51 protein-coding genes and 1 pseudogene (2 of these 52 only partly in view) are annotated in these 57671 nt (G+C 72.7%); 23 read left to right on the forward strand and 29 right to left on the reverse strand.

The window, feature by feature from the left end:
- The 3 genes in view from MICAU_RS26860 to MICAU_RS26870 are tightly spaced (at most 7 nt apart) and all read left to right on the forward strand, a layout consistent with a single transcriptional unit that may run on beyond the window.
- Nucleotides 1-508 carry the 3' portion of an ABC transporter permease gene (locus MICAU_RS26860; RefSeq protein WP_013288503.1) on the forward strand. The gene continues 449 nt to the left of window position 1, outside the view, so 508 of the gene's 957 nt are visible here — the last part of the coding sequence; its start codon lies off the left edge, out of view; its stop codon occupies nt 506-508.
- Between the two features lie 7 nt (nt 509-515).
- Nucleotides 516-1553, forward strand: coding sequence for an ABC transporter ATP-binding protein (locus MICAU_RS26865; protein WP_013288504.1), 1038 nt, complete (start codon nt 516-518; stop codon nt 1551-1553).
- Nucleotides 1537-2565 (forward strand): ABC transporter ATP-binding protein, encoded by a 1029-nt coding sequence (locus tag MICAU_RS26870; protein WP_013288505.1) that lies wholly within the window; start codon nt 1537-1539, stop codon nt 2563-2565. The genes MICAU_RS26865 and MICAU_RS26870 overlap by 17 nt, the downstream gene beginning before the upstream one ends.
- 220 nt (nt 2566-2785) lie before the next feature.
- Here MICAU_RS26870 and MICAU_RS26875 read toward each other — a convergent pair whose 3' ends face one another.
- The 3 genes from MICAU_RS26875 to purN form a co-directional block, all read right to left on the reverse strand.
- Complete coding sequence (locus MICAU_RS26875) at nt 2786-3235, reverse strand: hypothetical protein (protein ID WP_013288506.1); 450 nt, start codon at nt 3233-3235, stop codon at nt 2786-2788.
- Nucleotides 3236-3382: 147 nt separating this feature from the next.
- A complete protein-coding gene (purH, locus tag MICAU_RS26880) occupies nt 3383-4957 on the reverse strand; it encodes a bifunctional phosphoribosylaminoimidazolecarboxamide formyltransferase/IMP cyclohydrolase (RefSeq protein ID WP_013288507.1) in 1575 nt (524 codons plus the stop codon).
- A complete protein-coding gene (purN, locus tag MICAU_RS26885; RefSeq protein WP_013288508.1) occupies nt 4954-5574 on the reverse strand; it encodes a phosphoribosylglycinamide formyltransferase in 621 nt (206 codons plus the stop codon). Before purN ends, purH begins: the two co-directional genes overlap by 4 nt.
- Nucleotides 5575-5752: 178 nt before the next feature.
- On the opposite strand from purN, the gene MICAU_RS26890 reads away from it, so the two are divergent.
- Both MICAU_RS26890 and MICAU_RS26895 read left to right on the forward strand, forming a co-directional pair.
- On the forward strand, nt 5753-6049 hold the full coding sequence (locus MICAU_RS26890; protein WP_013288509.1) for a CD225/dispanin family protein: 297 nt from the start codon (nt 5753-5755) through the stop codon (nt 6047-6049).
- Between the two features lie 34 nt (nt 6050-6083).
- Nucleotides 6084-6638 carry a DUF4190 domain-containing protein gene (locus MICAU_RS26895; protein ID WP_013288510.1) on the forward strand — a complete coding sequence of 185 codons (555 nt, stop codon included), beginning with the start codon at nt 6084-6086 and terminating at the stop codon, nt 6636-6638.
- 70 nt (nt 6639-6708) lie between these two features.
- On the opposite strand, the gene MICAU_RS26900 is transcribed toward MICAU_RS26895, so the two are convergent.
- Nucleotides 6709-8025 carry a cell division protein PerM gene (locus tag MICAU_RS26900; RefSeq protein WP_013288511.1) on the reverse strand — a complete coding sequence of 439 codons (1317 nt, stop codon included), beginning with the start codon at nt 8023-8025 and terminating at the stop codon, nt 6709-6711.
- 158 nt (nt 8026-8183) lie between these two features.
- On the opposite strand from MICAU_RS26900, the gene MICAU_RS26905 reads away from it, so the two are divergent.
- Nucleotides 8184-8453: a hypothetical protein gene (locus tag MICAU_RS26905; protein WP_013288512.1), complete on the forward strand. Its 270-nt coding sequence runs from the start codon at nt 8184-8186 to the stop codon at nt 8451-8453.
- A gap of 56 nt (nt 8454-8509) precedes the next feature.
- Here MICAU_RS26905 and sucD read toward each other — a convergent pair whose 3' ends face one another.
- From sucD to icmB, 3 genes are all read right to left on the reverse strand, one after another.
- Nucleotides 8510-9397, reverse strand: coding sequence for a succinate--CoA ligase subunit alpha (gene sucD / locus MICAU_RS26910; RefSeq protein WP_013288513.1), 888 nt, complete (start codon nt 9395-9397; stop codon nt 8510-8512).
- 2 nt (nt 9398-9399) lie between these two features.
- Nucleotides 9400-10578: an ADP-forming succinate--CoA ligase subunit beta gene (sucC, locus tag MICAU_RS26915; RefSeq protein WP_013288514.1), complete on the reverse strand. Its 1179-nt coding sequence runs from the start codon at nt 10576-10578 to the stop codon at nt 9400-9402.
- 454 nt (nt 10579-11032) lie between these two features.
- A complete protein-coding gene (gene icmB / locus MICAU_RS26920) occupies nt 11033-11437 on the reverse strand; it encodes a coenzyme B12-dependent isobutyryl CoA mutase small subunit (RefSeq protein WP_013288515.1) in 405 nt (134 codons plus the stop codon).
- Nucleotides 11438-11839: 402 nt separating this feature from the next.
- On the opposite strand from icmB, the gene MICAU_RS26925 reads away from it, so the two are divergent.
- A complete protein-coding gene (locus tag MICAU_RS26925) occupies nt 11840-12550 on the forward strand; it encodes a M23 family metallopeptidase (RefSeq protein WP_013288516.1) in 711 nt (236 codons plus the stop codon).
- 250 nt (nt 12551-12800) lie between these two features.
- Complete coding sequence (locus MICAU_RS26930) at nt 12801-13574, forward strand: M23 family metallopeptidase (protein ID WP_013288517.1); 774 nt, start codon at nt 12801-12803, stop codon at nt 13572-13574.
- Between the two features lie 70 nt (nt 13575-13644).
- Here the strand turns inward: MICAU_RS26930 and pcrA are convergent, their stop codons facing one another.
- A complete protein-coding gene (pcrA, locus tag MICAU_RS26935; RefSeq protein WP_013288518.1) occupies nt 13645-16056 on the reverse strand; it encodes a DNA helicase PcrA in 2412 nt (803 codons plus the stop codon).
- A 288-nt stretch (nt 16057-16344) separates the two neighbouring features.
- Here pcrA and MICAU_RS26940 point away from each other — a divergent pair, with 288 nt between their 5' ends.
- Nucleotides 16345-16698 carry a chorismate mutase gene (locus tag MICAU_RS26940; RefSeq protein ID WP_013288519.1) on the forward strand — a complete coding sequence of 118 codons (354 nt, stop codon included), beginning with the start codon at nt 16345-16347 and terminating at the stop codon, nt 16696-16698.
- Nucleotides 16699-16783: 85 nt separating this feature from the next.
- On the opposite strand, the gene MICAU_RS26945 is transcribed toward MICAU_RS26940, so the two are convergent.
- The 7 genes from MICAU_RS26945 to MICAU_RS26975 form a co-directional block, all read right to left on the reverse strand.
- Complete coding sequence (locus MICAU_RS26945) at nt 16784-17800, reverse strand: ABC transporter ATP-binding protein (protein WP_013288520.1); 1017 nt, start codon at nt 17798-17800, stop codon at nt 16784-16786.
- Nucleotides 17793-18821 carry an ABC transporter ATP-binding protein gene (locus MICAU_RS26950; protein WP_013288521.1) on the reverse strand — a complete coding sequence of 343 codons (1029 nt, stop codon included), beginning with the start codon at nt 18819-18821 and terminating at the stop codon, nt 17793-17795. Before MICAU_RS26950 ends, MICAU_RS26945 begins: the two co-directional genes overlap by 8 nt.
- 25 nt (nt 18822-18846) lie before the next feature.
- Complete coding sequence (locus MICAU_RS26955) at nt 18847-19830, reverse strand: ABC transporter permease (RefSeq protein WP_013288522.1); 984 nt, start codon at nt 19828-19830, stop codon at nt 18847-18849.
- A 75-nt stretch (nt 19831-19905) separates the two neighbouring features.
- Nucleotides 19906-20832: an ABC transporter permease gene (locus MICAU_RS26960; protein WP_013288523.1), complete on the reverse strand. Its 927-nt coding sequence runs from the start codon at nt 20830-20832 to the stop codon at nt 19906-19908.
- A 145-nt stretch (nt 20833-20977) separates the two neighbouring features.
- Nucleotides 20978-22621, reverse strand: a complete 1644-nt coding sequence (locus tag MICAU_RS26965; RefSeq protein ID WP_013288524.1) for a peptide ABC transporter substrate-binding protein — start codon at nt 22619-22621, stop codon at nt 20978-20980.
- A gap of 585 nt (nt 22622-23206) precedes the next feature.
- Nucleotides 23207-23884: a response regulator gene (locus tag MICAU_RS26970; RefSeq protein WP_013288525.1), complete on the reverse strand. Its 678-nt coding sequence runs from the start codon at nt 23882-23884 to the stop codon at nt 23207-23209.
- Between the two features lies 1 nt (nt 23885).
- A complete protein-coding gene (locus MICAU_RS26975) occupies nt 23886-25136 on the reverse strand; it encodes an ATP-binding protein (RefSeq protein WP_083791348.1) in 1251 nt (416 codons plus the stop codon).
- Between the two features lie 176 nt (nt 25137-25312).
- Between MICAU_RS26975 and MICAU_RS26980 the strand changes: the two genes are divergently transcribed.
- The 3 genes and pseudogenes from MICAU_RS26980 (at nt 25313) to MICAU_RS26990 (ending at nt 28972) form a co-directional block, all read left to right on the forward strand.
- Nucleotides 25313-27133: a PspC domain-containing protein gene (locus MICAU_RS26980; RefSeq protein ID WP_013288527.1), complete on the forward strand. Its 1821-nt coding sequence runs from the start codon at nt 25313-25315 to the stop codon at nt 27131-27133.
- Nucleotides 27130-27387, forward strand: a pseudogene (locus tag MICAU_RS33710) (hypothetical protein); the annotation flags it as partial. The gene MICAU_RS26980 and the pseudogene MICAU_RS33710, both read left to right, overlap by 4 nt.
- A gap of 337 nt (nt 27388-27724) precedes the next feature.
- On the forward strand, nt 27725-28972 hold the full coding sequence (locus tag MICAU_RS26990; protein WP_013288529.1) for a phosphatidylserine decarboxylase: 1248 nt from the start codon (nt 27725-27727) through the stop codon (nt 28970-28972).
- A gap of 58 nt (nt 28973-29030) precedes the next feature.
- Here the strand turns inward: MICAU_RS26990 and MICAU_RS26995 are convergent, their stop codons facing one another.
- The 3 genes from MICAU_RS26995 to MICAU_RS27005 all read right to left on the reverse strand — a co-directional run bounded on the left by MICAU_RS26995 (nt 29031) and on the right by MICAU_RS27005 (nt 32294).
- Complete coding sequence (locus MICAU_RS26995; RefSeq protein ID WP_013288530.1) at nt 29031-29945, reverse strand: CDP-alcohol phosphatidyltransferase family protein; 915 nt, start codon at nt 29943-29945, stop codon at nt 29031-29033.
- Nucleotides 29946-30290: 345 nt separating this feature from the next.
- On the reverse strand, nt 30291-31202 hold the full coding sequence (locus MICAU_RS27000; protein ID WP_013288531.1) for an NUDIX hydrolase: 912 nt from the start codon (nt 31200-31202) through the stop codon (nt 30291-30293).
- 144 nt (nt 31203-31346) lie between these two features.
- The gene (locus MICAU_RS27005; protein ID WP_013288532.1) at nt 31347-32294 is read right to left on the reverse strand and encodes an NUDIX hydrolase; all 948 of its coding nucleotides are present in this window, start codon (nt 32292-32294) and stop codon (nt 31347-31349) included.
- 144 nt (nt 32295-32438) lie between these two features.
- On the opposite strand from MICAU_RS27005, the gene MICAU_RS27010 reads away from it, so the two are divergent.
- Nucleotides 32439-32801, forward strand: a complete 363-nt coding sequence (locus MICAU_RS27010) for a PspC domain-containing protein (protein WP_013288533.1) — start codon at nt 32439-32441, stop codon at nt 32799-32801.
- Nucleotides 32802-32807: 6 nt separating this feature from the next.
- On the opposite strand, the gene guaA is transcribed toward MICAU_RS27010, so the two are convergent.
- Both guaA and MICAU_RS27020 read right to left on the reverse strand, forming a co-directional pair.
- Entirely contained in the window at nt 32808-34364 is a 1557-nt protein-coding gene (guaA, locus tag MICAU_RS27015; protein ID WP_013288534.1) for a glutamine-hydrolyzing GMP synthase, read from the reverse strand.
- A 119-nt stretch (nt 34365-34483) separates the two neighbouring features.
- Nucleotides 34484-36166, reverse strand: a complete 1683-nt coding sequence (locus tag MICAU_RS27020) for an FAD-dependent oxidoreductase (RefSeq protein WP_013288535.1) — start codon at nt 36164-36166, stop codon at nt 34484-34486.
- A gap of 141 nt (nt 36167-36307) precedes the next feature.
- On the opposite strand from MICAU_RS27020, the gene MICAU_RS27025 reads away from it, so the two are divergent.
- The gene (locus MICAU_RS27025; RefSeq protein WP_013288536.1) at nt 36308-37408 is read left to right on the forward strand and encodes an LCP family protein; all 1101 of its coding nucleotides are present in this window, start codon (nt 36308-36310) and stop codon (nt 37406-37408) included.
- Between the two features lie 5 nt (nt 37409-37413).
- On the opposite strand, the gene MICAU_RS27030 is transcribed toward MICAU_RS27025, so the two are convergent.
- From MICAU_RS27030 to guaB, 4 genes are all read right to left on the reverse strand, one after another.
- Complete coding sequence (locus MICAU_RS27030; protein ID WP_013288537.1) at nt 37414-38871, reverse strand: M1 family metallopeptidase; 1458 nt, start codon at nt 38869-38871, stop codon at nt 37414-37416.
- Between the two features lie 89 nt (nt 38872-38960).
- Nucleotides 38961-40355, reverse strand: a complete 1395-nt coding sequence (locus tag MICAU_RS27035) for a M1 family metallopeptidase (protein WP_013288538.1) — start codon at nt 40353-40355, stop codon at nt 38961-38963.
- A gap of 94 nt (nt 40356-40449) precedes the next feature.
- On the reverse strand, nt 40450-41568 hold the full coding sequence (locus MICAU_RS27040) for a GuaB3 family IMP dehydrogenase-related protein (RefSeq protein WP_013288539.1): 1119 nt from the start codon (nt 41566-41568) through the stop codon (nt 40450-40452).
- A gap of 31 nt (nt 41569-41599) precedes the next feature.
- Nucleotides 41600-43162, reverse strand: coding sequence for an IMP dehydrogenase (gene guaB, locus MICAU_RS27045; protein WP_013288540.1), 1563 nt, complete (start codon nt 43160-43162; stop codon nt 41600-41602).
- Nucleotides 43163-43359: 197 nt separating this feature from the next.
- Between guaB and MICAU_RS27050 the strand changes: the two genes are divergently transcribed.
- Complete coding sequence (locus tag MICAU_RS27050; RefSeq protein WP_013288541.1) at nt 43360-43764, forward strand: DUF5319 domain-containing protein; 405 nt, start codon at nt 43360-43362, stop codon at nt 43762-43764.
- Between the two features lie 12 nt (nt 43765-43776).
- Here MICAU_RS27050 and MICAU_RS27055 read toward each other — a convergent pair whose 3' ends face one another.
- Nucleotides 43777-44595 (reverse strand): helix-turn-helix transcriptional regulator, encoded by an 819-nt coding sequence (locus MICAU_RS27055; RefSeq protein ID WP_013288542.1) that lies wholly within the window; start codon nt 44593-44595, stop codon nt 43777-43779.
- Between the two features lie 252 nt (nt 44596-44847).
- Here MICAU_RS27055 and MICAU_RS27060 point away from each other — a divergent pair, with 252 nt between their 5' ends.
- A complete protein-coding gene (locus MICAU_RS27060; RefSeq protein WP_013288543.1) occupies nt 44848-45231 on the forward strand; it encodes a WhiB family transcriptional regulator in 384 nt (127 codons plus the stop codon).
- A gap of 176 nt (nt 45232-45407) precedes the next feature.
- On the opposite strand, the gene MICAU_RS27065 is transcribed toward MICAU_RS27060, so the two are convergent.
- The 3 genes from MICAU_RS27065 to groES form a co-directional block, all read right to left on the reverse strand.
- The gene (locus MICAU_RS27065) at nt 45408-47054 is read right to left on the reverse strand and encodes a sulfite oxidase (RefSeq protein WP_041799119.1); all 1647 of its coding nucleotides are present in this window, start codon (nt 47052-47054) and stop codon (nt 45408-45410) included.
- Nucleotides 47055-47177: 123 nt separating this feature from the next.
- Nucleotides 47178-48821, reverse strand: coding sequence for a chaperonin GroEL (gene groL, locus MICAU_RS27070; RefSeq protein WP_013288545.1), 1644 nt, complete (start codon nt 48819-48821; stop codon nt 47178-47180).
- Between the two features lie 70 nt (nt 48822-48891).
- Nucleotides 48892-49206: a co-chaperone GroES gene (gene groES / locus MICAU_RS27075; RefSeq protein WP_018222648.1), complete on the reverse strand. Its 315-nt coding sequence runs from the start codon at nt 49204-49206 to the stop codon at nt 48892-48894.
- A gap of 254 nt (nt 49207-49460) precedes the next feature.
- Between groES and MICAU_RS27080 the strand changes: the two genes are divergently transcribed.
- The 7 genes from MICAU_RS27080 (at nt 49461) to MICAU_RS27110 (ending at nt 56750) form a co-directional block, all read left to right on the forward strand.
- Nucleotides 49461-50693, forward strand: coding sequence for a THUMP-like domain-containing protein (locus tag MICAU_RS27080; protein ID WP_013288546.1), 1233 nt, complete (start codon nt 49461-49463; stop codon nt 50691-50693).
- Between the two features lie 55 nt (nt 50694-50748).
- Nucleotides 50749-51228: a Cys-tRNA(Pro) deacylase gene (gene ybaK, locus MICAU_RS27085; RefSeq protein ID WP_013288547.1), complete on the forward strand. Its 480-nt coding sequence runs from the start codon at nt 50749-50751 to the stop codon at nt 51226-51228.
- A 203-nt stretch (nt 51229-51431) separates the two neighbouring features.
- Complete coding sequence (locus MICAU_RS27090; RefSeq protein ID WP_013288548.1) at nt 51432-52535, forward strand: sugar ABC transporter substrate-binding protein; 1104 nt, start codon at nt 51432-51434, stop codon at nt 52533-52535.
- Nucleotides 52536-52638: 103 nt separating this feature from the next.
- Nucleotides 52639-53451, forward strand: a complete 813-nt coding sequence (locus tag MICAU_RS27095; RefSeq protein WP_013288549.1) for an ATP-binding cassette domain-containing protein — start codon at nt 52639-52641, stop codon at nt 53449-53451.
- Complete coding sequence (locus tag MICAU_RS27100) at nt 53448-54707, forward strand: sugar ABC transporter permease (RefSeq protein WP_013288550.1); 1260 nt, start codon at nt 53448-53450, stop codon at nt 54705-54707. The genes MICAU_RS27095 and MICAU_RS27100 overlap by 4 nt, the downstream gene beginning before the upstream one ends.
- A 31-nt stretch (nt 54708-54738) precedes the next feature.
- Complete coding sequence (locus MICAU_RS27105) at nt 54739-55914, forward strand: ROK family protein (RefSeq protein WP_030269402.1); 1176 nt, start codon at nt 54739-54741, stop codon at nt 55912-55914.
- A gap of 98 nt (nt 55915-56012) precedes the next feature.
- A complete protein-coding gene (locus tag MICAU_RS27110; RefSeq protein WP_013288552.1) occupies nt 56013-56750 on the forward strand; it encodes a DUF4142 domain-containing protein in 738 nt (245 codons plus the stop codon).
- 53 nt (nt 56751-56803) lie between these two features.
- Here the strand turns inward: MICAU_RS27110 and MICAU_RS27115 are convergent, their stop codons facing one another.
- Nucleotides 56804-57671 carry the end of an ABC transporter ATP-binding protein gene (locus MICAU_RS27115; protein ID WP_013288553.1) on the reverse strand. The gene runs 902 nt beyond the window's last position, so 868 of the gene's 1770 nt are visible here — the last part of the coding sequence; the start codon falls outside the window, past its right edge — the gene reads right to left on this strand; it ends in the stop codon at nt 56804-56806.

A 57671-nucleotide genomic window follows, 5' to 3' on the forward strand; every position in this document is an offset into this window, starting at 1 on the left:
GGTGATCGACATCGTGCTCGGCATCCCGCTGCTGCTCGCCGCGATCGTGCTGCTCAAGCGCGTGAGCACGAGCGGCGAGACGGTACGCCTGTTCGCCGTGATCCTCGTCCTGGCGCTGCTCGGATGGACCACCGCGGCCCGGGTGGTCCGTTCCTCGGTGATCACCGCCCGGGAGCAGGACTACGTGGCCGCCGCCCGGATGCTCGGGGCCGGCGACGGCCGGATCATGTGGCGGCACATCCTGCCGAACGCGCTCGCCCCGGCCATCGTGGTGCTCACCATCGCGCTCGGGTCGTTCATCGCGGCCGAGGCGACGCTGAGCTTCCTCGGCATCGGCCTGAAGGCGCCGACCATCTCCTGGGGCATCGACATCGACGCCGGCCGGGTGCACATGCGCGAGTCGGCGACACCGCTGATCGTGCCGTCGACGTTCCTGGCCCTGACCGTGCTCGCCTTCATCATGCTCGGCGACGCGATCCGCGACGCCTTCGACCCGAAGCTGCGGTGACTTCCTCATGACGCAGAACGCGGTCCGGCCCACGCCGGCCTCACCCACGCCGCCCGGCGGGCACCTGCTGGAGGTACGGGACCTGCACGTCGAGTTCCGTACCCGGGAGGGCGTGGCCCGGGTGATCAACGGGGTGACGTACCACCTGGACGCCGGTGAGACGCTCGCGGTGCTGGGCGAGTCCGGCTCCGGCAAGTCCGTCACCGCCCAGGCGATCATGGGCATCCTGGACACCCCGCCCGCGTACGTGCGCGCCGGGCAGATCCTCTACCAGGGGCGGGACCTGCTCACCCGCCCGGAGGAGGAGCGCCGGCAGATTCGCGGCGCCGAGATCGCGATGATCTTCCAGGACGCGTTGTCGGCGTTGAACCCGGTCTTCCCGGTCGGCTGGCAGATCGGCGAGTCGCTGCGCGAGCGGGCCGGGATGTCGCGGGCCGACGCGCGCAGGCGCACCGTCGAACTGATGGATCTGGTCCGGATCCCGGCCGCGGCGAAGCGGCTCGGCGACTACCCGCACCAGTTCTCCGGCGGCATGCGGCAACGCGTCATGATCGCGATGGCGCTGGCGCTGGACCCGAAGGTGCTGATCGCCGACGAGCCGACCACCGCGCTGGACGTCACGGTGCAGGCGCAGATCATGGACCTCCTGGCCGACCTGCGCCGGGATCTCGGCATGGCGCTCGTCCTGATCACCCACGACCTGGGCGTGGTCGCCGGTGTGGCGGACCGGATCGCGGTCATGTACGCGGGCCGCATCGTCGAGCACGCCGACGTGCACGCGCTGTACCGGGCGCCGGCTCACCCGTACACGAAGGGGTTGCTGGAGTCGATCCCGCGCCTGGACGTGCGCGGCCAGGCGCTGTCCAGCATCCGCGGGCTGCCGCCGAACCTGATGGCGATCCCGTCCGGCTGCCCGTTCCACCCCCGGTGCCCGTACGTCCAGCCGGTCTGTGTGGACGAGGTGCCGCACGACCTGGTGCTCGGCGACGGGCGGACCAGCGCGTGCCACTTCGCCCAGGAGGTGCACGATGACCGCGACGGCTGAACCCGCCAAGGTGCGCGGCGAGACGATCCTCGCCGTCGACCAGTTGGTCAAGCACTTCCCGATCAGCCAGGGCGTGCTGTTCAAGAAGACCATCGGCCAGGTCAAGGCGGTCGACGGCGTCTCGTTCGAGCTGCGGCGCGGTGAGACGCTCGGCGTGGTCGGCGAGTCCGGGTGCGGCAAGTCCACGCTGGCCCGGCTGCTCATGCGCCTGGAGACGCCGACCGCCGGGCGGGTCACGCTGGAGGGGCGCGACCTGCTCCGGGCGGCAGGGGCGGACCTGCGCCGGCTGCGGCGGAACATGCAGATGGTGATGCAGGACCCGTACACCTCGCTGAACCCGCGCATGACTGTCGGCGACATCATCGGCGAGCCGTTCGAGATCCACCCGGAGGCGGCACCGAAGCGCAGCCGGCGGCAGCGGGTGCAGGAGCTGCTGGACGTGGTCGGGCTCAACCCGGAGCACGTCAACCGCTACCCGCACCAGTTCTCCGGCGGTCAGCGGCAGCGCATCGGCATCGCCCGGGCGCTCGCGCTGCGGCCCGAGATCATCGTCTGCGACGAGCCGGTGTCGGCCCTGGACGTCTCCATCCAGGCCCAGGTGATCAACCTGCTGGAGCAGCTCCAGGACGAGCTGGGGCTGTCGTACATCTTCATCGCCCACGACCTGTCGGTGGTCCGGCACATCTCCGACCGGGTGGCGGTGATGTACCTGGGCCGGATCGTGGAGATCGGCACCGAGGAGCAGATCTACCAGCGCGCGACCCACCCGTACACCCAGGCGCTGCTGTCGGCGGTGCCGGTGCCCGACCCGGAGGCCCGCGACCGGCGGACCATCATCCGGCTCACCGGCGACGTGCCGAGCCCGGCCGAGCCGCCGTCCGGCTGCCACTTCCGGACCCGCTGCTGGAAGGCCGAGGAGGTCTGCGCGACGCAGGACCCGCAGGCGGTACCGCGCGCGGCGGACCCGCACCCCAGCGCCTGCCACTTCGCCGAGGTACGCACCGAGGCGTGACGACGAAGGCCCCGTCCCCCGGAGGAAGAGGGGGCGGGGCCTCCGATGCGGGCACGCGTGCGGAAGGCGGACCCGGGACGAACCCGAGGCGGCCCGGCGGCGTGAGGCGCGCCGCCGTACCGGTGGACGGCAGCTCGCGGCGGAGACCGCCGGGTCGACGCGGCGGTGTCCGGTGCGGCGCGAGCGCGCGTGTCGGTGCGGGCTGCGGGTTCGGTGCGGCTCAGGCGGCCGGCGGGGCGCGCGCGGCGAGCGGGCCGCGCGGCGGCAGCGGCACGACAGGCGGCCGGGGCGCGGGCACGACGGGCTCCGGCACCGCCGGACCGGCCACGCGCGGGAGCGCGGCCGGGGCCAGGTCGTCCGGTCCGTCGGCGTAGCCGAGACCGCCGCCGTGGTCGTGCCACGGCCCGGCGGCAAGCTCCGACCAGGAGATTCGGGGGTACGCGGCACGCAGCGCGGCCGGGCTCGTTCCGCTCGCCGAGGCGGCGGCCGGCGCGGCGGCGAGCGCTTCGGCGGGTGGTGCGACGTCGGGAGCGGGCCGCGCGGCGGCGAGCGCTTCGACGATCGGGGCGACGGCCGGTGCGGTGACGGCGGGTGCGGCTGCCGCTCCCAGTCCGGCCAGGACGAACGCCAGCGTGACGACGACGGCGGTCAACCGGTCGCGAACGCGCATGGCACACCTGCCGGGCTCACAGACAGCGGAGACGCTCGATCGTCGCCGCCCACACGCTAGCAACCGCCTCCCGCGGCGGGCAACGGCACGGCCTCCGGGTGCGTCGGTCGTCCGTCCGACGACTGACGCACCCGGAGGCCGGACTCGTCAGTGGAAGAAGTGCCGGGTGCCGGTGAGGTACATGGTCACGCCGGCCGCCTTGCAGGCCGCGATGGTCTCCTCGTCCCGGATCGATCCGCCGGGCTGAACGATCGCCCGCACCCCGGCGTCGATGAGGATCTGCGGACCGTCGGCGAACGGGAAGAACGCGTCCGAGGCGCAGACCGAGCCGCGGGCCCGCTCGTCACCGGCCCGGCTGACCGCCAGCCGCGCCGAGTCCACCCGGTTGACCTGGCCCATGCCGACACCGACGGTGGCGCCGTCGCGGGCCAGCAGGATCGCGTTGCTCTTGACCGCGCGGACCGCCCGCCAGGCGAACGCCAGGTCGCGCAGCGTCGCCTCGTCGGCCGGGTCGCCGGTCGCGAGCGTCCAGCCGGACGGGTCGTCGCCGGGCGCGTCGACGGCGTCCCGCGTCTGCACCAGCACGCCACCGCTGACCTGCCGCCACTCCGCGGGCCGCACGGCGAACTCGGGCGCCCGCAGCAGGCGGAGGTTCTTCTTGGCCCGCAGCAGCTCCAGCGCGTCCGCGTCGAAGCCGGGCGCCACGAGCACCTCGGTGAAGATCTCCGCGACCTGGCCGGCCATCGCCGCGTCGACCGGCCGGTTCACCGCGATCACGCCGCCGAACGCGGAGACCGGGTCGCAGGCGTGCGCCTTTCGGTGCGCCTCGGCCACGTCCGCACCGACAGCGATGCCGCACGGGTTGGCGTGCTTGATGATCGCCACCGCCGGCTGGTCCGCGAAGTCGTTGGCGGCCCGCCAGGCGGCGTCCGCGTCGACGTAGTTGTTGTAGGACATCTCCTTGCCGTGCAGCTGCTCGGCCTGGGCCAGCCCGGCCGGCGCGCCCGGGTCGGTGTAGAGCGCCGCCGCCTGGTGCGGGTTCTCGCCGTACCGCAGCACCGCCTGACGGCGCAGTGCCAGCCCGGCGAACTCCGGCCAGCCGTCCTCGGCCGGCGACACGGTGGTGGCGAACCAGTCGGCCACCGCGACGTCGTAGTCGGCGATGTCGGCGAACGCGCGGGCCGCCAGCGCCCGGCGCCGGGCCGGCGTGAAGCCGCCCTCGGCGAGCGCGGCCACCACCGCCGGGTACGCGGCCGGGTCGGTCACCACCGCCACCGAGGCGTGGTTCTTCGCCGCGGCCCGCACCATCGCCGGACCGCCGATGTCGATCTGCTCGACGCACTCGTCGGTGTCGGCGCCGGAGGCGACGGTGGCCTGGAACGGGTACAGGTTGGAGACCAGCAGGTCGATGCCGGCGATGCCGTGCTCGTCGAGCTGCGCGGCGTGCGCGTCCTTGCGCAGGTCGGCGAGGAGGCCGCCGTGGATCTTCGGGTGCAGCGTCTTGACCCGCCCGTCGAGGATCTCCGGGAAGCCGGTGACCTGCTCGACCGGCGTCACCGGCACCCCGGCGCCGGAGATCGTCGACGCGGTGCTCCCGGTCGACACGATCTCCACGCCGGCCTCGTGCAGGGCGCGGGCCAGCTCGGCCAGGCCGGTCTTGTCGTAGACGCTGACCAGCGCGCGCCGGATCGGGCGGCGGCCGGCGTCCTCAGTGGCGTTCACGGGATGGTGACCTTTCTGCCGGTGATCGTCCAACCTTCACGGACCAGGCGGCCGACCTGCTCGACGAGCTGGCGCCGCTCGGCGGACTTGATGCGCTCGGTGAGCGTGTCCTCGTCGTCGTCGTCCTGCACCGGCACGGCGACCTGGGCCACGATCGGGCCGGTGTCCATGCCGGCGTCGACGAAGAACAGGGTGGCCCCGGTGACCTTGACGCCGTACGCCAGCGCGTCGCGGGGGCCGTGGATGCCGGGGAACGCCGGCAGCAGCGTGTTGTGCGTGTTGAGGTAGCGGTCGCCGAACGCGGCCAGGAACTCCGGACCGACCAGCTTGAGGAACCCGGCGCTGATGACCAGGTCGGGCCGGTGCTCGGCGACCCGCGCGGCGAGCGCCTTGTCCCAGTCGGCGCGGGTGGGGTGGTCCTTGACGCGCTCGACGAAGGACGGCACACCGGCTGCGGCGGCCCGGTCCAGGCCGGCGATCCCGTCCCGGTCGGCGCCGACGGCGACCACCCGGGCGCCGTACCCGGGGTCGGCGGTGGCGTCCAGCAGCGCCTGGAGGTTGCTGCCGGAACCGGAGACGAGGACGACGAGGCGGGCGACGGACGCGGGCTCGGTCACCGGGCAACCCTATCGGGCAGGTCAGGCGGCCCGGCCGCGGGGCGGCGGCTCATCGGGTGACCTCCCCGGTGGCGTGATCGCGGTACGCTGCCGGTCGCCCGGTGTCCGGCCCCGTGCCCGGCCCGCACCCCCAGTGAACCCGGCACGCCGCGTGCCACCGGACCGAGGAGTACTTCGAATGCAGCCCGGATACCCCCCGCAGCAGCCGCAGCAGATCGACAACAACATGACGATGTCCATCGTCGCGATCTTCCTGTTCTGGCCGCTCGCGATCCCGGCCATCATCAACGCGTCGAAGGTCAACCCGCTGATCCAGCAGGGTGACTACGCGGGCGCCCAAGCCGCCGCCGCCGAGTCCAAGAAGTGGTCCAAGTGGGCCCTCATCGTCGGCCTGATCTGGATCGGCATCATCGTGGTGGGATGTTGCCTCCTCGGCGGCCTTGCTGGTCTCGCCGGCAACAGCGGCAGCAACTGACCGACAACCCGAACCGATCTGAGGAGCACCAGACATGCAGCCCGGTTACCCCGGACAGGACCCGTACGGCCAGCAGCCGAACCAGGACCCGAACGCGCAGCCGCACGACCCGTACGCGCAGCCGCCGCAGGCCCCGCAGTACGGCCAGCAGCCCCCGTACGGGCAGCAGCCGCAGTACGGCCAGCAGCCGACCTCGGGCCAGCCGTACGGCCAGCCCACGTCGGGTCAGCCCGCCTACGGCCAGGACCCGTACGCGCAGCAGCAGCCGTACGGCGCCGCGCCGCAGTACCCGGCCGCCGGCTACCCCAGCGGCCCGGGGCAGGGCCAGAACAACACCATGGGGCTGGCCGGCATGATCGTCGGCATCGCGTCGATCGTGCTCGGCCTGTGCTGCCCGCTGCTGGGCGTCCCGGCCGGCATCGTCGCCGTCGTCCTCGGCGTGCTGGGCCAGAAGAAGGTCCAGGCCGGTGAGGCCAGCAACGCCGGCCAGGCCCGGGCCGCCCTGATCTGCGGTGCCGTCGGCGTGGTCGTCGGCATCGTCAGCGCCATCGCGGGCGCGGCGATCAACATGAACAACTTCGGCGCCTGACCGGCGTCCGACGAGGGGCGTCCACCATCCGGTGGGCGCCCCTCTCGCGTTCCCGAGCCGCGCCGCGAGGTCAGCGGGGAGCCGGGGTGGCGCGGGGCGGAGGGGTCGGGCGGGTCAGCGTGCGGGTGGCGGCGGCACCGAGCGCCGCGCCCACCCCGATCACGAGCGTGGCCACCGCGGCCACCGCCCACGGTGACGGCCCGACCTCGGCGAGCCGGCCACCGCCGAGCGACCCGCCGGAGGCCGCCGCGAACAGCCCCAGCAGCGCGCCCGCGACCGGTCCGGCGAGCGCGGCCGGCAGCAGCAGCGCCGGCCAGCCCACCTCGGTGCGTTCCTCGGCCGCCACGCGCAGCAGCCGCCGGGCCAGCAGCCAGCCGGCCGCCATGGCGGCCAGCACCGGCACGGCCAGCAGCGCGCCACCGAGCCCGTCCATCGGGCCGCGCGGCAGGCCCGCCAGCAGCGGTACGGCCGGCAGCGCGCCCACGGAGACCTCACTCGTGCGGACGGCGGTGTCGGTGCCGACCGCGAACCCGGGGCCGAGCAGGTAGCTCGCCGACCAGGCGGTCGCGTTCGGCGCGTAGGCGAGGCTGACCAGTGTGATGCCCGCCTGACCGGCCACCCCGGTCCGGTACGCCCCGATCATGTCGGCCGCGTCGCCGCCACCGGTGGCCACCGCCAGCCCGGCCGCACCGGCACCCGCGCCGCACAGCAGCAGCGCCGCCACCAGTCCGGTACGCAGACCGTCGCGCACCGGCGGTGGGCAGCGCTCGGCCAGCAGCGCCCAGACACCTGTGGTGCGCAGCGCGCCGACCAGGGCGGCGGGTACGCCGAACGCGGCGAACGTGAGCGCGGCGGTGACCGGGGAGACCCGCAGGCCGCCCGCGTCGACAGCGAACGCGGCGAGTGCGCCGAGCAGCGCGTACCCGATGCCGACGGCGACCGCGACGGTGAGCGCCTGGCGGGGTGAGCCGGCCCCGCGCGCGCCGACGGCCCGGCTGACGTGCACCCCGGCGCGGGTGAGCCGCCAGACGACGAGCGCGCTCAGCGCGAGCGGCGCCAGGCCGAGCGGCCCGGCGGTGGTCTGCAACGGCACCCCGTGCCCGAGCAGCCAGCCGGCCAGGCCGGCGCGCAACGCGCCGCCGAACGATCCGGCGTCCTCGCTGAGCTGGGCGAGGCCCAGCACGGCGGACACCGGCAGCCAGGAGGTCAGCGCCGCCCAGAGCGCGGCCACCCCGGCGGCGACCGGCAGCGGGGCCCGGCTGCGGGGCTCCTCACCCGATCGGGGTGCGGGCACCCGCGCGGCCGGGCGGGCACGGCCGGGCGGCCGGGCGCCGGCGGGGGGACCGGTGGCCGGACGGCGGGGCTGGTCAGGGGTGACGCGTGACATCGTGTCTACTCTGGCACGCCGCGGGAAGGACGGCAGTCCGATACCGGGTCGGCAGCGTGGCGAGTTCGCCGAACCCCGGTCCCGCGGTGGTGATCCGGTCTAGCCTCGGCCTCAGACGCGACCGTTCCCGTCGCGGCGCCGACCGCTCGGAGGAAGCCGTGCACGCTCCGTATCCGCCGCCCCCGCCGCCACCGGCCGTCGGCCGGGACCGGACCACGCTCTGGGGCGTCCTCGGCATCGTCTTCGGCCTGCTCTGCTGCGGGATCCTGGGCATCGTCTTCGGCGCGCTGTCGATCCGCGACGCCCGGCGCAACGGCCGGTCGCAGTTGCTCGGCTGGCTGGCCATCGCGTTCGGCGTGATCAACATCGTCGCCAGCGCCATCGTGCGCGCCCGGGGCAACTCGTACTACCCGTACTGGTATCGCTGAACGCGAGGGGGCCGACCGGTTCCCCGGTCGACCCCCTCGACACGTCGCTCGGCCGCTCAGCGGCCGGACATGATCTCCCGCATCAGGTTGGCGGTCTCGGTCGGGGTCTTGCCGACCTTGACGCCCACCGCCTCCAGCGCCGCCTTCTTGGCGTCGGCGGTGCCCGCCGAGCCCGAGATGATCGCGCCGGCGTGGCCCATGGTCTTGCCGGGCGGGGCGGTGAAGCCGGCGATGTAGCCGACCACCGGCTTGGTGACGTTGGCCTTGATGAACTCGGCCGCCCGCTCCTCGGCGTCGCCGCCGATCTCACCGATCATGACGATCGCGTCGGTCTCCGGGTCCGCCTCGAAGGCGGCCAGGGCGTCGATGTGGGTGGTGCCGATGATCGGGTCACCGCCGATGCCGACGCAGGTGGAGAAGCCGATGTCGCGCAGCTCGTACATCATCTGGTAGGTCAGCGTGCCGCTCTTGCTGACCAGGCCGATCCGGCCGGAGCCGGTGATGTCGGCCGGGATGATGCCGGCGTTCGACGCGCCCGGCGAGGCGATGCCCGGGCAGTTCGGGCCGATGATCCGGGTGCGCTCGCCCTGGGCCCGGTTGTACGCCCAGAACGCGGCGGTGTCGTGCACCGGCACGCCCTCGGTGATCACCACGGCCAGGTCGATGCCGGCGTCGATCGCCTCGACCACGGCGGCCTTGGTGAACTGCGGCGGCACGAAGATGACGGTGACGTCCGCGCCGGTCTCCTTCATCGCGTCCGCGACGGAGGCGAAGACGGGCAGCTCGGTGCCGTCGAAGTCGACGGTCGTGCCGGCCTTGCGCGGGTTCACGCCGCCGACCACGTTGGTGCCGGCGGCGAGCATCCGCCGGGTGTGCTTGGAGCCCTCGGAACCGGTCATCCCCTGCACGATGACCTTGGAGTCCTTGGTCAGCCAGATAGCCATTGTCAGACCCCCGCAGCTGCCAGCTCGGCGGCCCGCTCGGCCGCGCCGTCCATGGTGTCGACCCGCTGGATCAGCGGGTTCGCCGCGCCGTCGAGGATCGCCCGGCCGGCCTCGGCGTTGTTGCCGTCGAGGCGCACGACGAGCGGCTTGGTGGCCTTCTCGCCGCGCTGCTCCAGCAGCGCCAGCGCCTGCACGATGCCGTTGGCGACCGCGTCACAGGCGGTGATGCCGCCGAAGACGTTGACGAAGACGCTCTTGACCGACGGGTCGGACAGGACGATCTCCAGGCCGTTCGCCATCACCTCGGCGCTCGCGCCGCCGCCGATGTCGAGGAAGTTGGCCGGCTTGACGCCGCCGTGCCGCTCGCCCGCGTACGCGACCACGTCGAGCGTGGACATGACCAGGCCCGCGCCGTTACCGATGATGCCGACCTCGCCGTCGAGCTTGACGTAGTTGAGGTCCTTGGCCTTCGCGGCCTGCTCCAGCGGGTCCACCGACGCCTGGTCGACCAGGGCCTCGTGGTCCGGGTGCCGGAACCCGGCGTTCTCGTCCAGGGTGACCTTGGCGTCCAGGAGCAGCAGCTTGCCGTCCTTGGTCGTGGCCAGCGGGTTCACCTCGACGAGCGTGGCGTCCTCGGCCACGAACGCCTGCCACAGCTTGACCGCGACCTCGACCACCTGGTCGGCGATCTCGGCCGGGAAGCCGGCCGCGGTGACGATCTCGCGCGCCTTGGCCTCGTCCACGCCGGTGTTGGCGTCGATCGGCGCCTTCACGACCCGCTCCGGGGTCTCGGCCGCGACCTGCTCGATGTCCATACCGCCGGCCACGCTGGCGATGCAGAGGAAGGTGCGGTTCGCCCGGTCGAGCAGGTACGAGAAGTAGTACTCCTCGGCCACGTCCGCGGTCACGGTGATCATGACCTTGTGGACGGTGTGACCCTTGATGTCCATGCCGAGGATGTCGGTGGCCCGGGCCACCGTCTCCTCCGCGCCCTCGGCCAGCTTCACGCCGCCGGCCTTGCCGCGGCCACCGACCTTCACCTGCGCCTTGACGACCACCCGGCCGCCGAGGCGTTCGGCGATCGCGCGGGCCTCCTCCGGGGTAGTGGCGACGCCGCCGGCGAGCACGGGCAAGCCGTGCCGCTCGAACAGGTCCCGCCCCTGGTACTCGTACAGGTCCACGATTGCGCGTCCCGTCCCGTCTCCGCGGCGCGCCGTCGCGCCGCCACCAGCTTCGGAAAATCAGTTTGACGCCTGTCATCAGATGAGACAGGCCATTTGCCGCAGCCTAACGAGATGGGAACGGGCGGCAACCGAGCGGGTGCGGGGTGTGCGGTAATGCACAGACCGGGGTCGGCCGGGCCGATCACTGCGGCGCCGGCGCACGGGGGCGTCAGCCGTCCGGGGGATGTCCGGGCCCGGGCGTAACCGCCCGTCGGGGGCGTCGTTGAGTGTGATGTCGGCGCGCTGGTCAAGCGCGGCGACGGGAGCGGCCGATGCCCTGTCGGTCGAGGGGTGGCGGCGGGGCATCGTGCATAGAGGGGCCGGGCGTGTGAGGGGTGCGTCCGGCCCCTCCCCCGTGCCCGGAGCCGGAAACGCGGGGGCCGGGCACGCAGGGGCCGGGAACCGGGCGGGGTCAGCCGACCGGCTGGGCGACGTTCTCCCGCACCCACTCGACGATCGAGCCGGTGGTGGCGCCCGGGGTGAAGATCTTCGCGACGCCGAGCCGCTCCAGCTCCGGGATGTCGGCCTCGGGGATGATGCCGCCGCCGAACACCACGATGTCGGTGGCGTCCCGCTCGGTGAGCAGTTCGACGACGCGCTTGAACAGCGTCATGTGCGCGCCCGAGAGCACCGACAGGCCGACCGCGTCCGCGTCCTCCTGGATGGCGGTCTCGACGATCTGCTCGGGCGTCTGGTGCAGGCCGGTGTAGATGACCTCCATGCCCGCGTCACGCAGGGCGCGGGCGACCACCTTCGCCCCCCGGTCGTGGCCGTCCAGGCCGGGCTTCGCGACGACGACCCGGATACGAGAGCTCATCTGCGCACACCTTTCACCGGCACTCCTGACCTGAACGAACGGTAACCCGGCCGGACCGGAGGCGGGAAGCCGGGCCGGACCTTCCCACATACGAGCCGCCCCACTACCGCCCACCCGGGTACGCGGAAAGCCGGACACCTCCGCCGTTCGGTCACTGTCCGCGACGAATGGGCAGTCGACATACCATCCGACCGGCGGCACGAGCTATGACAAGGTTGGATGGAATTGGACATAACGAATCACCATTTCGGCGCTTCGGCTTGTGACAGGAGTGGCGGTTGGCTAACGTGTCCACGGTTGTCATCAGGTCCACGGACGGGTGACGACGCGGCACCGGAGGTTCGACCGAGCTTCACCGAACGGTCCGGAGTCGCATCGGATCCCCGACAACGGAGGGTGTGCGTGCGCCAGCGCCTGTCGTCTGAGCCCGATCGCTATCGCGGCCGCCGCCGCGTACCCACCCCCCCGCGGAGCCGCTACGCCGCGGTGGTCACCACCGCCTTCGTCGGCGCCGGCATCGTCGCCATCGGCGCGAACGCCCTCCCCGACGCCAAGAGCGTCAGCCCGTCGGTCCTCGACGAGCTCCGGCAGGCCTCGGTCGCCAGCCAGGACGCCGCCGCCCGCGCCGACAGCGCGGAGCGCCCGTCCCGTGCCGACCGCTCCGACAGCAAGGCCGCCGAGCAGGACCCGTGGCTCCTGCCGCTGCACGGCTACGACTTCAAGTCCCCCTACGGCATGCGGTGGGGCAAGCTGCACACCGGCATCGACCTGGTCGCCCCGGAGGGCACGCCCTACAAGGCGGTCCACGCCGGCACCGTCACCAAGGCCGGCTGGTTCGGCGGCTACGGCTACGCCGTCATCGTCCAGCACTCCGACGGCAGCGAGGCCATCTACGGCCACTCCTCCGCGGTGACGGTCAAGGAGGGCCAGGAGGTGAAGGCCGGCGACCAGCTCGGCCTGGTCGGCAACACCGGCCACTCCTACGGCTCCCACCTGCACCTGGAGATCCATGTCAAGGGCCAGCCGCAGGACCCGGTGGCGTTCCTCAAGGATCGCGGAGTGGACATTCAGCTCGAAGTCGAGGCAGTTTACAGCGACGTAGCCGCGTCCTGACGCTCCGTACCGCCCCGTCACCGCCCGGACCGCACGGTCCGGGCGGTTTCGTCTGTGCCGATGTCTGCCACGTCACACCGGCCGGTGTGAGCGGGAGCACATCGCCGAATGATCGTCTCTTCGACCGAACCGGCCGACCGGTCCGAAACCGGACGCGCGGTGGCGGCGCGGGCCACCGCCTCCGCACCCCCGATACCCGCTGCGACCTGCACCGACACCAGTATTTCGAGGTCACGTGCCCCTCGAACCGATGAAGGATCCCGTGCAGCACAGCAGCCCCACCCCGGACAACGCTCCCGCCCGGCACCGGCGCCCGCGCCGCGCCCGGCGCACCGTTTACGTGGTCACCGGCGCGGTGGCCCTGCTCGGCCTCGGCATCGGCGGCGTGGTCGTCACCACCGCCCCGTCCGACCCGACGCCGGCCGCCGTCGACCTCGGCGTAGCGGCCCGCGCCGACGACGCCGACCGCGCCGACCGTTCGGCCCGCGAGCCGGTCACCCCGTCCGCCGTACCGGCCAGCCCGTCGCCGAGCCCGAGCGCGAGCGCGACCAGCCCGGCACCGAAGAAGACGGCGACGGCGAAACCCAAGCCGAAGCCGAAGAAGACGACAGTGGCGAAGAAGCCCACCTGGGTCATCCCGATGAAGGGCGCCGACATCACGTCGTGCTACGGGCCCCGCTGGGGCACCCAGCACGCCGGCATCGACTTCGCCATGCCGGCCGGCACGCCGATCCACGCCGCCGCAGCGGGCACCGTGGTCAAGGCCGGTGACGTGGGCGACGGCTACGGCGTCTCGGTCTTCATCGACCACCACAACGGCTACCTGACCCACTACGCCCACCAGAGCCGGCTCGCCGTCGGCGTCGGCGACACGGTCAAGGCCGGTCAGGTCATCGGGTACGAGGGCTCCACCGGCGACTCCACCGGCCCGCACCTGCACTTCGAGGTGCACCAGGGCGCGATGTGGAACCAGATCGACCCGGCGCCGTTCCTGCGTGCCCGGGGCATCGGCGTGGCCTGCTGACGCAGTGGTCCACCGGCGTGGCCGGGCCGGTCTCCAGCCCGGCCGCGCCTGCGGTCCGTCCGCCTGACGCTCAGAGCTTGTCGATCGGGGCGTGCCGCAGCACCAGCCACATGGTCTGGTCGCCGAAGTCGATCTGGGCCCGGGCACCCGGCCCGGCCCCCTCCACCGCCAGCACCCGGCCCAGGCCGTACCGCTGGTGGTTGACCCGGTCGCCCACCGCGACCTTCGGGGCCTGCTTCAGCTCGCTCGCGGTGGCCAGCCGGCTGGCGTCCACGCCCAGCCGCTTCGCCAGCTCGGTCGCCTTGGGCGTGCCGCCGGCGAAGCCGCCGCGGCCCAGCCGGTCCGCCCGGCCGCCGACGCCCCCGCCTCCGCCGCCCCACGAGGTGTACGACCCCTCGGTGCGCTCCCAGCGGACCAGCTCGGGCGGCAGCTCCTCCAGGAACCGCGACGGCGGGTTGTAGGCGGGCGCGCCCCAGGCCGACCGGGTCACCGCGCGGGACAGGTAGAGACGCTGGCGGGCCCGGGTGATGCCCACGTACGCCAGCCGCCGCTCCTCCTCCAGCTCGCGGGTGTCGCCGAGCGAGCGCAGGTGCGGGAAGACGCCGTCCTCCAGGCCGGTCAGGAAGACCACCGGGAACTCCAGGCCCTTGGCGGTGTGCAGCGTCATCAGCGTGACCACCCCTTGGTGGTCCGGGTCGTCGGAGGGGATCTGGTCGGCGTCGGCGACGAGCGCCACCTGCTCCAGGAAACCGGCGAGCGTGGCTCGCTCGTCGTCGGCGCCGAGCGCCTCGATCCGCTCGGTGTACTCCCGGGCGACGCTCACCAGTTCCTGGAGGTTGTCCACCCGGCCGGCGTCCTGTGGGTCGAGGCTCTCCTCCAGCTCGGCCAGGTAGCCGGAGCGGGTCAGCACCGCCTCCAGCACCTCCTCCGGGGTGCCGGTGCCGGCCAGCTCCCGCGCCGCGTCGAGCAACGCGACGAACTCGGCGATGCCGTTCGCCGCCCGGGTGGAGATGCCCGGCGCGTCCTTGGCCCGGCGCAACGCGGCGCCGAAGGAGATGCGGTCCCGGGCACTCAGCGCCTCCACGCACGCCTCGGCCCGCTCGCCGATGCCCCGGCGCGGGGTGTTGAGAACCCGGCGCAGGCTGACCGTGTCGTCGTCGTTGACCACGGCGCGCAGGTACGCGAGCGCGTCGCGGACCTCCTTGCGCTCGTAGAAGCGCACCCCGCCGACCACCTTGTAGGGCAGGCCGACCCGGATGAACACCTCCTCGAACACACGGGACATGGCGTTCGTGCGGTAGAACACCGCCACGTCGCCCGGGCGGGTCTCGCCGTCGTCGACCAGCCGGTCGATCTCCCGGGCCACCCAGTCGGCCTCGGCGTGCTCGGTGTCGGCGACGTACCCGACGATCTGCTCGCCGGACCCGGCGTCGCTCCACAGCCGCTTCGGCTTGCGGGAGGTGTTGCGGTCGATCACCGCGTTGGCGGCGTTGAGGATGGTCTGGGTCGAGCGGTAGTTCTGCTCCAGCAGGATCGTGCGGGCGTCGGTGAAGTCCCGCTCGAACTCCAGGATGTTGCGGATGGTCGCGCCGCGGAACGCGTAGATCGACTGGTCGGCGTCACCGACCACGCACAGCTCCGCCGGCGGGATCCCCTCGGTACCGGAGACCAGTTCCTTGATCAGCACGTACTGGGCGTGGTTGGTGTCCTGGTACTCGTCCACCAGCACGTGCCGGAACCGGCGCCGGTAGCTCTCCGCCACGTGCGGGTGCGACTGGAGCAGGTGCACAGTCGTCATGATCAGGTCGTCGAAGTCCAGCGCGTGCGCCTCGCGCAGCCGCCGCTGGTAGAGCGTGTACGCCTCGGCCAGCGCCCGCTCGTTCGGCCCCTTGGCCCGGCCGGCGAACTCCTCCGGGTCGACCAGCTCGTTCTTCAGGTTCGACACCTGGGCGGCCAGGCCCCGGGCCGGGTAGCGCTTCGGGTCCAGATCCAGCTCGCGGGCGACCATCTGCATCAACCGGCGCGAGTCGTCCGCGTCGTAGATCGAGAACGTCGACTTCAGGCCGGCGTGCTCGTGCTCGGCCCGCAGGATGCGTACGCAGGCGGAGTGGAACGTCGAGACCCACATGAGCCGGGCGCGCGGGCCGACCAGCGCGGCCACCCGCTCCTTCATCTCACCGGCGGCCTTGTTGGTGAACGTGATCGCGATGATCTCGCCGGGGTGCACGTCGCGGGCGGCGAGCAGGTAGGCGATCCGGTTGGTCAGCACCCGGGTCTTGCCGGACCCGGCGCCGGCCACGATCAGCAGCGGGGAGCCGGCGTGGGTCACCGCGTCCCGTTGGGGGCCGTTCAGGCCGTCGAGGAGGGCGGCCGGGTCCGACCCGGCGCCCCCGGGACGGCGCGGCGGGGTCGGCCGGGACTCCGGCGCGGGCGGGGACTCCGGCGCGGGCGGGGATGTGGGAATGTCGAAGAGAGGATGCATCGCAGCCCGAGTCTATGCCGCCGGGCGGACACTTCCCCGCCCGCGCCGCCGCCCGGCGCACGCCGTCACGTCTCACCTGTTGGTGCGTCTTCTTGCGCGCCCGCCCGGGTGGTCGGCATACTCGACGACGTGTTCGATCAGCGCTTCTACTTTTACTACGGCACCGGGAGTCCGGCAGCCGTGGGTCGCGCCTGATCACAGACCTACGAAACGCCCCGGGCTCCCCGAGCCCGGGGCTTTTCCGTCCCGGGATCCGGGTACCGGGCCCGAGCCCCGAGAGGGACGACGATGATGACTGACGTGGTGGAGTCCAGCGGCAGCCTGGCGCGGCACGACCGGCCGGCCGGCGGCGACCCGACCGGCGCCGCGGCGGCCCGGACCGGCACCGACGACGCGGCGGCGGCGGAACGGATCGGTGAGATCCGGCGGCGGATCGACGAGATCGACCGCACCCTCATCGCGCTCTGGCAGGAGCGGGCAGCGCTCTCCCAGGAGGTCGGCGCGACCCGGATGGCGTCCGGCGGCACCCGGCTGGTGCTCTCCCGCGAGCGGGAGATCCTGGAGCGGTTCCGGTCCGAACTCGGCGCCGACGGCACCCAGCTTGCGCTCCTGCTGCTGCGCGCCGGCCGCGGCCCGCTGTGACGGCCACGGAGGCGCTGTGACGGCCACGGAGACGACGAACCGCCTGCCGGCGTCGGGCTGACGCCGGCAGGCGGTCCGGAACGGATCAGGCCACCTCGTGGGTGACGACGATCTCCCGCTTCTCCGCGAAATGGCAGGCGCTCGGGTGGTCCGAGCCCGGCCGGATCTGGAGCAGCGGCACCTCCTGGGCGCAGACGTCCTGCGCCTTCCAGCACCGGGTGCGGAACCGGCAGCCCGAGGGCGGGCTGACCGGCGAGGGCACGTCGCCCTGGAGCCGGATGATCGCCTTGCTCTCCCGCACGGTCGGGTCCGGCACCGGCACCGCCGACAGCAGCGCCTGGGTGTACGGGTGGGTCGGCCGCTCGTAGATCTCGTCCTCGGTGCCGATCTCCACCATCTTGCCCAGGTACATCACGGCGACCCGGTCGGAGAGGTGCCGCACCACCGACAGGTCGTGGGCGATGAAGACGTACGACAGCCCGAACTCGGCCTGGAGCTTCTCCAGCAGGTTCATCACCTGAGCCTGGATCGAGACGTCCAGGGCCGACACCGGCTCGTCGCAGACGATCACCTCGGGCCGCAGCGCCAGCGCCCGGGCGATGCCGATGCGCTGCCGCTGACCGCCGGAGAACTGGTGCGGGTACCGGTTGATGTGCTCCGGGTTGAGGCCGACCAGGTCGAGCAGCTCCTTGACCTTGTTGCGCCGGCTGCCGCGCGGGGCGACCTCGGGGTGGATCTCGAACGGCTCGCCGATCAGGTCACCCACCGTCATCCGGGGGTTCAGCGAGGTGTACGGGTCCTGCATCACCAGCTGGATCTGCCGGCGCAGCCGCCGCAGCGCGCCACCGGAGAGCTTGGAGATGTCCTGGCCCTTGTAGAGCACCTGGCCGCCGGTCGGCTTCTCCAGGTTCATCAGCACCCGGGCCAGCGTCGACTTGCCGCAGCCGGACTCGCCGACCACGCCGAGCGTCTCGCCGGCCTTGAGGTCGAAGGAGACGCCGTCGACCGCCTTGACCTGACCGATGGTCTTCTTGAACACCACGCCCCGGGTCACGGGGTAGTGCTTGACCAGGTCACGGACCTCGATGATGTTCTCAGTCACGGTTCACCAGTTCCTCGGCGAAGTGGCAGGCGCTGGCCCGGCCGTTGCCCAGTTGCAGCAGCGGCGGGACCTTCTCCCGGCACATCGGCTGCGCCATCGGGCAGCGCGGGTTGAACGCGCAGCCCGTCGGGATGTTCATCAGGTTCGGCGGGAGGCCCTTGATGGTCCGGAGCTCCTGCCCCTTCTCGTCCATCCGCGGGATCGAGTTGAGCAGGCCGAGCGTGTACGGGTGTGCCGGCTTGCGGTACAGGTCGTAGACGTCGGCTTCCTCGACGATCCGGCCGGCGTACATGACCGCGATCCGGTCCGCGACGTCGGCGACCACGCCGAGGTCGTGGGTGATCAGGATCATGCCCATCTGCCGTTCCCGCTGGAGCTCGCCGAGCAGGTCCATGATCTGGGCCTGCACGGTCACGTCGAGCGCGGTGGTCGGCTCGTCGGCGATCAGCACCTCGGGGTCCAGCGCCAGCGACATGGCGATCATGGCGCGCTGCCGCATACCGCCGGAGAACTGGTGCGGGTAGTTGCTGAACCGGCCCTTGGCGTTGGGGATCTTCACCTGGTCGAGCATCTCGATCGCGCGCTTCTTGGCGTCCGAGCGGCTCATGCCGCGGCGGATGCGGAACTGCTCGGCGATCTGGAAGCCGACTGTGAAAACCGGGTTGAGGGCCGAGAGCGAGTCCTGGAAGATCATGGCGATGCCCTCGCCCCGGATCCGCCGCCGCTGCTCGGGGGACATGGTGAGCATGTCCTTGCCGTGGAAGCGGACCTTGCCGCCGGTGACGAAGCCGGGCGGGGTGTCCAGGATGCCCATGATGGTCTGCGCGGTGACGCTCTTGCCGGAGCCGGACTCGCCGAGCACGGCGAGGGTCTCCCCCGCGTCGACGTGGTACGTGACTCCGTTGATGACCTTGGCGACGCCGTCCCGGGTGCGGAACTCCACCCGAAGGTCGTCGACCTCGAGCAGCCGACCCGAGGGGCGGCCGGATCCGTCGGCGCCCGGCGAGGACTGCTCGGACACGAGAATGTCGGACAACTCAGTTCCCCTAACGGAGCTTCGGGTCGAGGGCCTCGCGGACCGCCTCGCCGAGCATGACGAAGCTCAGCACGGCGGCGACGAGGAACGCGGAGGGGAAGAACAGCAGGTAGGGCGAGACCCGGATGTAGTTCTGCGCCTCGCTGATCATGATGCCCCAGGAGACGACCGGGCTCTTCAGGCCGATGCCCAGGAACGAGAGCGTGGCCTCCGCGCCGATGAACGAGCCGACCATGATCGTGCCGTAGACCAGCAGCGGGGCCAGGCAGTTCGGCAGCAGGTGCTTGAGGATGATCCGGCCGGTGCCGGCGCCGAGCGCGCGGGCCGCGACGATGTAGTCGGCCTCCTTGGTGGCGAGCACCGAGGAGCGCATCAGCCGCATCACGACCGGCCAGCTCAGCACGCTCAGGGACATGATGACCAGGCCCATGATCGTCCACTCGCCGTTGTCGGAGCCGGACCCGTTGAACGTGGTCAGGATGACGATCGAGCCGAGCACGAACGGCAGGCCGAAGAAGATGTCCGCGATGCGGGAGAGCAGCGCGTCCACCCAGCCGCCGCGGTAGCCGGCGATGATGCCCATCGTGCCGCCGACCAGCAGCGTCAGGAAGGTGGAGACCACAGCCACCACGATCGAGGCGCGGGCGCCGTAGATGACCCGGGCGTAGACGTCGCGGCCCTGCACGTCGTAGCCGAACCAGGCGGCCGACGACGGCTCGACCCGGCTGCGGTCCAGCGAGCCGTTCACCGCGTCGCCGGAGGTGAACAGCCACGGGAAGGCCGCCATCACGAGGAAGACCAGGATGATCGTCGCCGAGATCCAGAACAGCGGCTTGCGGCGCAGGTCGATCCAGGCGTCACCGAGCAGGCCACGCGGCTTGTTCTGCTTCGCGCTCTCCGGCAGGCCCGCGTTGGTGGGCGCGCCCGACCCCGCCTCGGTGGGCATGGTCGCGGGCGGCGTCGACACGATCGACGCGGTATTCGGGTCACTCATGCCCGTACCTCGCTGCGCTCGGCACGGGCGTGGTTGCCCGCGCAGACTGCTGGGACGTTTCGTACGCTGCGGCGGTCACTCATAGCGGATCCTCGGGTCGAGGGCGGCGTAGAGCAGGTCCACCACCAGGTTCATGATGAGATAGACGAGCACCAGCACCACAACGATGCCGACAACGGTAGCGCTCTCCTTGGTGACGATCGAGCGGAGCACCTGCCGGCCGATGCCGTTGATGCCGAAGATGCCCTCCGTCACGATCGCGCCACCCATCAGCGCGCCGAGGTCGGTGCCGAGCAGGGTGACCACCGGGATGAGCGAGTTGCGCAGCAGGTGCACGCCGACCACGCGGCGCATCGGGAGACCCTTGGCGATCGCGGTGCGGACGTAGTCGGCACGCCGGTTCTCGGCGATGCTCGTACGCGCCACCCGGGCGATGTACGCCATCGATGCGCTGCCGAGCACGAAGCCCGGCACGATCAGTTCGCTGAACCGCATCTCGTTGGACACGGTCGGGTTGATGATGCCCCACTTCACGCCGAGCAGCCACTGCAGCACGAAGCCGATGACGAAGACCGGGAGGGCGATCAGGAAGAGGGTGGAGACCAGGACCAGGTTGTCCAGGAAGCCGTTGCGCCGCAGGCCGGTGAGGATGCCGGCGCCGAGACCGATCACGGCCTCGATGGCGAGGGCGACCACCGCCAGCTTCAGGGTGTTCGGGTACGACGTGGCGATGATGTCGCTGATCTCGCGACCGCCGAACGTGATACCGAAGTCACCCTGCAGAAGGTTCTTCATGTAGCTGGCGTACTGCACCCAGATCGACTCGTCGAGGTTGTACTTCTCGGTCATCATGGCGCGGTAGTTCGGCGGGCAACCGCGGTCGCCGCACTTGCCGGCGAAGGGGTCACCGGGCACCGACCAGACGAGCCAGTAGATCAGGAACGTCGTGCCGATGAACACCGGCACGAGTTGCAGCAGCCGTCTCAAGAGATAACGGCCCATGGGGTGGTCCTCCAGACAGGGAGCGCCGGGGCGGGCCGGCGCGGCGGCGACAACGTGCGAGGGGTCCGTTGTACACCCCCTCGCGGAACGGCCCCGGGCCGGGCTCACCGGTAGGCGAGCCCGACCCGGGGTCAGACCGTTCGGATCAGAGCTCGACCGAGGTGATGTCGAGCTCGCCGACGTTGGTCAGCTCCAGCTTCTTGATCTTCTCCGAGTGGCCGGACTGCTGGCCACCGAAGTAGATCGGCATCGACGGGACGTCCTGGTCGATGAGCTTGACGGCCTCAGCGAACTTCTTGTGGGCCTCCTCGATGCTGGGGGCCGCGGAGGCCTCCTTGGCGAGGGCGTCCACCTGCGGGTTGCTGTACTTGCCGTCGTTCGAGGAACCACCGGTGACGTAGAGCGGGTTGATCCAGTTCTCCACGTCCGGGTAGTCCTGCTGCCAGCCGGCCCGGTACGCGCCGGTCATCTTGTAGGCGTTGATGTTGGCGCGGAAGACCGCGAAGGTCGGCACGCCGACGGCAACAGCGTCGATGCCCAGGTTGGTCTTGATCTGCTGGGCGACGGCCTCCATCCACTCCTTGTGGCTGGCGTCCGCGTTGTACGACAGGGTCAGCTTGCCCTGGAAGCCACCGGCCTCCTGGAGGAGCTGCTTGGCCTGGGCCACGTCGAACTTGCAGGCGGTGCAGTTGCCCGGCTCGGCGCCCGGGGTCAGCGGGTTGGCCCAGCTGTCGGCCGGCTTACGGGTACCGAAGAAGATCTTGTCGGTGATCGACTGCCGGTCGATGGACAGCGAGATCGCCTTGCGCAGCTTCGGGTTCTGGAAGCGCTTGTCGTAGATCGGGAAGGCGATGATGCCCGTCGACGGGGTCGTCGAGGCCATGGCCCGCTCGGCCAGGTCGGTCTTCCACTTCTCACCGGCCAGCGCGGAGACCGGAACCTGCTGCTGGAAGTCCAGGTTGCCGGCGAGCAGGTCGTTGTACGCCGCCGTGTCGTCCTGGTAGATCTTGACGGTGACGTCCTTGACCTTCATCTTGTCGCGCAGGCTGTAGTCGTCGAAGCGGGTCAGCTTGATCTCGACGTCGTCCTGCCAGGAGACGAGCTTGACCGGGCCGTTACCGATCGGCTTCTTGCCGAAGTCAGCCGGGGTGGACGAGAAGAACGCGTCCGGCAGCGGCACGAAGGCGCTGTACCCGAGCTTGGTCGGGAACACGGCGGTCGGCGCGGAGAGCGTGACCTCGAAGTTCCAGTCGTCGACGACCTTCAGGCCGGACATCTCCTTGGCCTTCGGCTCCGGGGCCTTCTGCGGGCCGTCCGGGCCGTCCGGGTCCTCGGTGTAGACCTCGTCGAAGCCCTGGATGTCGGAGAAGAAGGAGGCGTTCTGCGCGCCGTTCGGGCCGTACGCAGCCCAGTTCCAGGCCTTGACGAAGCTCTCGGCCTTGACGGTGGTGCCGTCGTGGAACTTGGTGTTCTGCTTGATCTTGACCTTGAAGACCTTCGAGTCGCTCGTGTCGATCGACTCGGCGAGCAGGTTCTGCGGCGCCCCACCGTTGTTGGGGTACTCGACCAGACCGCTCCACATCCAGTCGATGATCGCGCCGCCACCGGTCTCGGTGGTGTTCGCCGGAACCAGGGGGTTCTCCGGCTGGGTGCCGTCGATGACGATCGCGCCGTCCTTGCTGGCGCCGGCGTCGCCACCGTCGTTGTTCCCGCTGGAGCAGCCGGACGCGACGAGCGCGAATGCCGCGCCCACCGCGAGCGCGCCGCTCGCCCGCTTCGAGACTCTCATTCCGAGGGGCCTCCTCTTTCTAACCTGGTTCCGTCGTGAGTTTCACGCACGTCTTTGGGGGTGACACCACCGGCGACCCGAACCGCAGGACGCCGGTTTACCGCAGAGGAATTCGGGACACCCCAGGGGTACCGATCCGCCGGGCGCCACACCCTGGACGAGACACCGCGCAGGGTCGGCGACCACGCGGCGGCGCGAAAGACGGCGTCACGTGGTCGGCAGGCCCGACGAGATGCCTCACACCGGGGGGTGAGGTGCTGCCACTGTGACACCAACCGGCCCTTTCCGTGAAGGTGCCGTTATCAAGCCGTTAGTTGGTCGCCACGTTGCCGATACTTGAGAAAAGATCACAAAGCGCACGGACGATAGGGCCCTGAACAGGCAAGACGGGCACAGACAGGTCGACGGACGTCCCTGCGACACGGGAGGCTGTGACGTTCACCGCGCCGGCGTCGGCCCCCTTCGCGAGCACCCGGCTGCCGGGTTTTTTGTCCGTCCGGATGATGCCATGCCGACCGAGCGGGCACCACCGGCACCCCGGGGTACGAGGTCGCCGAGGCCCCGCCCCCGGGCGGGCGTCGGTTCCTAGACCAGCCGGCGGTCGGCGGCCCACCGGGACAGCTCGTACCGGTTCGACATCTGGAGCTTGCGCAACACGTTGGAGACGTGCGTCTCGACCGTCTTGATCGAGATGTACAGCTCCTTGGCGATCTCCTTGTACGCGTATCCCCGGGCGAGCAGCCGCAGCACCTCGCGCTCGCGGTTGGTGAGCTGGTCCAGCTCGGGGTCGGCCACCGGCGCGTCCGGCCGGGAGGCGAACGCGTCGAGCACGAACCCGGCCAGCCGCGGGCTGAACACCGCGTCGCCGTCGGCCACCCGCCGGATCGCGCCGGTCAGCTCCTCCGGCGAGATCGTCTTCGTGACGTACCCCCGCGCGCCGGCGCGGATCAGGCCGATCACGTCCTCGGCGGCGTCGGAGACGCTCAGCGCCAGGAACCGCACCTGCGGGTGGGTACGCCGCATCGCCTCCAGCACCGCGCGGCCACCACCGTCGGGCATGTGCACGTCGAGCAGCACCACGTCCGGAGCGGTGGCGGCGATCCGGGTCACCGCCTCGGCCACCGAGCTGGCCTCACCGACCACCTCCACGCGCGTGCCCAGCTCGGCACGGACGCCGGCCCGGAACATCGCGTGGTCGTCGACGAGGAACACCCGCAGCGGCCCGCTCGGCGCCGTACCCTCGACCGGTTCCTGCTCGGACATGTCACTTGTCCCTTTCCGCCGTGGAGCCGGAGCCGCTGATCGGCAGGATCAGCCGGACCTCGGTCCCTTCCCCCGGCTCGGACCGGATCTCCGCCCGGCCGCCGTGCCGCTTCATCCGTCCGATGATCGAGCCCCGGACGCCGTGCCGGTGATTCTCCACCGTATCCGGGTCGAAGCCCTTGCCCCGGTCCCGGACGAACACGCTCACCTGCTCCGGCTCCACCTCGGCGTACAGCGACACGGTCTGCACACCGGCGTGGCGGGCCGCGTTGACCAGGGCCTCCCGGGCGGCAGCCACGATCGCGCCCACCCGCTCGTCGGTCTCCCGGTCGCCGACCACCACCACCTCGACGGTGATGGCGAACGTGTCCTCCACCTCGGCGGCGGCCTGCTCCAGGGCGGCCGCGAAGCGCTCGGTGGGCGAGGCGGCCGGCTTGTAGAGCCAGTTGCGCAGCGAGCGCTCCTGGCCCCGGGCCAGACGCTGCACCGTCTTGACGTCGCTGGCGTTGCGCTGGATCAGGGCCAGCGTGTGCAGGACCTGGTCGTGCACCATCGCGGCCAGTTCGGCGCGCTCCTGCTCACGGATGCGGCCCTCCCGCTCGGAGCGGAGCTGGTTCCAGGTGCGCCAGAGCACCGGACCGGTGACCACACCCACGCCGGCCAGCCCGACCAGCGCGAAGATCACGCCGTTGAGCACCGCGTCGACGTTCTGCGCCGGCGAGTAGACGGCCGCCACGCCGATGATGCCCACCGCGACGAGCACGCCGCCGCCGATGAAGCGCAGCACGAACGCGCGCCTGTCGCTCTCCTCCACCACCGCGCCCAGCCAGGGCACCGCCGAGTCGCCCCACTGCCGGCGGCGCTCCGGGGCGGACTGGTGCCAGATGACGCCCGCGCCGACCGCGATGATCGCCACCAGCCAGCCGGCGGTGCCGGCCGCGCCCACCGAGTTGAACGCGACCACCTGGAGCAGCAGCACGCCGAGCCCGATCACCACGAACGGCAGCAGCTGGGCGAGGTCGCGGCGGGGCGGGACGGCGGTGTCGCCGGGGCGGGGCGGGACCACCGCCCAGAAGGCGGCGTAGAGCAACAGGCCGAGACCGCTCAGCCCGAGCAGCACCATGAACGCCACGCGTACCCGCAGCACCGGGATGCCCAGGTGCTCGGCGATGCCCGCGGCCACCCCGGCGGCCAGCCGGTGGTCGGTGGCCCGGTAGAGGCGCGGGGCGTGCGGGGCGGGGGTGCTGCTGATCGGAGGCTCCCAGGTCGAGGCGGACGCGTCGGCGGCGCCGACGCCCCGATCGTCACACGGCCGCGACGCCCGGGACCACGGGGACGCCCCGGAGTTTCACCGGCGGAGGATCTCAGGGTGGGGTCAGGGTCGGGTCCGGAGGCTGCTCGGGCGGCCGGGGCAGCAGTATCGAAGGCATGAACGAGGACGCTGCCCGTCCGCCCCGCCCCTGGGCGGCAGCACAGGACGCCCCGCCGCCCCCGCCGGGAGCGGCACCCACCGACCAGGCGACCCCGCCGCCCGGCGGCGGCACGCCGTTCGGCGGTCCGCCACCCGGTGGGTACGCCCCACCGCCCGGCGCCGCCGGCTTCACCACCCGGTACGGCCTGGTACGCCCCCGTGAGGGCCGCTACCTGGCCGGGGTGTGCGCCGCCATCGGCCGGGCCACGAACACCGACCCGGTGCTGTGGCGAGTGCTGCTGGCCGTGCTCGGCTTCTTCGGCGGCATCGGGATCATCGTGTACGTCGCCGGCTGGCTGATCATCCCCGGCGAGGGCGACACCGCCTCGCCGGTGGAGGCCATGCTCGGCCGGGGCCGGTCCAGCATGTCCCCGATCACGGTGATCGTGCTCGGCATCGTGGTGGCGCTCGGCTTCGCCTACGTCGTCACCGACGGGTTCCGGGCGATCCTGCTCGGCGCGGTGATCCTGATCGGCGGCGCGCTCCTGCTCAACCGCGAGCAGCGCGGCCCGGCGCAGCGGCCGGCTCAGCCGGCGCCGCCGCACGGTCCCCCGCCGGGTCCGGTACCACCGGTGGCCTGGCCCGCGCCGCCGGCCCCGGCGCCGGGCACCTGGACCGCGGCTCCCCCCGCGGCACAGTGGACCGGCACACCCGCCGGACCGGCACACCCCGCGGCGGCGCCGTCCGGCGGCATGCCCGCCGAGCCCGGCTACCCGCCGGTGTCCGCCTCCGAGCCCGGCTACCCGCCGGCGGCGCCGTCCGAGCCGGGGCACCCGGCCACGTCCGAGGCGGAGCGCGAGCCGGGCCACCCCGGGCCTACTACCGGCTACCCGACGCTGCCGGCGCCGGGCTGGCCCGCCGCGGCCGGCACCCGGCCGGGCCCGTCCGAGCCGACGACCGTCGCGATGCAGCACGTGACCGGCCCGGTCGCCGACACCGCCACCTGGCCCGCGTACGGCGCGAACCCGGCCTGGACGGGCGCGCGGGACGCCGGAGCCCGGCTGGACGAGCCGGCCGCCGTGCCGCCGCCCGCGCCGGTGGGCGCACCGCTGCCGCCCGGCGGTTACCGGCCGCCGTTCGCCCCGCACGGCCCGTACGCCGGATCGCCGCCCGTCCCGCCGCCCTTTCCGCCACCGGTCCGGCCGCCGCGACCGCCGAAGCGGCCCAAGGAGCGCTCGCCACTCGGCGCGATCACGTTCTCGCTGATCTTCCTGGCGCTCGGCATGGTCGCAATGCTCGACCTGCTCGACGTCTTCCCGGTCGGCGCCGCCGGCTACTTCGCCGCGGTACTCGCGACCATCGGCCTCGGTCTGCTCGTCGGCACCTGGTTCGGCCGGGCCCGCTGGCTGATCGCCCTGGGCCTGGTGACAGCGGCGGCGCTCGGCATCGCCACCGTCGCCGAGTCCTACGACCGGGTACGCGGCATCGACGGCAACGTCACCTGGGCGCCGACCGACCTGCGCGACCTGGCCGACCGGTACGAGAACAACCTCGGTGACGCGACGCTCGACCTGCGCGGGATCGACTTCGACAAGCAGGACGTCCAGGTGACCGTCGACGTGAACCTCGGCAACGCGACAGTTGTCGTACCGCCGGACGTCGACGTGACCACTGTGGCCGACGTGAACGCCGGCGACGCCACTGTCTTCGGCCGGCGCAGCGGCGGGCTCGGCGGTCGTCAGTGGGAGACCACCGACCCGGGCGCCGACGGTCCCGGTGGCGGCAAGCTGCGCCTCTACGTCCACGTGAACGCCGGCAAGCTGGAGGTGACCCGGTGAAGGCACACCGTACCGACATCGTGTCGTTCGCTTTCGGACTCGTCTTCCTCGGCCTGTCCGTCTGGTGGCTGCTGGCCCGGATCCTCGGCCTCGCCGTACCCCCGGTCGGCTGGTTCCTGGCCGGCGGGCTGGTGCTGATCGGACTGCTCGGGCTGATCGGCGCGCTGCGCTCGGGCCGTCCCCCGGAGCAGCCCACCACGCAGCCCGCGCCGGACGTCACGGTCTCGGCGCCGTACGGCTCCCCGGCCGCGGGCCCGGAGACCGCCGGCAGCGCGGAGACGACCGCCGGCCCGGAGACGCCCGACCGCGCCGACGAGTGGGCCACCGAGGCCACGACCGACTCCGCGGAACCGGCCACCCGCGAACTGCCGCCGCTCGATCCACCGGCCGACGAGGCGGCTCCGCAGCGCCGTACGCCGGGGGATCCGGCCTGACCGCGCCACTGCGGCGCCCTCCGGACGCGGCCTATGCTGGTCGGCGGAGATCTCGTCTCCGCCGGCCGGCCCCGCGCACCCCGACCATGCCGGAGCCGCCGGCCGGGTCGCCGGAGCCGCCCCGTCCGTTCGCTATCTCGTCAGGAGCCCGTCCGACATGACCCAGTCCCCCGCCGTGCGCGTCACCGCTCCCTCCGGTGCGGTCCGCATCGGCGAGCGCGCCGCCCGCACGCTCGTCAGCGAGTTCGCCCGGCGTAACGACCCGAAGGCCGGCCTGCTGGTCGGCGCGACCCCGGAGTCCGCGGTGCTGGCCGCCGCGATCGAGGCGCTGCTCCCCGGCGACCGGCTCACAGTGGTGCCGGCGGAGGGCGCCGCGGCGGCCGCGCTGCGCGAACACGTGACCGCGCAGGGCCGCTGGGTCGCCGACCGGGTACGCGTGGTCGACACCCTCGCCGAGGCGGACGCCGCCGCGGTGGTGGTCGTCGCCGAGCCGTTCAGCGGCACCGCGGACGAGGCGCGCGTCGCGATCGACGGGCTGGCGAAATACCTCGCCGAGGGCGCGGTGCTGAGCGTCGCCGCGCCGCTGTTCCGCACCGAGGGTGCCGACGGCGAGCTGGACCGGCAGGGCGTGCTGCACGGCGTACGCACCGACCTGGTGCTGCGCAACACCCCGCCGGTACGCGTGCACCACCTGCGGTTCACCCCGGCGCCGGTCGCGCTCGCGGCCTCGCTGTCCCCTGCGTACCGGCCGTCGAGCGTGCCGCTGACCCGGGGCATGCACATCGACTCGAACGGGGTGGCCGCGGCCGGCATCACGCTCGGCCTGGCCGCCCTGGCCCGGGCCGCGCGGCCGAAGTCGAAGCTCTGGCTGCTGCCGGCGCTGGCCGCCGCGCCGGTGGCCGCGTTCTTCCGCGACCCGGAGCGGGACGTGCCGGAGGACCCGTCGGCGGTGGTCGCCTCGGCGGACGGTCAGGTGCTGTCCGTGCAGCGCCTTCAGGACGAGCGCTTCGGTGACGGCGAGTGGCTGCGGATCGCGGTCTTCCTGTCGGTGCTGGACGTGCACGTCAACCGCGCTCCGGTGGCCGGCAAGGTGGTCGACTACTTCGTCGCCGACGGCGGGTTCGTCAACGCCATGAAGCCGGACGCCGAGCACAACGTGGCGGCGTACACGGTGCTGGACACCGACCACGGCACCGTGGTGGTGGCGCAGCGCACCGGGCTGATCGCCCGCCGGATCGTGCAGCGGGCGCCCGTGGGTTCGCTGCTGGCCCGGGGTGAGCGCTTCGGCCTGATCCGGTTCGGCTCGCGTACCGACGTCTACCTGCCGGCCGACGCCGCGGACCCGCTCGTCGGTCCGGGCGACAAGGTGGTCGGCGGCGCGACGGTGATCGCCCGCTGGCGCTGAGCGCCGGACATGAGAGAAGGGGCGCCGCTCTCGCGGCGCCCCTTCTGTCGTTCTCGGGTCAGGCGGTACGACGCTGGTGCAGCCAGAGCAGCGGCCCGCTGACCAGGTAGCCCACCACCACGAGGGCGAACGTGAGCCGGATGTCGACGAGCGCGCCGACCACCGGGGCCAGCCAGAGCCACGGCGGCAGCTTCAGCAGCCGGGCGAGCTTCGCGTACGGGAAGCTGGACACCATGGCGAAGGCGAGCAGCGCCACGCCGGCCACCATGACCAGGCCGGGGACCGGCACGCCGATGGCCACGGTCAGGGCGAGCACTGCCGCCGCCATGGTGGTCGGCACGCCGCAGAAGAAGCGGCCGTCCTTCGGCGAGACGTTGAACCGGGCGAGCCGGACGGCCGCGCACGCGGCGACGAGCGCGCAGGAGACCGCGGCGGCCGCCGGCGGCGCCGAACCGGCGAGCGAGGCGTAGACCACGACCGGCGCGGCGAGGCCGAACGAGCACATGTCGGCGAGCGAGTCCATCTGCGCGCCGAACGGGCTGGCCACACCGAGCTTGCGGGCCAGCGCGCCGTCGAGGCCGTCGAACGCGACGCACGCGATCAGGCAGATCGCGGCGATCTGCACCTCACCGCGCATGGCCAGGAAGATGGCCAGCATGCCGAGCATGAGGCTGCTCAGCGTGCACGCGTTGACGAGCGCGAACTTGGCCCGGCGGGCGGCGGTGCGCTCACCCGGCAGGAGCGGGATCGACATCGCCGGGGACTCGTCGTCGACGGGTGTCGCCGGGGGAAGCGCCGGGCTGATGGGCCGTACCGCTTCGATGTCGGTGTCGAGCCGGCCGTAGCGGAGGCGCTGGCGGTCGGCGTAACGGTGGTCGGGGGTGACCAGGTCGGTCCCGGAGACGGCCGCGCCGTCTCGGCGGCCCACCCGGACCAGCAGCACCTGGCGGGCGAACGTACTGCTGCGGCGCAACCTGCCCGCCCAGCGACGCCCTGCGGGGCGCGGACTGTCAGTCGTACGACGCCGGCGCCATGGGGCTCTCGGCACGTTTCCTCCATCACCGGATCGGCTGGCCGCCCACTGCGGGGCGGGTGTCCGGCTGTCTCGTGCCGGACCTTTCGGGTCCGGCAGCCCTTTTGCGGAGTACACCATTGCACAGGGGACAGGGGCTTGGCGATAGCTGCCGGCGGTACTTATATCTCCCTTAACCGCGCGAACCGCCCACTCATTCCCATCTCGGGCCTCAACGCCCGTTTTCGTCGGTCAGCCGTACTTCCGACTGTACCGGAGGTCACCCAGGGCGGCTCGGCGAGCGATTCAGCTCACCCGCTGCCCGGTGGCCCGGGCCGCCACGTCGGTCATCGACAGACCGGTGACCTGCTCCGGGGCGAACCAGGCGGCCCGTGCGGTGGAGCCGCCGGCCAGCTCGGTCACCACCGCGTCGGTCGGCGCGTCCACCCGTACCCGGTAGATCACCCGGACGCCGTGCCAGTCCAGCGGGCGGCCCTCCGGGCCGAGCGCGGCCGGGTTGTGCAGGTTGTCCACGGCGATCAGGTCGACCACCCGGCCCAGCTGCCCGGCCTCCTCGACCAGCTCGCGCAGCAGCCCGGCGGCCGGCTGCTCGCCGTGGTCGGTGCCGCCACCGGGCAGGTGCCAGCGGCCCGCGCCCGGATAACCGTCGGCGATCATGGTGAGCAGCACCCGGTCGGCGGGGTCGGTGACCAGCCCGTACGCGGCGAAGCGCTGCCGGCGGTCGACGGACGGCCCGGCCGGCTCGGCGGGCAGCGCCCGGGGCAGGTCGGCCGGCAGCGGAGTCACAGGCAGGCCGAGCAGCTCGGCGGTGAACGGCATCAGCTGCCGGGCGGCTGCCTCGTCGGGCGTGAACCAGCCGACCTCGTCGCTGCCACCGGCCGGCTCCGGCCGCAGCCGCCCGCCGCGCGCCTCGACCTCGAAGACCAACCGATCGGTGTGCAGCGCGATCCCCAGGTCGGCGAACGCGGCCACGTCGGCCACCGCGGCCCGGATCGCGCCGGGCGCGACGGTCAGGCCGGTCTCCTCGGCGAACTCGCGTACCACCGTGGCGGCCGGGTGCTCGGCGTGTTCGACGCCGCCGCCGGGCAACTGCCACACCCCCGGGTACGGGCACCTCGCCGAACCGCGCGCCAGCAACACCCGCCCGTCGGAGTCCCGCAGCACCCCGTAGGCCCCGACCCGCCGCAGCTGCTCCACAGCACCCTCCCCCGCCCGCGCGCCCCCGCGCACTCCCCGCGCCCCACTCCGTCGATCATGAGGTTAGCGGTACCGAGGCGGACATTTCGCGCCGTCAACTTCATGATCGCCGGGGTGGGCGCCCGGAGGGCGGGGGTGGGTGGGTCAGAGGAGGTGGGCGGCCTGGACTGCTTCGGCCGTCACCTCGGTGAGGCGGTCGGTGGGGAGGGCGCCGAGTTCCTCGCGGCGGAACCAGCGGGCCTCGCAGGTCGAACCGCCGATGTCGGCAACGGTGGGCGGCGCGGGCTGGTCGACGACCACCCGGTAGAAGGCGCGTACGCCGTGCCAGTCGATCGGGTAGCCCTCCGGGCCGAGCGAGGCGGCGTCCCGGTGGCTGGCCACCCCGAGCAGCTCGACCAGGCGGCCGGTCTGGCCGGTCTCCTCGACCAGTTCCCGGATCAGCGCCGCGCCCGGCTGCTCGCCGTAGTCGGTGCCGCCGCCGGGCAGGTGCCAGCAGCCGGCGCCCGGGTAGCCGTCGGACACCCGGGTCAGCAGCACCCGCTCCTCCGGGTCGGTCACCACCGCGTACGCGGCGAAACGCTGCGCCCGGTGCAGCCCGTCCGGGCCGGGGACGGCGTAGAACGAGGGGAACTCGGGCACCTCCTCCGGCACGATGTCGTCGGTGGAGGTGGGCAGGCCCAGGGCGCGTGCGGTGAACGACCGCAGCGGCAGCTCCCGGGCCTCGTCGAGGGTGAACCAGCGGGCCAGGTCGGTCGGGCGGTCGACCCGCTCGGTGAGCGTCCCGCCGCGGACCGACACGGTGTAGAGAAGCCGGTCGGTGTGGATCGTGATGTGCCGCTCGGGCAGCGCCCGCATGTCGGCGAGCACGTCCTGGAGGCCGGCGACCGCCACCGAGAGCCCGGTCTCGGCAGCGGTCTCCCGGACGACCGTGTGTTTGGGGTCCTCACCGTGGTCGACTGCTCCTCCGGGGAGCGACCAGGTGCCGGGGGTGCCGGAGCGCTCCGATGCGCGGACCAGCAACACTCGGCCGTTTGAGTCAGCACAAACTGCGTATGCCGCGATCCTGCGGAGCGGCTCCAGCGAGGTGGTCACGGGAGCAAATTCTCCCCGTAGCGGGTTACCGACATCGAAAAGAGTCAGATTCCTGACTCTCCGCTGGCGTCTCAGGGGCAGCTCAGGGTAGGCGTCCGGGCGGTCACCGAGGTCGCCCGCCGCGGCGCGCGGGACCGTTGACACATGACCTTCCCGAACCCCTCCCAGGCCCCGTACAAGCAGCTCCGCCGGCCGGTCAGCGACCGCATGATCGCCGGTGTGGCGAGCGGCCTCGGCCGCTACTTCGCCGCCGACCCCACGCTGATCCGGGTGATCTTCGCGACCGCCACCGTGCTCACCGGCGGGCTCGCCGCGCTCGCGTACCCGATCATGTGGTTCCTGATGCCCGAGGAGCCGGCCGGCGCGCCCGCCTGGCCGCACCCGCCGGGCACCGCGCCGGGCTGGCCGCCGGTCCCGCCGGCCGGGCCGGTCCCGCCGGCTACGCCGACCGAGCCGCGGACGCCGGGCGGGCCGCAGGCCGGCCCGCAGACGCCGCCCGCGGCCTGAGCCGCGTCACTCCCACTCGATGGTGCCCGGCGGCTTGCTGGTGACGTCCAGGACCACGCGGTTGACCTCGGCGACCTCGTTGGTGATCCGGGTGGAGATCCGGGCCACCACGTCGTAGGGCAGCCGGGACCAGTCGGCGGTCATCGCGTCCTCGCTGGAGACCGGGCGCAGCACCACCGGGTGGCCGTAGGTGCGCCCGTCGCCCTGCACCCCGACGCTGCGCACATCGGCCAGCAGCACCACCGGGAACTGCCAGACGCCCCGGTCCAGACCGGCCGCGGTCAGCTCCTGCCGGGCGATCAGGTCGGCCTTGCGGAGCACGGCGAGGCGCTCCTCGTCGACCGCGCCGATGATCCGGATGGCCAGGCCCGGACCGGGGAACGGGTGCCGCCACACCATCGCCTCGGGCAGTCCCAGCTCCAGGCCGATCGTGCGGACCTCGTCCTTGAACAGCGTGCGCAGCGGCTCGACCAGGGCGAACTTCAGGTCCTCGGGCAGGCCGCCGACGTTGTGGTGGCTCTTGATGTTGGCGGTGCCGGTGCCGCCGCCGGACTCCACCACGTCCGGGTAGAGCGTGCCCTGCACCAGGTATTCCACGTCGCCGTGCGCGGCGATCTCCCGGGCGGCGGCCTCGAAGACGCGGATGAACTCCCGGCCGATGATCTTGCGCTTCTGCTCCGGGTCGGTCACCCCGGCGAGCGCACCGAGGAACCGCTCCCGCGCGTCGACCACCTTGAGCTTGATGCCGGTCGCCGCCACGTAGTCCTTCTCGACCTGCTCGGCCTCACCGGCCCGCAGCAGCCCGTGGTCCACGAACACGCAGGTGAGCTGATCGCCCACGGCACGGTGCACGAGCGCGGCGGCGACCGCCGAGTCGACACCGCCGGAGAGGCCGCAGATGACCTCCTTGTCGCCGATCTGCTCGCGGATCCGGGCGACCTGCTCGTCGATGATGTTCGACGGCGTCCACGCCGGCTCGATGCCGGCGATGTCGTACAGGAAGCGACTGAGCATCTCCTGGCCGTGCGCGGTGTGCCCGACCTCCGGGTGGAACTGCACGCCGGCCCGGCGCCCGGCCAGATCCTCGAACGCGGCGACCGGGGCGCCCGCCGACTCGGCGGTCACGGTGAAGCCGTCCGGGGCCTCGGTGACGCAGTCGCCGTGGCTCATCCAGACCGGCAGGTCGGCCGGCAGGTCGCGCAGCAGCACACCGGGCTCGGTCAGGCGCGGGCGCAGCGGCGTGCCGCCGTACTCGCGGTTGCCGGTGCGCGCGACGGTGCCCCCGAGCGCCTGGGCCATGGCCTGGAAGCCGTAGCAGATGCCGAAGACCGGCACGCCGGCGTCGAACATCCCGGCGTCGATCTGCGGCGCGTCAGGCGCGTAGACGCTGGACGGGCCGCCGGACAGGATGATCGCGGCCGGGTTCTTCGCCAGCATCTCGGACACCGGCATGGAATGCGGGACGATCTCCGAGTAGACCTTCGCCTCGCGGACACGGCGCGCGATGAGCTGGGCGTACTGGGCTCCGAAGTCCACCACAAGGACGGGGCGAGGCGTGCTCATGTGCGCAAAGCCTACCGACAGTCACCGGCCGCGCGGACGCGCCCCGGCGGTGTGGCGGGGTGAACGTGTTAACAAGGGGCCCTTCCTCTACCGGAGGCGTTAAGAAGGGGCCCTTCCTTTCACCGCAGGGCGGCGGGGGCGTGCGCGGGGACGGCCGGCCGCCGCGGCGGGACCGGCTCGACCCGGGTGTACGCCGTGCCGAGCGCCGGGCGCGGGTCCGCCTCGCCCTTGTTCGGCCAGTACGACATGGCCCGCTCGGCCTGCGCGGTGATGGTCAGCGACGGGTTGACGCCCAGGTTCGCCGAGACCGCCGCGCCGTCCACCACGTGCAGCCCCGGGTGGCCGTACACCCGGTGCCAGGGGTCGATCACACCCTCGTCCGGGGTGGCGCCGATGACCGCGCCGCCGAGGATGTGCGCCGTCACCGGGATGTTGAACGGCTCGGTGACCGCCCCGCCGGGGGTGCCGCCGATCTCCTCGGCGAGCAGCCGGGCCGCCGTGTTGCCGGCCGGGATCCAGGTCGGGTTGGGCGCGCCGTGGCCGGGGCCGGAGACCAGCCGCCCCTTGCGGTAGCGGGTGGTCAGCGAGTTGTCGACCGACTGCATGACGAGCGCGATCACGGTGCGCTCGGACCAGCGGCGTACCGACAGCATCCGCGCGGCCAGCACGGGCTGCCGGACGATGCTCCCGAGCCAGCGCCGGACCCGGCGGGGGCCGCCGTCGACGAGCAGCGACTGGAGCAGGCCCATCGCGTTGGAGCCCTTGCCGTAGCGGACCGGCTCGATGTGGGTCTGCGCGTCGGGGTGGAACGAGCTGGTGATCGCCACCCCCTCGGTGAAGTCGAGGCCGCGCTTCCGGGCCGCGCCGGGCGCCACCGAGGCGCCGAGGATGGCCTCGGAGTTGGTGCGGGTCAGCTCGCCCAGCCGGGGCGAGAGCGCCGGCAGGGCACCCGTCGACTTCATCTCGTGCAGCAGCCGCTGGGTGCCGAGCGCGCCGGCCGCGAACACCACCTGGTCGGCGTGGATCACCTCGCGCCGCTTGCGCAGCCAGGCGCCGGTGCGCTCGGTGTGCACCGCGTAGCCGCCGGCCGGGTCCGGGCGTACGGCGGTGACCGTGGTCAGCGGGTGCACCTGCACACCGAGGCGCTCGGCCAGCCAGAGGTAGTTCTTCACGAGCGTGTTCTTGGCGCCGTGCCGGCAGCCGGTCATGCACGACCCGCAGTGGCTGCACCCGGTGCGGTCCGGCCCGGCCCCGCCGAAGTAGGGGTCGGCCACCCGCTCGCCGGGGCGCCCGATGTGCACCCCGACCGGCGTCGGGTGGTAGGTGTGCGCCACCCCCATCCGCTCGGCCACCGCGCGGACGGCCTGGTCCGCGCGGGTGTCGATCGGGTACGTGGTGACGCCGAGCATCCGCTTCGCCTGGTCGTAGTGGCGGGCCAGCTCGTCGCGCCAGTCGGTGATGTCCCGCCACTGCGGGTCGGCGTAGAACGCGTCGAGCGGCTCGTAGAGCGTGTTCGCGTAGACGAGTGACCCACCGCCGACCCCGGCGCCGGAGAGCACCAGCACGCCGCCTCCGGCCTTGCGGTCGGCCGAGCGCAGCAGCGTGATCCGCTGGAGCCCGAAGCAGCCGAGCCGGGGCGCCCAGAGGAACCGTCGCGCCCGCCAGGACGTACGCGGGAACTCGTCGTCGGCGAAGCGCCGCCCCGCCTCCAGGACGCCCACCGTGTAGCCCTTCTCGGCCAGCCGGAGCGCGGTGACGCTGCCGCCGAAGCCCGAACCGATGACGAGCACGTCGTAACGCATGAACGCATCATTACCGACCGGTAGCTATGGCGCCAGCAAGTGTTTTTCGCAGATCATGCAGAGCGCTCGATTCGCCGGGATTCCCGCCGCTGCAACCTCCGGCGGCCCCCGGCGCGTCGAACACCACGGGGAGGAACGAACGTGACGAGACGACGCCTGCTGGGCCTGGCCGCACTGGTGGCGGCGCTGCTGGTGGCCACCGGAGCGGTGGTGACCACCCGGCTGGTGGCGAACCGCCCGGCCGCCCCGGCCGCCGGCCCGAGCACCGCGCCGCCGGCCTCACCGACGCCCGCCCCGACCACCGCCAGCCCGGCACCCCCGCCCGGCGCCGACCTGAAGGGCCCGCTCAACCTGCTGCTCGTCGGCGTCGACACCCGGGTCAGCATCCCCGGCTGGGAGCCGCACGCCGACGCGGTGCTGCTGCTGCACGTACCGGCCGGGCTGGACAAGGCGTACCTGTTCTCGCTCCCCCGCGACCTGGTCGTGGACATCCCCGCCTACCCGAAGGCCCGCTACCCGGGCGGCCGGACCAAGCTCACCCACGCGATGAGCTACGGCAGCCGGGTGCCGGGCGACAAGCGCAACCCCAGCACCGCCCAGGGGTACGAGCTGCTGCGCACCACCGTCTCCCGCTACACCGGCCTGCGCATCGACGCCGGGGCGGTGATCACGTTCGGCGGCTTCGACAAGCTGGTGGACACGCTCGGCGGCGTGGACCTCTACGTCGACCAGCGGGTCGAGTCCCGGCACCGCCGCCCGGACGGCACCATGCGGACGCTGACCGGTGGCGGCTACACCGGGCCGCAGATGGTCTACGAGAAGGGCACCCGCCACCTGACCGGCTGGCAGGCGCTCGACTACGCGCGGCAGCGCTACACCGCGGGCGGCGACTACACCCGGCAACGGCACCAGCAGCAACTGCTCCGGGCGCTGGCCCGCAAGATCCTCGACCAGGGCACGGCCCGCGACCCGCAGCGGGTCGAGCAGGTGGTGGCCGCGCTGGGCAGGACCCTGGTGTACGCCGGGGGCGGCCGGAAGCTGATCGACTACGCGTACGTCCTGGGTGGCCTGCCGGCCGACCGGCTCACGCTCGTCGTGCTGCCCGGCGCCGGGGTGAGCAGCGGCGGCGCGTACCGGGGTGAGCAGCTCAAGCCGCTCGGCCGCGACTTCCTCACCGCGCTGCGCGGCGGGCGGGCCGACGCGTTCCTGGCCGCCCACCCGTCGCTGCGCGTCAAGAACTAGAGGCCCTACAGCGGCTTCGGGGCGGGCGGGCGCTCGGTGCCGTACAGCCACGGGTCGAAGACCTTCGCCAACTTCTTGCCGGAGATCCGCTCGGCCAGCGCCACGAAGTCGGCGGTGGTGGCGTTGCCGTTCTTCCGCTCCGCCGCCCAGGTGCGCAGGATGGTGAAGAACGCGGTGTCGCCCACCGCCACCCGCAGCGCGTGCACGGTCATCCCGCCCCGGTCGTAGACCGAACGGCTGAACAGGTTCGCCACGCCCGGCTTGCCCGGCGGCGTACGCCACACCTGACCGCCGGCGTTCGCGTACCTCTGCTCGAACATGCGCTGAACCGTGGTCGAGCCGCTGTGCTCGGCCCACAGCCACTCGGCGTACGTGGCCAGCCCTTCGTTGAGCCAGATGTCCTGCCAGCGCTGGATCGACACGCTGTTGCCGTACCACTGGTGGGCCAGCTCGTGCGCGACCACGCCGGTGTTGTCGCCCTGCCGGAAGAAGCTCGCCGAGTAGACCGGACGGCTCTGCGTCTCCAGCGCGTACCGGATCCGTTCGTCGGCGATCACCACGCCGCCGTACGAGTCGAACGGGTACGGCCCGAAGACGCTCTCCAGGTAGTCGGCGACCTCGACCGTGCGCGCGACGGACCGGTCCGGCGCCCCCTGGGCGACCTGCGTGGTGACCGCGCTGTAGACCGGCCGTCCCTTGTGCTGCCCGGTGGTGACCCGGAACTTCCCGATCGCCACAGTGGTGAGGTAACTGGCGGCCGGCGCGGTCTCCGACCACTTCCAGGTGGTCCAGGCGCCGCTGGTCGCCTTCCCCTTCGGCACGCCGTTGGAGACCGCCGTCAGTCCCTTCGGGACGGTGATCTCCATGTCGTAGGTGGCCTTGTCCGACGGGTGGTCGTTGACCGGGAACCAGGTGCTCGCCGACTCCGGCTGCCCGAGCGCGATCGCCCCGTCGACGGTGTGCAGCCAGCCGCCCTCGCCCAGCGCCTCGGTACGCAGCGCCTCCGGCCTGCCGTCGTACCGGATCTCGGCGGTGAACCCGTTGCCGGAGGTCAGCCCGATCGCCGGGGTGATCACCAGCTCGTCCTCGGTGCGGCTGTGCCGGGCGGCGGTGCCGTCCACAGTCACCGAGCGGACGGTCAGCCCGGCCAGGTCCAGGTTGAACGCGGACAGGTCGGCGGTCGCGGTGGCCCGCAGCGTGGTGGTGCCGCTGAGCTTGTCCGTCTCCGGGTCGTAGCGCACCTTCACCGTGTAGTGCGCGACGTCGTACCCGCCGTTGCCGTAGCTCGGGAAGTACGCGTCGCCGGCTCCGGCCGCGCCCGGCGCGAAGCTGCGCGAGGTCGCCGGCGCGGGACCGGCCGGGGACGACGGGCCCGGGTCCGGCTCGGCCGAACCGCAGCCGGCCAGCAGCAGCGTGCCGCAGGTCAGCAACCCGATCCGTCGTCGTGCGCCGCGCCGCGTCATCGCCTCGATCCCTCCCGGGGCCCGTTCGGCGGCCCCGCCCACGGGCCGCTCCGACCGCGGCAGCCTACCCAGCGGCGGTCACGCGTGCGTCACGGCAGTCCCGGTGGCGTGCCCCCGACCAGCCAGGCGTCCAGCAGCGCCCGCAGTGGCCGCCCGGACGTTCGTTCGGCGTACCCGATGAAATCAGCAGTGGTGACGTTGCCGTCGCGGTGCTGCGCCAGCCATCCGCGCAGCACCCGGTAGAACGCCTCGTCGCCCACCGCGCGGCGCAGCGCGTGCACCGCGAGCGCGCCCCGCTGGTAGACCGCGTCGCCGAACATCCCGGCCCGGCCCGGGTCGACTGTGGGCCTCGACCAGTCGGTGGCCGCGTAGCGCTCCACGACGGTCTGCGCCACTGTGCGCCCGCCGTCGTGCTCGGCCCAGAGCCATTCGGCGTACGTGGCGAAGCCCTCGTTGAGCCAGATGTCGCTCCACCGGGCCACCGAGACGCTGTCGCCGAACCACTGGTGCGCCAGCTCGTGCGCGACCACCTCGGTGTTCGGCCGGTCCCCGCGGAAGAACGCCGGCCCGTAGACCGGACGGCTCTGCGTCTCCAGCGCGTACCGGATGCGTTCGTCGGCGACCACCACGCCGCCGTACGCCTCGAACGGGTACGGGCCGAAGCGCGCGGCCAGGAAGTCGGCGACCTCGCCGGTGCGGGCCACCGACGCGGCGGCCGGCCCGTCCGCGGGCAGCGCCGCGGCGACGGCGGTGACGAGCGGCTTGCCGGCGTGGGTGCCGCTGCTGACCCGGTAGTCGCCGATCACCAGCGTGCTCAGGTAGCTGGCCATCGGTGCGCGTTCCGCCCAGCGCCAGGTGGTCCAGCCGCCGCTCGACGTCCTCCCCTCCGGCACGCCGTTCGACAGCGCGGCGAGGCCGTCCGGCACGGTGACTGCGAGGTCGTAGGTGGCCTTGTCCGACGGGTGGTCGTTGACCGGGTACCAGGTGCTCGCCGACTCCGGCTGACCGAGCGCTATCGCACCGTCCGGTGTGGCGTGGAAGCCGCCGTCCCCCAGCTCGGCGTTCGGCAGCGGCTTCGGCACCCCGCCGTACGTGACCTCGACAGTGAACCGCCGCCCGGACGGCAGCCCGCCCGCCGGGGTGACGATCAGCTCGGCGCCGTCGTGGCGGTGCTTCACCGCCTCGCCGTCCACCCGCACCCGCTCGACGTCCAGCCCGGCCAGGTCGAGCTGGAACCGGGACAGCGCCCGGGTGGCGGTGACGGTCAGCGTCGCGGTGCCGGTGAGCCGGTCGCTCGCGGGGTCGTAGCGCACGTCCAGCGCGTAGTGGCCCACGTCGTAGCCGCCGTTGCCGGCCCCCGGCACGTACGGGTCACCGGCGTCCGCCGCGCCCGGCCGGAACCCGCTCTCGTCGCCGCCGGTGCACCCGCTCAGCGCGAGCGCCGCCGCCACCAGCCCTGCCGCCCAGACCCGCCCCCGTCCCACCCGGCGAGCCTAGACGCGCGACGGCGCGGGCGGGGCCGGAACACGTCCGCGCCGCCGCCCGCGCCGTTCTGTGCTCAGCGGTACTCAGGGGTGCTCAGCGGTCGAGGACCAGCCCGACCTTCTGGAACTCCTTCAGGTCGCGGTAGCCGCACTTGGCCATCGCGCGGCGCAGGCCGCCGAAGAGGTTGAGCTGGCCGTCCGGCTCGTCGGCCGGGCCGAACAGCAGCTTCTCCATCGAGCCGAGCGGCTCACCGGCCACCTCGAACGCCCCACGGGGCAGCGACGGATGGCTGGCCGCGGAGTGCCACCAGGCGCCCCCGGCCGGCGCCTCCTCGCACAACGACAGTGGCTCGCCGAGCATCACCGCGTCCGCGCCGCAGCCGAGCGCCTTGGCGATGTCGCCGGAGGTCTGCATGTCGCCGTCGGCGATCAGGTGCACGTACCGGCCGCCGGTCTCGTCCAGGTAGTCGCGGCGGGCAGCGGCGGCGTCGGCGATGGCGGTGGCCATCGGCACCCGGATGCCGAGCACCGACTCGGTGGTCGACCAGTCGTCGCCGCCGATGCCCACGATCACACCGGCCGCGCCGGTACGCATCAGGTGCAGCGCGGTCTTGTAGTCGGTGCACCCGCCGACGACGACCGGCAGGTCCAGGTCGGCGATGAACTCCTTGAGGTTGAGCGGCTCGTCGGTGGTGGAGACGTGCTCGGCCGAGACGAGCGTGCCCTGGATGACCAGGATGTCCACGCCGGCGTCGAGGATCACCGGGGCCAGCGCCAGGGTGTGCTGCGGGGAGACCCGTACCGCCACCGTGCCGCCGCCCTCACGCAGCTCGCGGACCCGCTCGGCGATCAGGTCGGGGCGGATCGGCTCGGCGTAGACCTCCTGGAGGCGCTTGGTCGCCCGCGCGTCCTCGCCGAGACCGGCCAGCTCCTCCAGGATCTTGGCCGGGTTCTCGTACCGGGTCCAGAGGCCCTCGACGTTGAGCACGCCGAGGCCGCCGAGCTGGCCGAGCCGGACCGCCGAGGCGGGGCTCATGGTCGCGTCCGAGGGGTGCGCGACGCAGGGGATGCCGAACTGGTACGCGTCGAGCTGCCACGCGGTGGAGACGTCGTCGACGTCCCGGGTGCGGCGGCTCGGCACGATGGCGATGTCGTCCAGGTGGTAGCCGCGCTGCGCGGTCTTGCCCAGCCCGATCTCGACCACGTCACGCATGGGGGACTCCAGGTGGTTTGGGGGTGGTGGTTCAGCGGGAGTGGTAGTTGGGCGCCTCGACGGTCATCTGGATGTCGTGCGGGTGGCTCTCCTTGAGCCCGGCCGCGGTGATCCGGATGAGCTGGCCACGCCGGTGCAGCTCCGGGATGCTCTCCGCGCCCACGTACCCCATCGCGGCGCGCAGCCCGCCGATGAGCTGGTGGGCGACGGCGGAGAGCGGCCCCCGGTAGGGCACCTGACCCTCGACGCCCTCCGGGACGAGCTTGTCCTCGGCGAGCACGTCCTGCTGGAAGTAGCGGTCCTTGGAGTAGGACTTGCCCTGGCCGCGCGACTGCATCGCGCCGAGCGAGCCCATCCCCCGGTACGCCTTGTACTGCTTGCCGTTGATGAAGATCAGCTCGCCGGGGCTCTCCTCGCAGCCGGCGAGCAGGCTGCCGAGCATCACCGTGTCGGCGCCGGCGACGAGCGCCTTGGCGATGTCGCCCGAGTACTGGATGCCGCCGTCACCGATGACCGGCACACCGGCCGGGCCGGCGGCGCGGGCCGCCTCCATGATCGCGGTGATCTGCGGTACGCCCACACCGGCCACGATCCGGGTGGTGCAGATGGCGCCCGGGCCGACGCCCACCTTCACGCCGTCCGCGCCGGCCTCGACGAGCGCCTTCGCGCCCGCGTACGTGGCGATGTTGCCGCCCACGATGTCGATGGTGACGTCCCGCTTGAGCCGGGCGACCATCTCCAGCACGGCGCGCTGGTGACCGTGCGCGGTGTCGACGATGACGACGTCCACGCCGGCGTCGACCAGGGCACGGGCGCGCTTGTAGCCGTCCTCGCCGACGCCGACCGCGGCGGCGACCCGGAGCCGGCCCGCGTCGTCCTTGGTGGCGTTCGGGTACTGCTCGCTCTTGGTGAAGTCCTTGACCGTGATCAGGCCGCGCAGCTTGCCGCCCGCGTCCACGATCGGCAGCTTCTCGATCTTGTGCTGGCGCAGCAGGCCGAGCGCGTCGTCCTTGCTCACGCCGACCGGGGCGGTGATCAGCGGGGTGCGGGTCATGATCTCGCGCACCGGCGTGGCCGGGTCGGAGACGAACCGCATGTCGCGGTTGGTGACGATGCCGACCAGCTGGCCCTGCCCGTCCACCACCGGCACGCCGGAGATGCGGTAGCGCCCGCAGAGCGCGTCGACCTCGCGCAGCGTGTCGTCCGGGCTGGCGGTCACCGGGTTGGTGATCATGCCGGACTCGGAGCGCTTCACCAGGTCGACCTGGAGCGCCTGGTCCTCGACGGAGAGGTTGCGGTGCAGCACGCCGATGCCGCCCTGGCGGGCCATGGCGATCGCCATCCGCGCCTCGGTGACGGTGTCCATCGCGCTGGACAGCAGCGGAACGGTCAGCTCGATGTTGCGCGTGAGGCGGGTGCGGGTGTTGACGCGGCTGGGCACGACGTCCGACTCGCCCGGCTGGAGCAGGACGTCGTCGAAGGTCAGCCCGAGCGGCACCACCCGGGCCGAACCGGCCGGCAGCTCGGGCAGATGGCCACCCAACTCCCCGCCGTCGGTGCCGGCCGGGATCTCGGTGCTGGGCGAATTCTCCACGATTGCTCCCCTGAGCTGGTCGTACGGGCTGCAGCGAGGCGGCGCGCGGGGGCACCGGCAGGCGCCTGGTGACGGCGCGTCGCCTCATCGTACCCACTTGCCCGTCCGCGCCCGGGAAGCGGCGGGCCCGAGGGTAGGCCGGGCCACAGCACGGGCTGGGGCGGGCTTTCCTGCGGCGCGGGGTCTACGGTGAAGGGGTGCACGACGAGCCCATCGACCCGTTCAACGGCGACCCGGCCGATCCGGCTGCCGGCCTGCACGATCCCGGCGACGACGACGCCCTCGACCCGCTGAGCGAGGTCGAGCGCCAGGACGTCCTGGAGGATCTCGCCGATCTGGAGATCTACCAGGCGTTGCTCCAGCCGATCGGCGTGCGCGGCCTGGTGATCGAGTGCGAGGACTGCCGCGAGCCGCACTACTTCGACTGGGACCTGCTGCGCGGCAACCTGCGCCACCTGCTCAACTCGGGGCGTCCCCGGGTGCACGAGCCGGCCTACGACCCCGACCCGGACCACTACGTGAGCTGGGACTACGCCCGCGGCTACGCCGACGGCGTGCACGACACGCTCACCGAGGGCACCGACGACTCCGCGCAGGAGTGATCCCCGCGCGGGTCAGGCGACCAGGCCGGCCCGGAACCCGGCCGCCACGGCGTGCGCCCGGTCGCGCGCGCCGAGCTTGCGGAACAGCCGCCGGGCGTGCGTCTTGACCGTGTCCTCGGAGACGAACAGCTCCCGCCCGATCTCCGCGTTGCTCTTGCCCTCGGCCATGCCGAGCAGCACCTGAAGCTCCCGCTCGGTCAGCCCGATCGCGCTGCGCGGCGACCGCGCCGGCCGCTGGGCCGCACCGGGCCGGGGCGCCTCCGCGCCGTCGGCCGCCGCCGGGTCGTCCGGGTCCTCACCCCGCTGCACGGGCACCACTGTGGGCAGGCCCGCCGCGTCCACCGGCGCCGTCGCCGGCCAGCCGGGCCCACCCTGGGTACGCCCCGGCGCCGCCGGCCGGGTCGGCCCGCCCACAGCCGCCGCGTCCCGGGCGGTGTCCGCCACCCGGTGCCTGTTGCTCCGCCCGGGGGCGGAGAGCAGCAGCAGCGCCTTGGCGACCGCGCTGGTCAGGTCGTGGTCGGCGTTCTGGATCAGTCCGCGCGCCCCGGCGCTGATGGTGGCCGCCGCCGACTCCGACTCCTCGGCGCCGAGCAGCAGCACCGCCGCCTGCGGGGCACGGGCCAGCACCCGCCGGACGAAGCCGGCGCTGTCCGGACGGGTCAGGGCGGTGTCGGCGAGCACCACGTCCACCGGGCGCTCGGCGAGCCGCAACATCACCTCCGGATCGGAGACGGCCGTCCGGACGACGCCGGACAGCCCGAGCCGCGCCGCCGCGGAGGTCAGATGCTGGGCCGCCAATGGTGTCCGAACGCACACAAGAACACTACGCACAGTGGTCTCCTCTCCGACTCAGAGCAGACCATGCGGAGGTGGGCTCGGGAGGGGGTTCCGGGCAATCATCCGAACTTTTCCGACAGATGGGGCATATGCCGCCGAGTGTCCGAGGTTTTCGATCACAGATGTGTGAGCCGCGGACCGCTCGGGTACCGAGGGGTTCATCCGGAACCGGCATCCCGCGCGGACCGCCGCCCGGTAGCTGGCAACGAACATTCTCCGCGGTGCCGCGCGGGAGGAGGGGTGCTGATGTCGAACGTACGTAGGCTGCCTGGACCGATCGACGAGCTCTGGGACTGGCAGCGGCTCGGAGCCTGCCGTGGCCGCGACAGCGCGCAGTTCTTCCACCCGGACGGCGAGCGCGGCTCCTCCCGGCTGCGCCGCGAGATGGGTGCCAAGTCGGTCTGCCGCGCCTGCCCGGTACGCGCCGAGTGCGCCGCCCACGCGCTCTCCGTACGCGAGCCGTACGGCGTCTGGGGCGGGTTCAGCGAGTCCGAGCGGCTGCGGCTGCTCGCCCTCGGCTGGGAGGACCTGGCCGACCGCCGGCAGACCAAGGTGGACATCGCCCGGCTGGAGGCGCGCCTCGGCCGGCCGCACAACACCGCCGTGCCGGACCAGCGCAAGGTCGCCTGACCGGCTTCACGACCCCCGACGCCGCGCCCCGGACCCCGGGGCGCGGCGTCGTCGTGTCGTCCCGCCCCGCCGCCCCGCGCGTGATCAACACCAGCTCGGCGAAATGGCTATATCGCGGAGCCTCTGATGCCACCACTTCGGGGAACTGGTGTTGATCTTTCGGGGTGGGGCGGTCGTCAGGTGACCGTGACCCGCACTGTGTGCCAGCCGGTCGCGCCGTCCGGGGCGACCGGGGCGCGCTGTTCCGTCTGGGTCTCGCCGGTCGTGTCGGTCGCCCGCACCTGGAGCGTGTGCTCGCCCGGCGTCGCGTCCCACCGCCAGGACCACTGCACCCAGGTGTCCGCCGACACCGCCGGGGCCGGCGTCGCCTCCTGCCAGGGGCCGCCGTCGACGCGTACCTCGACGCGACGGATGCCGCGGTGCTGCGCCCACGCCACACCGGCCACGATCATCGGGCCGGCGGCCGGGCGGCTGCGGGGCCGGGGCGTGTCGATCCGGGACTGCGTCTTGATCGGGCCCTGCGCGGACCAGCCGCGCGGCACCCAGTACGCGTCGAAGTCGGCGAAGCTGGTCAGCTCCAGCTCGGTGAGCCACTTGCAGGCCGACACGTACCCGTAGAGGCCGGGCACCACCATCCGCACCGGGAAGCCGTGCTGGATCGGCAGCGGCTCGCCGTTCATGCCGACCGCGAGCAGCGCGTCCCGCCCGTCGCGCAGCACCGAGGTGGGCGTGCCGCAGGTCCAGCCGTCGACCGCGCGGCCCACCACCTGGTCCGCGCCCTCCTCCGGGCCGGCCTCGTCGAGCAGTTCCTTGATCGGTACGCCGAGCCAGCGCGCGTTGCCGATCAGGTCGCCGCCCACCTCGTTGGAGACGCAGGCGAGCGTCACGTACCGCTCGACCATCGGGCGGGCCAGCAGGTCGTCGAAGCTCAGCTCGATCGGGTTGCGCACCCGCCCGTGGATCCGCAGCCGCCAGGTGGCCGGGTCCACCTGCGGCACCACCAGCGCCGTGTCGATCCGGTAGAACTCCCGGTTCGGCGTCACGTACGGCGCGAGCCGGGGCAGTGACAGGTCGGCTCCGGCCGGCACCTGCGGGGCGGGCGCGGCCGGGGCGGGCAGCGTCACCGCCTCCCGGGCCGCCGACACGCCGCGCCGCCCGGCCAGCCAGTGCCCGCCCAGCCCGGCCACCGCCGCAGCGCCGGTGAGCAGTCCGGCGCCGCGCAGGAACCGCCGCCGCGACTCCGCGTCATCGTCGTGCCGTACCGGCTCCCAGCCGCCCGGGGTCTTCTCCTCCCCCGCGAGCGCGGCGACCGCCGGAGGCGGCGCCGACGGCGGCCGGTCCGCCGCGTCGGCCCGGTCGCGCCCGGCCTGCTCCCGGCGTGCCGGGCCGGCGCCCAGCGGTCCGGCCACGAACGCCCAGAGCGTCAGCGCGCCGAGTCCGCCGCCGGCCAGGGAGGGCAGCGCGTCGAACGCGTCAGCGCCGGCCCGGGTCAGCGCGGCGGCGACGCCGAGCACGGCGAACGCGGCGACGCCGGCCAGGCCGATCACCAGCCGCCGGGCCGCCGCCAGGCCGAGCAGCGCCCCGAAGGCGGCCAGCAGCAGCGCCGTCCCGACCAGCAGGGCGATCTTGTCGTACGTACCGAAGACGTCGATGGCGAACTGCTTGACCGGCTCGGGTACGAGGTCGACGACGAGTCCGCCGACGGCGACGAGCGGCGCGGACCGGGGACCGGTCAGGACCGCCACGGGCTCGGCGGTGCCGAGTGCCACCACGGCGGCGACGACACCGGCCAGTGCCGCGCGGCGGCGGGAGAGGGTGCTCACGGCGTCCAGTCTGGTCGACCCGCCGGCCCGGCTGCCAATGTCGTCAGCGTTCCGTAAGGGCATACGCGTCAGGGCACACCACCGGGTCGGCGGTGTGCCCTGACGTCGGGCCGTGCGGTCGGGTCAGAAGCCCGGGCCGTGCTGGTGGCCGTGACCGTGCGAGTGGCCGTGGCCACCGGCGGCCGGCTCCGGCTCGGCCGGCTTCTCCACCACGAGGCTCTCGGTGGTGAGCAGCAGGCCGGCGATCGAGGCGGCGTTGCTGACCGCGTTGCGGGTCACCTTCACCGGGTCGATGATGCCGGACTTGGCCAGGTCGACGTACTCGCCGGTGGCGGCGTCGAGGCCGTGACCCCAGTCCTGGGCGACGACCTTCTGCACCACCACGTAGCCGTCGTGGCCGGCGTTCTGGGCGATCCAGCGCAGCGGCTCGACGAGCGCCTTGCGCACGATCGAGACGCCGACCTTCTCGTCACCGGTGAAGCCCAGGTCGTCGTCGAGCGCCGGCAGGATCTGGGCCAGGGCGGCACCGCCACCCGGGACCGTGCCCTCCTCGACCGCGGCCTTGGTCGCGGCGATGGCGTCCTCGATGCGGTGCTTGCGCTCCTTCATCTCGACCTCGGTGGCCGCGCCGACCTTGATCACGGCGATGCCGCCGGAGAGCTTCGCCAGCCGCTCGGCCAGCTTCTCTCGGTCCCACTCGGAGTCGGAGGCCTCGATCTCCTTGCGGATCTGCGCGACCCGGTCGGCGACCTCGGAGGCCTGCCCGCCACCGTCGACGACTGTGGTGTTCTCCTTGTCGACCACGACGCGACGGGCGGTGCCGAGCACCTCCAGGCCGACCTGGTCGAGCTTGTAGCCCAGCTCCGGGGCGACCAGCTCGGCGCCGGTCAGGATCGCCATGTCCTGGAGCATCGCCTTGCGGCGGTCGCCGAAGCCGGGGGCCTTGACGGCGCAGACCTTGACGGTCTTGCGCAGCGCGTTGACCACGAGCGTGGACAGGGCCTGGCCCTCGACGTCCTCAGCGACGATGAGCAGCGGCTTGTTGTTCTGGAGAACCTTCTCCAGCAGCGGCAGCAGCTCCTCGATCGCCGAGATCTTCTGGGTGGTGATCAGGATGTACGGGTCCTCCAGGACCGCCTCCTGCGCCTCCAGGTCGGTGACGAAGTTCGGCGAGATGAAGCCCTTGTCGAACTGGAGACCCTCGGTCACCTCCAGCTCGGTGGTGAGCGCGGAGCCCTCCTCGACGGTGATGACGCCGTCGCGGCCGACCTTCTCCATCGCCTCGGCGATCAGGTCGCCGATGGCGGCGTCCTGCGCGGAGACGGTCGCGACGTGCGCGATCGACTCCTTGCCGGCGACCTCGACGGCCTTGCCGAGCAGCGCCTCGGAGACCTTGGCGGCCGCCGCGTCGATGCCCCGCTTCAGGCCGGTCGGGTTGGTGCCGGCGGCCACGTTGCGCAGGCCCTCGCGGACCATGGCCTGGGCCAGCACGGTGGCGGTGGTGGTCCCGTCGCCGGCGACGTCGTTGGTCTTGGTCGCCACCTCCTTGACCAGCTGCGCGCCGAGGTTCTCGTACGGGTTGGTGAGCTCGATCTCCTTGGCGATGGTGACGCCGTCGTTGGTGATCGTGGGCGCACCGAACTTCTTGTCCAGGACGACGTTGCGCCCGCGCGGGCCGAGGGTGACCTTCACCGCGTCCGCGAGGGCGTTGACACCGTGCTCGAGCAGGTGCCGGGCGTCGTCCGAGAAGCTGAGGATCTTCGCCATCAGTATCCCTTCGAAGCGACGTCGCCCCGGCCCGGCGAGCCGGACCGGGGCAACGACACTGATCGGTTGCTTACTTCTCGATGACCGCGAGGACGTCGCGGGCGGAGAGCACCAGGTACTCCTCGCCGGCGTACTTGACCTCGGTGCCGCCGTACTTCGAGTAGAGGACGGTGTCGCCGACCTTCACGTCGATCGGCACGCGGTTGCCCTTGTCGTCGATCCGGCCCGGGCCGACAGCGAGGACGGTGCCCTCCTGCGGCTTCTCCTTGGCGGTGTCGGGGATCACGATGCCCGAGGCGGTGGTGGTCTCGGCCTCGTTCGCCTGGACCACGATGCGGTCCTCGAGCGGCTTGATCGCAACCTTGGTCGCGGTAGTCACGGGCATACCCTCCCGGGTACTTGGTGTCGTTGCCGGCCGGCATGCCGACCAGCGTCAATCTGCCACATGCCACCGGGCGGGGCCGTCGTCGCGGGTGCCGGTCCGCCTGGCGCTCAACCCCCGGGCACGAGGCTCGGGCGTTGGCACCCTCAGGGTGAGAGTGCTAATCGCAGGTTATTCCTCGGCTAGCACTCCGTCAAGGAGAGTGCCAACGCGTCGCCCTCCGTGTCGCGCCGGAACCGGGCCGGGAGAATGAGCGCGTGGATCTCGACCAGCTCGCCGCGCTGCGTACCCCCGAGGGGTCGGCCGCGCTCGCCGCGGCCGAACGGGTGGCCGGCGGCGACCCGCTGGCGGCGGCGGCCGCGCTGCGTTCGGCCGGAATCCCCGGCGGGCTCGCGGCGGCCGCACTCACCCAGGCGGAGCTGCGCCGCCGGGCGGTCGGCAAGTTCGGCGCGGCGGCGGCCGGGATGTTCCTCACCCGGGCCGGGCTGGAGCAGGCCACCCGCCGCGCGGTCGCCGACCGGCGCGCCGCGCGGCTGCGGGCCGCGGGTGTGACCACGCTGGCCGACCTGGGGTGCGGGCTGGGGGCCGACGCGCTCGCCGCGGCCCGCGCCGGCATCCGGGTGTACGCGGTGGAGGCCGACCCGGTGACCGCCGCGATGGCCGCCGCGAACGCCGAGGCGGCCGGGCTGACCGACCTGGTGACTGTCGAACGCGGTGACGCCACGGCGTTCGACGCGACAGGGGTCGACGCCGTGTTCTGCGATCCGGCCCGGCGGCGGGCCGGCACCGGGCGGCGTGTGTTCGACCCGAACGCCTACTCGCCGCCGTGGGACTTCGTCACCGGCCTGGCCGCGCGCGTGCCGCGCACAGTGGTGAAGGTGGCGCCCGGGCTGGACCACGCGCTGATCCCGGCCGGCGCCGAGGCGGAGTGGGTGAGCGTGGACGGCGACCTGGTCGAGGCCGCGCTCTGGTGCGGCGAGCTGGCCGAGGTCCCACGCCGCGCCACCCTGCTGCGCGAGAAGGAAGGGCCCCTTCTTAACGCCTCCGGTAGTAAAAGGGGCCCTTCCTATCACCTCACCGGGACCGGTGCGCAGGAGGCGCCGGTGGGACCGGTGCGGCGGTTCCTCTACGACCCGGACCCGGCGGTGGTGCGCGCGCACCTGGTCGCCGAGCTGGCCGCCGACCTCGACGCCACGCTCGCCGACCCGTCGATCGCCTACCTGTACGCCGACGAGGCCCGGCCCACCCCGTTCGCCCGCTGCCTGGAGATCACCGACGTGCTGCCGTTCTCGCTGAAGCGGCTGCGCGCCCTGCTGCGGGAGCGGCGCGTCGGCCGGGTCGAGATCCGTAAGCGCGGCTCGGCGCTGGAGCCGGAGAAGCTGCGCCGCGACCTGCGGCTGTCCGGTGACGAGGCGGCCGGTCTGGCGCTGACCCGGGTGGCAGGCGACCCCACTGTGCTCGTCTGCCGGCCGGTTCCGCCCGGCGGTTGACCCCGGCTCACGTTTCCGGCTCGCGGTGTCGCGGCGCGCGGGTTAGCTTGAGCCCGTGGCGGGCCCTGGCACTCCGGCGATCGCGTTGCTGAGCAAGCGGAAGATCGCCCACAGCACCCACACCTACGACGTCTCGCCGGACGCGCCGAACTACGGCGCGCTCGTGGCGACCGCGCTCGGCGTGGCGCCGGAGCGCGTGTTCAAGTCGCTCGTCACCGAGGTCGACGGCGGGCTGACGGTGGCGGTGGTGCCGGTGACCGGCGAGCTGGACCTGAAGGCGCTCGCCGCCGCGGCCGGCGGCAAGCGGGCGACGATGGCGGAGCGCACGACGGCCGAGCGCGCGACCGGATACGTCCGCGGCGGCATCAGCCCGCTCGGGCAGCGCAAGCGGCTACCGACTGTCATCGACGCCTCCGCGCTGACGCACCCGACGGTGTACGTCTCGGCGGGTCGCCGGGGGTTGCAGGTGCAGCTCGCGCCGACGGATCTGGTGGCGCTCACCGGGGCGACGACGGCGTCGATCGCCACTGCCTGAGCGGCTCGTGACGGTACGTGTGGGAGCGTTTCCGGAACGCGCTCTCCCGGCGGTGTCCCGCGGGTGACAACCGCGTTGCTGAATTGTTACCGCCGCCAACAAACTTCTGACCTCGGCAGTCTTGCGGCGCATGGGAAGCGGGGAATACGTTGCCGGGCACAACAAAACATCACCACTCCCCCACCTCCGAAAGGACCCTGCACATGCGCAAGGGCTTCCTCACCTTCGCGGCCGTCGGTCTTCTCGCGACCGGCAGCATGGCCGCCTGCGGTGACAACGGCGGTTCTTCCGACGAGGCCGGCGGCTCCAACGCCAAGAAGCCGAAGATCGGCGTGATCCTGCCGGACAGCAAGTCCTCCGCCCGCTGGGAGGGCGCGGACCGCAAGTACCTCAAGGCGGCGTTCGACGCGGCCGGCGTCGAGTCCGACATCCAGAACGCGCAGAACGACAAGACCGCGTTCCAGACCATCGCCGACCAGATGATCACCAACGGCGTCAACGTGCTGATGATCGTCAACCTGGACTCCGGCACCGGCAAGGCCGTGCTCGACAAGGCCAAGTCGCAGGGCGTCGCGACCATCGACTACGACCGGCTGACCCTGGGCGGCTCCGCCCAGTACTACGTCAGCTTCGACAACGAGGCGGTCGGCAAGCTCCAGGGCGAGGGCCTGAGCAAGTGCCTGACCGACAAGGGCGTCAAGAACCCGTCGATCGCGTACCTCAACGGCTCGCCGACCGACAACAACGCCACCCTGTTCAAGAACGGGTACGACTCGGTGCTCAAGCCGAAGTTCGACTCGAAGGAGTACACCAAGGTCGCCGACGACTCGGTGCCGGCCTGGGACAACGCGCAGGCCGCCACGATCTTCGAGCAGCAGCTGACCAAGGCCGGCGGCAAGATCGACGGCGTGCTCGCCGCCAACGACGGTCTCGGCAACGCGGCCATCTCGGTGCTGAAGAAGAACAAGCTCAACGGCAAGGTTCCGGTGACCGGTCAGGACGCCACCAAGGAGGGCCTGCAGAACATCCTCGCCGGTGACCAGTGCATGACTGTCTACAAGGCGGTCAAGAAGGAGGCGGACGCCGCCGCCGAGCTGGCCATCGCGCTCGCCAAGGGTGAGCGGAAGGACACCGGCCAGACGGTCAAGGACCCGGAGGGCGGCCGGGACGTGCCGTCGGTGCTGCTGGAGCCCAAGGCCATCTACAAGGACAACGTCAAGGACGTGGTGGCCGACGGATACGTCACCAAGGAAGAGCTCTGCACCGATGCCTTCGCGAAGCTCTGCACCGACGCCGGCGTGAGCTGACCCACCCGCCTCAGGCGGCGCCGCCCGGCACGGGGTTTCCCGTGCCGGGCGGCGCCCGCGCCGGACGGGATCCGAGACCTCCCTCCGCCCAAAGGAGAACCCCGTGTCCGCAACCCCCCTGCTGGAGCTACGCGGGATCGACAAGAGCTTCGGTCCCGTCCAGGTGCTGCGTGACGTCGCCTTCGCCGCGCACGCCGGCGAGGTGACCGCGCTGGTCGGCGACAACGGCGCCGGCAAGTCGACCCTGGTCAAGTGCATCAGTGGCATCCACCCCACCGACGCCGGCGAGTTCGTCTTCGACGGCCGCCCGGTGACCATCAACAGCCCTCGGGACGCCGCCGCGCTCGGGATCGAGGTCGTCTACCAGGACCTCGCGCTCTGCGACAACCTCGACATCGTGCAGAACATGTTCCTCGGCCGGGAGAAGCGCAGCGGCATCGTGCTCGACGAGCCGACCATGGAGCAGATGGCCGCCGAGACGCTCGCCGGCCTGAGCGTGCGCACCGTGAAGTCGCTGCGCCAGCACGTGGCCAGCCTCTCCGGCGGCCAGCGGCAGACCGTGGCCATCGCCAAGGCCGTGCTCTGGAACAGCCGGCTCGTCATCCTGGACGAGCCGACCGCCGCACTCGGCGTCGCGCAGACCGCCCAGGTGCTGGAGCTGGTCCGCCGGCTGGCCGACAACGGCCTGGCCGTGGTGCTGATCTCGCACAACATGAACGACGTCTTCGCCGTATCCGACCGGATCGCCGCGCTCTACCTCGGCCAGATGGTCGCCCAGGTGAAGACCACCGACATCACCCACTCGCAGGTGGTCGAGCTGATCACCGCCGGCCGCTCCGGCAGCCTCGGCCTCACCGGCGAGCCGGGCGGCAACGGCGCCGCGCCCGCCGACACCACTCCAGGAGCCGTCCGATGACCGCCATCGTCGTGAAGAAGGAAGGCCCGGCCGGCGTCACCCCGACACCGACCGTCGGCAGCCACGTGAACAACTACTGGCGCCGGGTACGCGGCGGCGACATCGGTGCGCTCCCCGCCGTGGTCATGCTCGTGGCGCTGGCGGTGGGCTTCTCGATCGCCCGCCCGTCGTTCTTCACCGCCGGCAACCTGGCGAACCTGTTCACCCAGGGCGCGGCGGTCACGCTCATCGCGATGGGTCTGGTCTTCGTCCTGCTGCTCGGCGAGATCGACCTCTCCGCCGGCTTCGCCAGCGGCGTCTGCGCCGCGATCCTGGCCAACGTGGTGACAGTGCTCGGCTACCCCTGGTACGTGGCGGTGCTCTCCGCCGTCGTCACCGGTGTGGTGATCGGCACCGTGCTGGGCCTGCTGGTCGCCAAGGTCGGCATCCCCTCCTTCGTGGTCACGCTCGCCGGGTTCCTGGCCTTCCAGGGCGTGGTGCTGACGCTCATGGACGAGGGCGCCAACATCGCGGTCCGGGACGACGTGCTCGTGGCGATCGCCAACCGCAACCTCTCGCCCGTGCTGGGCTGGTCGCTCGCAGCCGTCGCCGTCGTCGGGTACGCGGCCGTGCAGTTGCTGCGGCACCGCAACCGTGCCGCCCGCGGCCTGCTCACCGATCCGATCGCGGTGGTCGCCGCGCGGATCGCCGGTCTGGCCGTGATCCTCGGCGTGGCGGTCTACGTGCTCAACCTGGAGCGCAGCCGCAACGTGCTCGTCGTCTCGCTCAAGGGCGTGCCGATCGTGGTGCCGATCATCGCGATCCTGCTCGTCGTCTGGACGTTCGTGCTCCAGCGCACCAGCTACGGGCGGCACATCTACGCGGTCGGCGGCAACGCCGAGGCGGCCCGCCGGGCCGGCATCAACGTCGACCGGATCCGCATCTCCGTGTTCATCATCTGCTCCTCGATGGCCGCGATCGGCGGCATCGTGGCCGCCAGCCGGGCCAACTCGGTCGACCCCAACACCGGGGGCAGTAACGTACTGCTCTACGCCGTGGGCGCGGCGGTGATCGGCGGCACCAGCCTCTTCGGCGGCAAGGGCCGGGTCCTCGACGCCGTGCTCGGTGGCGCAGTGGTGGCGGTCATCGACAACGGTATGGGACTGATGGGATACAGCTCGGGCGTCAAGTTCGTGGTCACCGGCGTGGTGCTGCTCGCCGCGGCGACCATCGACGCGCTGTCGCGTCGGCGGGCCGCCGCCACCGGCACGCGCTGACCCGGGGTACGGGAAAACCATGGCAGTGGCAATGCGCGCGGGCCCCAGTCAGGACGAGATCCGTCGGCAGAACCTGGGCGCATTGCTCCGCTATGTACACGTCCACGGCGCCACCACGCGGGCCGAGCTGACCACAGCGCTCGGCCTCAACCGCAGCACCATCGGCGCGCTGACCGCGGACCTGGCCGGCGCCGGTCTGGTCAGCGAGGGGACGCCGAAGGAGACCGGCCGGGCCGGACGACCGTCACTCGTCGTCCGGCCCGAGTCGGGTCGGGTCTACGCGTACGCGTACAGCGTCGAGGTGGACCGGCTGCGGGCCGCGCGGGTCGGGCTCGGCGGTGAGGTGCTCGACCGCCGGGAGATGGACCGGCCGCGCAACCTGGTCGCCGGGGAGGCCGCCCCGCTGCTCGCCGGCGCGGTCAAGGAGATGCACCAGTCGGTGCCGCCGGACGCGATCTGCGTCGGCGCCGGGGTGGCCGTGTGCGGCATGGTCCGCCGGGAGGACGGACTGGTCCGGCTCAGCCCCACCACCGGCTGGGTGGACGAGCCGATCGGTGCGGCGCTCGCCGTCGAGCTGGGGATAGACGTACCGATCACGGTGGGCAACGTGGCCGACGTGGCCGCGTACGCCGAGCACGCCCGCGGCGCGGCGGTCGGCTGCGACAACGTCATCTACATCTACGGCGACGTCGGCGTGGGCGCGGGCATCATCGCCGGGGGCCGGCGGCTGAGAGGGCACGGCGGCTACGGCGGCGAGGTCGGCCACATGGTGGTGGTCCGCGACGGGGTGCGCTGCGACTGCGGCCGGCGCGGCTGCTGGGAGACCGAGATCGGCGAGCACGGGCTGCTGCGCGCCGCCGGCCGGTCCGAGGCGCGTGGCCGGGACGCCCTGCTCGCCGTCTTCGACGCCGCCGACCGCGGCGACGCCCGCGCCCAGACCGCGGTACGGCAGGCCGGCGACTGGCTCGGCTTCGGCGTCGCGAACCTGGTGAACATCTTCAACCCGGAGATGGTCATCTTCGGCGGCACCATGCGTGACCTCTACCTGGCCTCCGCGGCGCAGGTACGCAGCCGGCTCAACTCGAACGGGCTGCCCGCGTGCCTGGAGCACGTACGGCTGCGTACCCCGAAGCTCGGTGGCGACGCGGCGCTGATCGGCGCCGCCGAGCTGGCGTTCGAACGACTCCTCGCCGACCCGCTGAACTGATCGGCCCGCCGATCCGTACCAGTGTGCGGACGGGCGGCCGGCTTGCGCGGCCGTCCACGACCCCGCGTACCGGTCCGGACCGAGGAGGCACCGCAACCATGGCATCGCTGGAATCCGCACGCCGCAAGCTGGCGCACCGGGTGGTACTGCTGCTCGCCGCGCTGGGCGCGGGGATCGGCGTCATTCCCGGGACGGCACAGGCCGCACCCAACCCCGGCGTGCAGATGAACGCCGCCGACATGACGCTGCTCAACGGCGTACGGCTGGCCGGGCTGTGGGAGATGCCGGCCGGGCAGATGGCGGCCGAGAAGGGCCAGTCCGCCCGGGTACGCGAGGTCGGCGCGGAGATCGCCAAGCAGCACGCGGAGCTGGACCTGCTGGTGGTCGAGGCCGCGAACAAGCTGGGCGCCACCCTGCCGACGGATCCGACGGCCGAGCAGAAGGGGTGGCTGACCGAGATGCAGAACGCCACCGGCGCCCGGTTCGACCAGATCTTCGTCACCCGGCTGCGGGTCGCCCACGGCAAGATCTTCCCGGTGATCGGCGCGGTCCGGGCCAGCACCCGTGACCCGATCGTGCGCAAGCTGGCCGAGGACGCCAACACGTTCGTCAACGACCACATGACCATGCTGGAGAGCACCGGGCTGGTGCGCTGGCAGCAGTTGCCGCCGGCCGCGCTGCCGCCCGCGCAGAGCGACTCGCTCGTCGCCGCCGCCCAGGCCAACGTGGGCAGCGGCGGTGGACTCCAGGTGGGCACCGGTGTGGTGTGGGCGGTGTTCCTGATCGCGCTCGGCACCGGCGGGTACGCGACCTGGCGGCTGACCCGCCGCACGTGACCCCCGGCCGTCGAGCGGGCCCCGGCACGTGTGCCGGGGCCCGTCGCGCGTTCTCAGCCGTGCCAGGAGCGCCACAGCGCGGCGTACGAGCCACCGGCCGCGACCAGCTCGTCGTGTGATCCCAGCTCGGTGATCCGCCCGTCGGCGACCACCGCCACGCGGTCCGCGTCGTGCGCGGAGAAGAGCCGGTGCGCGATGGCGACGACGGTACGGCCGTGCAGCACCGCCGCCAGCGACCGTTCCAGTGCCCGGGCCGCCCGCGGGTCGATCAGCGAGGTGGCCTCGTCCAGCACCAGCGTGTGCGGGTCGGCGAGCACCAGCCGGGCCAGCGCGAGCTGCTGCGCCTGCGCGGGGGTGAGCGGGTGGCCGCCCGCCCCGACCGCCGTGTCGAGCCCGTCCGGCAGGGCCAGCGCCCAGTCCAGCGCGTCGACCGCGGCCAGCGCCGCGCGTACCCGAGCCGGGTCGGCTTCCGGCCGGACCATCGCCACGTTGTCGGCGAGCGTCCCGATGAACACGTGGTGCTCCTGACTGACGAGCGCCACATGGGTACGCAGCTCGGCCAGGGGCATTCCGGCGAGCGGCCGGCCGTCCACTGTCACAGTGCCGGCGCTCGGCGCGTGCACGCCCGCCAGCAGCCGGCCCAGCGTCGACTTGCCCGCCCCGGACGGGCCGACCATCGCGAGCCGCTCCCCCGGGCGGGGTTCCAGCGTCACGCCGTGCAGCACGTCGTGACCCGGGCGGTACGCGTACCGGACGTCGTGCGCGGCGAGCCGGCCCGCGCCGCCCGCACTGCCCGCAGCGGCGGCGCGCTCGTCCGGCGTGGCGAATGCCTTGGCGCGCTCGTCCGGTTCGGCGGCCACCCCGAGCAGCCGGGCCAGCGAGGCGCCGCCGACCTGGAACTCGTCCAGCCAGCCGAGCAGC

The sequence above is a fragment of the Micromonospora aurantiaca ATCC 27029 genome (genome assembly GCF_000145235.1).
GTDB lineage: Bacteria > Actinomycetota > Actinomycetes > Mycobacteriales > Micromonosporaceae > Micromonospora > Micromonospora aurantiaca.

Coding starts and splice junctions, on each gene's coding strand:
- MICAU_RS26865 (WP_013288504.1), top strand. CDS start 516: ATGACGCAGAACGCGGTCCGGCCCACGCCGGCCTCACCCACGCCGCCC.
- MICAU_RS26870 (WP_013288505.1), top strand. CDS start 1,537: ATGACCGCGACGGCTGAACCCGCCAAGGTGCGCGGCGAGACGATCCTC.
- MICAU_RS26875 (WP_013288506.1), bottom strand. CDS start 3,235: ATGCGCGTTCGCGACCGGTTGACCGCCGTCGTCGTCACGCTGGCGTTC.
- MICAU_RS26890 (WP_013288509.1), top strand. CDS start 5,753: ATGCAGCCCGGATACCCCCCGCAGCAGCCGCAGCAGATCGACAACAAC.
- MICAU_RS26895 (WP_013288510.1), top strand. CDS start 6,084: ATGCAGCCCGGTTACCCCGGACAGGACCCGTACGGCCAGCAGCCGAAC.
- MICAU_RS26900 (WP_013288511.1), bottom strand. CDS start 8,025: ATGTCACGCGTCACCCCTGACCAGCCCCGCCGTCCGGCCACCGGTCCC.
- sucD (WP_013288513.1), bottom strand. CDS start 9,397: ATGGCTATCTGGCTGACCAAGGACTCCAAGGTCATCGTGCAGGGGATG.
- icmB (WP_013288515.1), bottom strand. CDS start 11,437: ATGAGCTCTCGTATCCGGGTCGTCGTCGCGAAGCCCGGCCTGGACGGC.
- MICAU_RS26930 (WP_013288517.1), top strand. CDS start 12,801: ATGAAGGATCCCGTGCAGCACAGCAGCCCCACCCCGGACAACGCTCCC.
- pcrA (WP_013288518.1), bottom strand. CDS start 16,056: ATGCATCCTCTCTTCGACATTCCCACATCCCCGCCCGCGCCGGAGTCC.
- MICAU_RS26940 (WP_013288519.1), top strand. CDS start 16,345: ATGATGACTGACGTGGTGGAGTCCAGCGGCAGCCTGGCGCGGCACGAC.
- MICAU_RS26955 (WP_013288522.1), bottom strand. CDS start 19,830: ATGAGTGACCCGAATACCGCGTCGATCGTGTCGACGCCGCCCGCGACC.
- MICAU_RS26960 (WP_013288523.1), bottom strand. CDS start 20,832: ATGGGCCGTTATCTCTTGAGACGGCTGCTGCAACTCGTGCCGGTGTTC.
- MICAU_RS26965 (WP_013288524.1), bottom strand. CDS start 22,621: ATGAGAGTCTCGAAGCGGGCGAGCGGCGCGCTCGCGGTGGGCGCGGCA.
- MICAU_RS26970 (WP_013288525.1), bottom strand. CDS start 23,884: ATGTCCGAGCAGGAACCGGTCGAGGGTACGGCGCCGAGCGGGCCGCTG.
- MICAU_RS26980 (WP_013288527.1), top strand. CDS start 25,313: ATGAACGAGGACGCTGCCCGTCCGCCCCGCCCCTGGGCGGCAGCACAG.
- MICAU_RS26990 (WP_013288529.1), top strand. CDS start 27,725: ATGACCCAGTCCCCCGCCGTGCGCGTCACCGCTCCCTCCGGTGCGGTC.
- MICAU_RS27010 (WP_013288533.1), top strand. CDS start 32,439: ATGACCTTCCCGAACCCCTCCCAGGCCCCGTACAAGCAGCTCCGCCGG.
- guaA (WP_013288534.1), bottom strand. CDS start 34,364: ATGAGCACGCCTCGCCCCGTCCTTGTGGTGGACTTCGGAGCCCAGTAC.
- MICAU_RS27020 (WP_013288535.1), bottom strand. CDS start 36,166: ATGCGTTACGACGTGCTCGTCATCGGTTCGGGCTTCGGCGGCAGCGTC.
- MICAU_RS27030 (WP_013288537.1), bottom strand. CDS start 38,871: ATGACGCGGCGCGGCGCACGACGACGGATCGGGTTGCTGACCTGCGGC.
- MICAU_RS27040 (WP_013288539.1), bottom strand. CDS start 41,568: ATGCGTGACGTGGTCGAGATCGGGCTGGGCAAGACCGCGCAGCGCGGC.
- MICAU_RS27060 (WP_013288543.1), top strand. CDS start 44,848: ATGTCGAACGTACGTAGGCTGCCTGGACCGATCGACGAGCTCTGGGAC.
- groL (WP_013288545.1), bottom strand. CDS start 48,821: ATGGCGAAGATCCTCAGCTTCTCGGACGACGCCCGGCACCTGCTCGAG.
- groES (WP_018222648.1), bottom strand. CDS start 49,206: ATGCCCGTGACTACCGCGACCAAGGTTGCGATCAAGCCGCTCGAGGAC.
- MICAU_RS27090 (WP_013288548.1), top strand. CDS start 51,432: ATGCGCAAGGGCTTCCTCACCTTCGCGGCCGTCGGTCTTCTCGCGACC.
- MICAU_RS27100 (WP_013288550.1), top strand. CDS start 53,448: ATGACCGCCATCGTCGTGAAGAAGGAAGGCCCGGCCGGCGTCACCCCG.
- MICAU_RS27105 (WP_030269402.1), top strand. CDS start 54,739: ATGCGCGCGGGCCCCAGTCAGGACGAGATCCGTCGGCAGAACCTGGGC.
- MICAU_RS27110 (WP_013288552.1), top strand. CDS start 56,013: ATGGCATCGCTGGAATCCGCACGCCGCAAGCTGGCGCACCGGGTGGTA.